The organism is Gordonia sp. UCD-TK1, assembly GCF_001691435.1.
GTDB classification, from domain to species: domain Bacteria; phylum Actinomycetota; class Actinomycetes; order Mycobacteriales; family Mycobacteriaceae; genus Gordonia; species Gordonia hongkongensis.
The window spans coordinates 57,672-105,806 of sequence record NZ_LZMP01000008.1 but is presented as its reverse complement, the minus strand read 5'-3'; the positions used below and the strand labels follow the sequence as shown (position 1 = coordinate 105,806).

Genomic DNA, 48,135 nt, shown 5'->3' with positions numbered 1-48,135 from the left:
CTTGGCGGCATCAGCGTCCATACCGCCGTACTGGCGGCGCCAGTTGTACAAGGTGGCCGCCGACACCTCGAGGTCGGCGGCGATCTCCTCGCCGTTCTTGCCCTCGGCCGCCAGTTCATCGGCTCGGCGCAACTTGCGCACGATGTCCTCAGCCGAGTGACGCTTCCGTCCCGCCATGATCCCTATCGTCCCTTCTCCGCCCTCAACAGGGCAATCAGGACTCTAGAACCACCCGGACCGGTTCACGGGGGACACGCCACATCCGCATTGAGGTCGAGTGGTGTCCATCGTGGCGGCTCTGATTCTGCGTATGACACGTAGGCTCCTATTTGAGGAATCGGCAATTGGCGAGGTGAAATCTATTCACTCCGCAAGGGCGGCGAAGTCCACGTAGACTCCTGCGCTATTCAACTCTCGTGCGAGCGGTAGTTTCCAGCCGCCATTCGGGTCGAGAGGAATATAGAGTATCCCGTCTGTATCGGACGGTCGCTCTATGCCTTCCTCCACCATGAATGCCACTCGATTGCGACCTAGTTTGGCGATAAAATAGCCAAGTTCCAGGATGACATTCTGGCGTGCGCGCGGGCAAAGGTTGGCTGGATCTTCCAATTTACTGCCGCCGATATCGTCGGCACTCGCTATCACCACGGCATACGCTGCCTCTGCCGATGCACTTTCGAGTTTCTCGATAATGGTATCGCCCTTATTTGGATACTCACTTAGAATTGTGGCCTTCACCCCTGTGAGATCACGAATTAGCGCAGCGATCTCCAGCTTCCGAGTATCGTCGTGGCCGTGAACTACAAAGACGCGAGTGCCGCCGGGCGCAGCTGTCTGCGTCCCATCTTGGAGATCATCGGTCGCCAGCAATTCGATCTCGCCTCGGGCTGCTTTGAGCAGTGCCACCGAACTCTGAACACCTCGGCGCTTCGCGCGCTCATAAGTACCTGTGTTGTCGATTCCAGGCCCGGAAACGACCGCGCCAGGGGTGAACTTGACTTGCCGTAGCTTCTTATATGTCGGGTTGTCGGTTCCGAGGCAAAGGCGTACCGCAACTTCGTTGTGATGTGCCCACTCCTGGGTGTCGACGACGGTTCCGGTCTCGTCGACAGCGTCCAGCTGTTTCTGTACGAGGGCGATCTTCTGCGTTGCGTCCACACTGGCGATCTTGCCACCAGGTGCTGACAGCCACTGTTCACCACGCCGCGCGCCGGGGCCGTGCCGGGGTGGCGAGGTGTCGATCGGCTTGAAAACGCTCCTACCAGTGCCCCCAGTCGGACTCGAACCGACACTGTGCCGATTTTAAGTCGGCTGCCTCTGCCAATTGGGCTATGGGGGCAAAGGGTCCGCTCGACGACGGTCCCCACGGTGAGCATAGTCAGCCGCGGCAGCGTGTCCGAATCCGTCCGGCGCTGCCACCGACAGACGTCAACTCGACCGCCAGACTTCGATCGAGGTCTGGCAGTCGAGTCGACGTCTGGGAGTCAGCCGTCCTTGACCGGCCCAGTCGCCGGGGTGATCATTGGGCATGGACGCGGCAGCGGTGACCGGGGCACGCAATTGGGAGGCCGTCCGAGAGCGGCATCCCGCCATCGTCGAGCGCCTCGAGGCGGGTCTGACGCAGGGTGATCCGCTCGCCGACGCGGTGATCGTCGAGGCCAGAGAACGCGGAATCTCTTTCTCCACACTGGTCGCGCTCTTGGAAGAGCACACCTCCGCCGAGGAGGAGACCGATGTCGAACACCTCGAGATGCCCGCCTCGATGACACATCTGTTGCAGGTCGCGAGCACCCCACCTCCGTGGTTCGACCCGGCCTGGGCGGAGGCCGGCGCCCGCGCCTGGTGGCGGTTCGGGACGTTGCAGTCGTCGACGCTGTATCAATCGCTGATCTACGGATTCAAGGCGCAGGGGTTCGTCCGTCCGCTGGTGGCCACCGGCCGGCTGGGATCGGGGACACGTGATCGGGTCGAGTCGACGGCCCGCTGGGTCGCCGAGGCGACCACGCCCGGATCGATGCTCCCGGGCCGTCCCGGTTGGGCTGCGACGCTTCGTATTCGGCTGCTACACGCCTACATCCGCGACGTCCTGCGGCACCCGCCCGGCGGCGATCCGACGGACGACGCCGGGGCCTGGGACGAAGGGGAGTGGGGCGCACCCATCAACCAGACGTATGCCGTGATGACCATCTCGTGCGGCTTCCTGGCTCTCCCTCTCGTCGTCGCACGGGATTTCGGGATCCACTACAGCAGTGCGGAATGTGAGGCGATCACACATCTGTGGCGCTGGATCGGCTGGGTCATCGGGGTCGACGACGACCTCCTGCCGCCGAGTTACGAGTCGTCGAGCGAATTGTTTCGTATCGCAGGCGAATTCGAGCTGCAGCCCGACGATTCGTCGAAGGTGCTGATCAAGGCGCTGCTTCGCGAGGGGTACGACCTTCCGCGCGTCGTGCACGGGGCCGCGCCGATTCCGGTGCCGGGGTTGCTGGTCTCCGCGGTGGATGCGATCACCAGACCCCTGCTCATGTCGTCGTTCTCGGCCATCAGCACCAGATGGGTCGAGCGCCCGGTCGCCCGGCGGATGGGTCTGCGCCGGACGCCGTTGCACCATCTCGTCGACGTCGCACGGCCCGCCGTCAGGCTGCGCGAGATCGCGCGGGCGACCGGACTGCTCGGATCGGAGTCGACGGTGATCGAGCGCGAACTGCGAACGGTCCGACGCGGACTCGGCATGCCGCACGTCCCTGAATCGTCCTTGACCGCCTAAATTACTGCTGATAACTTAACGCCGTAAAGTCGACCGACGCGACAGGGGTCCGCATGCTGGTCAGATTGACACGGCTGGTCATATCCATGCCCAAACGAGTGCTGCTGGGTGCACTCATCCTGCTGGTGGTGTGCGGCGCGTACGGCGCCACCGCGGCCGAACATCTGCTGGCCGGAGGGTACAGCGATCCGAACTCGGGGTCGGCGCGGGCGGAGAGAACGCTCGACGAGACGTTCAACCGCGGCGGGATCCAGGTCGTGCTCAAACTGGACGGTCCCGACGGAGTCGACGTCTCCCGCGACCCGACGGCCCGGGCGGTCGGTGAGGACATCGTCGCCGACCTGAATCGCAATCAGTACGTGCAGGACCAGATTTTGTCGGTGTGGGCCAATCCGGCGCTCGACTCCGCGCTCGTCAGTCGCGACCGGACGTCGACGCTGATCATCGCCTCGCTCGACGGTGGCGAGGATTCGGCACCGGGGCACGCCGAGGAGATCGCCGAGGCCCTGGCCGGTGACCGCGACGGGATCACCGTGCAGGTCGGCGGCCAAGGAATGGTCTTCGCACAGGTCAACGATCAGACCGCGTCCGATCTCCTCGTCGCCGAGGCCATCGCGATCCCGATCACGTTCATCGTGTTGATCTTCATCTTCGGCGGATTGCTCGCGGCGGCCGTCCCGGTCGGCATCGGCATCGTCTCGATCATCCTCACCTTCGCGCTGCTCCGCGCGATCGGATCGATCACCGACGTCTCGGTCTTCGCGCTCAACCTCACCACCGCACTGGGTCTCGCGCTCGCGATCGACTACACGCTGCTGATCCTGACGCGCTACCGGGAAGAGGTCGGACACGGTCTGAGCCGGCCCGACGCGATCGTCCGGACCCTGGCCGCGGCCGGGCGGACGGTCGCCTTCTCCGCGGTGACCGTCGCCCTGTCGCTCAGCGCGCTCGTGCTGTTCCCGCAGTACTTCCTGCGCAGCTTCGCCTTCGCGGGTCTCGGCGTCGTGGTCGTGGCCGCGGTGTCGGCGCTCGTGCTCACGCCGGCCGTGCTCATGCTCCTCGGTGATCGCATCGACGCGTTCGACGCCCGGAAGCCACTCCGGCGCCTGCTTCGGCTGCCGCCGGCGCGGCCCGTCGAACCCGAGGACACCTGGTGGTACCGGCTCGTCCAGTGGGTGCTGCGCCACGCCTTGCCGGTCGCCGCGGTCGTCACGGTTTTCCTACTGGTACTGGGTGCGCCGTTCCTGTCGATGAAGCTGGGGTTCCCCGACGACCGGGTGCTCCCCGAGTCGGCGAGCGCCCACGCGATCCAGCAGGAGATCCGAGACGACTACGAGGACGACCTGTCCGCAGCGGTCACCGTCGTCGTGCGGGGGCCGGTGGACGATGCGGCCCTGGCCGGCTACACCCGCGCCCTGTCGACGGTCGGAGATGTCAACTCCGCAGGGTCGTCGGCCGGGACGTTCGTCCGGGGTGCGCCGGCCGCGCCCGGCAGCCCGGACGACACCCGGGGCGACGTACACGTCCTGCAGGTGTCGACCGACCGCGACCCGATGAGCGAGTCGGGGATCGCCCAGCTCGACGAGCTGCGGGCGGTGCCGCCGCCGGCGGGAACGGAGACCCTGTTCAGCGGGCTCGCCGCCGCCACCGACGACACCGTCGGGTCGATCTACGCGCATCTGCCCTGGGTGCTCGGCCTCATCGCGATCGCGACGTTCGTGCTGCTGTTCCTGTTCACCGGGAGCGTCGTGTTGCCGCTGAAGGCGCTCGTCCTCAACATCCTGTCGCTGTCGGCGACGTTCGGCGCGATGGTCTGGTTCTTCCAGGAAGGGCACCTCGGAGGTTTGGGGACCACCGCCACGGGCACCCTCAGCGCGACCATGCCGGTGCTGCTGTTCTGCGTGGCGTTCGGCCTGTCGATGGACTACGAGGTGTTCCTGTTGGGACGGATCCGCGAGGAGTGGTTGCGATCGGACCGGACGCGCGCGGCCAGCGACCATGCCGTGGCCCTGGGCTTGGCCCGGACCGGCCGGGTCATCACGGCGGCAGCCCTGCTGATGAGCATCGTCTTCGCCGCCATCGCGGCGTCAGAGGTCTCGTTCATGCGGATGTTCGGGGTCGGTCTCACCCTGGCGGTCCTGATGGACGCGACGATCATCCGCATGTTCCTCGTCCCCGCCTTCATGCGTCTGGCCGGGCGGGCGAACTGGTGGGCGCCGGGTCCGCTGCGACGGCTACATGATCGGATCGGGTTGTCCGAGGAGGCTCCGGAGGTCGGGCGTCCCGAGAAAGCGGCGCCGGACACCGCGCCGACGAGGGTCTGACACCAAATACGTCATAACGGCGGACGAACAACGGCGGGACAGGTGCAGGAGTGCAGTGACGACACGTAGACGAGCGAGATCACCGCGCGGGTCCGGAGAGATCCTCGCGGAGGAGATCATCGAGGCCGCCGGTGAGTTGCTGGTCGAGAACGGCGACGACACCGCGATGTCGATTCGCGCGGTCGCCAACCGCGTGGGGGTCACACCGCCATCGATCTACCTGCACTTCGCCGACAAGGAAGCCCTGCTCGACGCCGTGTGCGCCCGCTACTTCGAGCGTCTCGACGACGAGATGGCCGCCGCATCGGAAGGCGTCGACGACGCCTTCGAACGAGCGCTGGGCCAGGGGATGGCCTATGTCCGCTTCGCCGTCGCCACGCCCGTGCTCTATCGCGTGGCGTTCGGCAAACCCACTCCCGAAGGGCATCCGTCGAAGGTCGACGAGGTACTCGCCGCCAGTGCGTACTCGCGGTTCGCCGGAACCGTCACCGAGCTGGCCGACGACGGGGTGTTCGATCACGCCGAGATCGCCGACATCGTTCTCGAGTTCTGGGCCGCCGCCCACGGGATCGCGTCGCTGATGCTCGCCAAACCGGGTCTCGCCTGGGGCGGCGACTTCGCGCGTGCGGAAGCCATGCTCACCGCCATGTGCCTGGGCCGGGCCTCGCTCGCGACCGACGGCGGCATCGATCAGACCGCACTGGGCCGCCGGTTGAGATCGCTGCGCGACCGGGTGAACTGACCCGGTGGCGGGTGTCTGACGACAGAAGGGTCAAGAGTCGGTAAAGTCGACGTCGACTCGGTCGTTGCGAGCTCCCGTCAGGGAACTCTCAGAAACGGCCCGACGTTGAGACGGCATACATCCGTACCGATGAAGGAGCGCTTCGTGCGAGAAAGCAGCAATCCGGTGATGCGCGGCGTGGTCCGCGACAATCAATCCGGATACGCGGGTTTCGGGGCCGGCATGGCCGGCGCCGGCGCCGCGGCCAACCAGTTCGGTCAGGCCACTGACCCCTACACCCAGCCGGCACCGCCGGCCACTCGTCAGCTCACGATCGACGACGTCGTCACCAAGACCGCGATCACGCTCGGAGTGCTGACGCTGGCCGCCGCTGCCACGTACTTCGCGATCAGCAGCCGCGCCACCGAGGCCGCCCAGGCAGCTCTCGCCACCCCGCTGATGCTGGTCGGCGCCATCGCCGGTCTCGTGCTCGTCCTCGTGGCGAGCTTCGGTCGCAAGCAGGACAACCCGGCCATCGTGCTGGCCTACGCCGCGTTCGAGGGCCTCTTCGTCGGTGCCATCTCGTTCGTGTTCGCGAACTGGGCGGTCGCCGGCGACACCTCCGCCGGTGCGCTGATCGGACAGGCCGTCCTCGGCACCTTCGGTGTGTTCTTCGGCATGCTGTTCGTGTACAAGGTCGGCGCCATCCGCGTGACGCCGCGCTTCACCCGCATGCTGTTCGCCGGCATGATTGGTGTCCTGGTCCTGATGCTCGGCAACCTGGTCATCGGTCTGTTCACCGGTGAGGCCGGAGTCCTGCGCGACGGTGGCCCGATCGCCATCATCTTCTCGCTGGTCTGCATCGCCCTCGCCGCGTTCAGCTTCCTGCTGGACTTCGACGCCGCGGATCGCCTGATCCGTGCCGGCGCACCCGACCGGGCCGCCTGGGGCGTGGCACTCGGCCTGACCGTCACCCTGGTCTGGCTGTACGTCGAGATCCTGCGTCTGCTGACCTACTTCAACTCCGACTAGCCAGTCATGTGACAGTGGCCCCGCACCTCGGCAGGTGCGGGGCCACTGTCGTGTCAGGGGTCGGTTGGCGACAAAGTGTGCCACCCGGGTGCGTTTGCGGGAACAACCCCATCACCGCGGTTCTACCGTGCGGACATGGTGTTCTTTATGATCCAGCTGGCGCTGATGATCATCGGCGCCGTCGTACACATACTGGTGGACCGATCGATGCGACGACGCACCGTCGGCCGCGCAGCCGAACTCGTGCTGCTCTGGATACTCGTCCCCGGCGGCGCATTCGGCATCCTCGCCGGGGTCGGCCACGTCGGCCCGAACGCCCCCGAGATCGCCGAGGGCATCGGGCCGGACTTCATCCCGTCCATGTTCCAGTGGGAGCTCGGGTGGAACGACATCGCCGTGGGCGTGCTCGGCGTGCTCTGCTACCGGGTGCGAAATCGTGGCGGATGGCTCGACGCCGCCGTGTGGGCACTGGCGATCAGCTACGGGGGAGACCTCGCCGGTCACATCTCGCAGTACTACATCCACGACAACACCGCGACGAACAACGTCTGGGCGATCCCCGCCGAGATCTACATCGTCGGTGCCGTCGTCATCGCCTGGTTCGTGTACCGACGAACGACCCCCCGCAGCGTCGCGGTCCAGGGACCGAACGCGGCGAGGGGTGTCGACGAGACGGAGACGGCTTCGCTCAGCTGAGGCGCTCCAGCAGTGATCAGCTGAGGCGCTCGAGGACCATGGCCATGCCCTGACCGCCACCCACGCACATCGACTCGATGCCGAAGGTCTTGTCGCGGGTCTGCAGGTTGTTGAGCAGGGTGGTCGTGATGCGGGCGCCTGTCATCCCGAACGGGTGACCCAGGGCGATGGCGCCACCCGACACGTTGAGCTTGTCGTGGTCGATGCCGAGATCACGGGCCGAACCGAGGACCTGCACGGCGAAGGCCTCGTTGATCTCGACGAGGTCGATGTCCGACAGGGACATCCCCGAGACCCGCAGCACCTTGCGGATCGCCTCGATCGGACCGAGCCCCATGATCTCCGGCGACAGGCCGGTGGCCGCGGTGGCGACAACGCGCGCCAGCGGGGTGAGGCCAAGCTCCTTCGCCTTGGTGTCGCTCATGATGACCAGCGCCGCGGCGCCGTCGTTGAGCGGGCACGCGTTGCCCGCGGTGATCGTGCCGTCCGGGCGGAAGACCGGCTTGAGCTGCGAGATCTTCTCGTAGGTCGTGCCCGCGCGGGGGCCGTCGTCGGTGGTGACCAGCGAGCCGTCGGGCAGGGTGACCGGGTCGATCTCCCGCTCGAAGAAACCGGACTTGATGGCTTCTTCGGCGCGGTTCTGGCTCAGCACGCCCCACTTGTCCTGGTCCTCGCGGGAGATGCCGGTGAACGAGGCGACGTTCTCGGCGGTCTGGCCCATCGCGATGTACACGTCCGGGATGACCCCGTCCTTGCGCGGATCGTGCCAGATGCCGGCGTCACCGGCGGCCGCCTTCTCGGTGCGGGCCATCGCGTCGTCGAACAGCGGGTTCTTGGAATTCGGTGCGCCGTCGGCGCCGCCGGAGATGCCGAAGCTCGACACGCTCTCGACACCACCGGAGATGAGGACGTCGGCCTCGCCGGCCTTGATGGCATGCAGCGCCATCCGGGTGGTCTGCAACGACGACGAGCAGTAGCGGTTCACCGTGACGCCGGGGATGTGGTCATGACCCAGCTCGACCGCGATGACCCGGGCGATGTTGTAACCGCCCTGTCCGCCGGGCTGGCCGATGCCCCAGTGGATGTCCTCGATCAGTGCCGGGTCGAGCTCAGGCACCTTGGCGAGCGCGGCTTCGACCATCTGGCGCGACAGTTCGTCGGGTCGGATGTCTTTGAGGGATCCCTTGGCGGCGCGGCCGATCGGGGAACGGGCGTGGGCGACGATGACGGCTTCAGGCATACCTCGAAACTACCGCACCAAGCATCTGCTTGGTCACGAGGTCGGTCAGCCCGGGTCGTGGCTGGTCACCGACGTGTCAGACGTCTCCTGAGACGTGTGACGAACCGTGTTTCTTCGACGGCCTCGGACACCTTCGGCGGTTCGGGTAGCGGCGTCGGACCCCACTCGCCGATCGAGGCGAGCACCTCGGGCACCAGGATGTCGGCGGCGAGCTCATACCCCGCGGCCGACGGGTGGAATCGATCGGGCGACAGCATGTGCTCGGGGCGCGCGAGGAACTCCTCGGTCAGCAGGTCGGCCAGTGGGACCGGCCGCCCCCCGGCGGCCCGGACCGCCGATCGCTGCGCGGCGGCCAGCGTGAGTCCCCAGCGTCGCAACACCATTCGCAGGGGCTGGGGGATCGCGGTCACCACGCCGAAATCCGGGCAGGTGCCGACGACGACCTTCGCGCCCTCGTCGACGAGTGCGTGGACGGCATCTCCGAGCCGCCGCGCCGACGGGAGCGGACTGTTGCGGGCGGTGACGTCGTTGGCGCCGACGAGGATGACGGCCACGTCGGGTCGCTCGTGATGGACGAACATCGCCTCGATCTGGGCCGCGAGCCCCTTCGACGTCGCGCCGACGATGGCCTTGTTGGCGTAGCGGACCACCCGATCGGTCTCCGCGGCCACGCGGCGGGCGATCTGGACTCCTGGCGTCTCGTCCGCGGTCTCGGCACCCAGTCCGGCCGCGGTCGAGTCCCCGAACACCACGAGATACAGGTCGTACACGGTGTCCCGGGTGAAACGTGCGCTGGTGCCGTCGGGGCGGTACACGCCGTCGCCGTCCGGGGCGTTGTCGGTACGGTGCGGGATCACCACGCGGGCCTCGGCGGCCTGACTGTTCAGCAGGTTGTAGGCGGCCCAGCCGGCGCCGGCCGCGCCCGCGGTCGCAGCCGCTGTCGCGCCGACGTCGCGCACGATCCTGGCGGGGACGATTCCTCGACGACTCGAACCGGACACGAGTGCCAGTTTAGGCGTTCAGCGGGATCAGCTGACTGGGGCAGCGGCCGGGTGTCGCTGTTCGCGGTGGCTCTGGGACCATGGACACATGCGCATCGCCAATCACGTCGTCGACCTGGTGGGCAACACCCCGCTGGTCAAGCTGAACTCGGTGACCTCACCCGGATCGGGCCTGGTCGCCGCCAAGGTCGAGTACCTCAATCCCGGTGGCAGCAGCAAGGACCGCATCGCCGTGCGGATGATCGACGCGGCGGAGGCCTCGGGTGAACTGAAGCCGGGCGGGACCATCGTGGAACCGACGTCGGGAAACACCGGCGTCGGCCTGGCGCTCGTCGCCCAGCAGCGCGGCTACAAGTGCGTGTTCGTGTGCCCGGACAAGGTCGGCGAGGACAAGCGCAACGTCCTGCGCGCCTACGGTGCCGAGGTCGTGGTCTGCCCGACCGCGGTGGAGCCGTCCCACCCGGACAGCTATTACAGCGTCTCCGACCGCCTGGTCACCGAGATAGACGGTGCGTGGAAGCCGAACCAGTACGCGAACCCGGCCGGTCCGCAGAGTCACTACGAGACCACCGGTCCCGAGATCTGGGCCGACACCGACGGCAAGGTGACGCACTTCGTGGCCGGCGTCGGCACCGGCGGCACCATCACCGGCACCGGCCGGTACCTCAAGGAGGTGTCCGGCGGCTCGGTGAAGATCGTCGGCGTCGACCCCGAGGGGTCGGTGTACTCCGGCGGGACCGGGCGCCCCTACCTCGTCGAGGGTGTCGGGGAGGACTTCTGGCCGTCGGCCTACGACCCGGACATCCCCGACGAGATCATCGCGGTCTCCGACGCCGACTCGTTCGACATGACCCGGCGTCTCGCCCGCGAGGAAGGGCTGCTCGTCGGCGGCTCGTGCGGGATGGCGGTGGTCGCGGCCCTGCAGGTCGCCGAACGCGAGGGGCCCGACGCCGTCGTCGTCGTACTGCTGCCCGACGGCGGCCGCGGCTACATGGCGAAGATCTTCAACGACCAGTGGATGAGCAGCTACGGCTTCCTGCGCACCCCGCTCGACGCCAACACCAAGGAATCTCTCGTCGGGGATGTGTTGCGCGGCAAGACCGGCGCGCTGCCCGACCTCGTGCACACCCATCCGCAGGAGACCCTGCGCGACGCGATCGAGATCCTGCGCGAGTACGGCGTCTCGCAGATGCCGGTCGTCGGCGCCGAGCCGCCCGTGATGGCCGGTGAGGTCGCGGGTGCGGTCACCGAACGTGACCTCCTCAGCGCGGTCTTCGAAGGTCGTGCCAGCCTCGCCGACCCGGTGTCGGCACACATGGGGGAGCCGTTCCCGCTCATCGGTTCCGGCGAACCGGTGTCGGCGGCCACCAAAGCGCTCGGCGACTGTGACGCGCTGATGGTCGTCGAGGACGGCAAGCCCATCGGCGTGATTACGCGCCACGACCTGCTCGCCTTCGTGTCGAGCCACCCGATCGTCGGATAGGAGCATCACCGTGAGTGAACGACGCAGTGCCGCGGATTCGGTTCGCTGGCAAGGCTTCTCGACCCGCGCCATCCATGCCGGTTACGACCCGGATCCCCAGACGGGCGCGGTGAACGTCCCGATCTACGCCAGTTCGACCTTCGCCCAGGACGGTGTCGGCGGGCTGCGCGACGGCTTCGAGTACGCGCGCACCGGCAATCCGACCCGACGCGCCCTCGAGGCCAATCTCGCCGCTCTCGAGAGCGGCACCTACGGACGGGCTTTCGCCTCTGGCATGGCGGCCACCGACTGCCTGCTGCGCTCGACGCTGCGGCCGGGCGATCATCTGGTGATCCCGAACGACGCCTACGGCGGGACCTTCCGGCTCATCGACAAGGTGTTCAGCCAGTGGGGGATCACCTACTCGGTGGCCCCGGTGTCCGACGTCGCCGCGGTGCGCGACGCCATCCGGCCGGAGACCAAGCTGGTCTGGACCGAGACGCCGACCAACCCGCTGCTCAACGTCGGCGACATCGAGACCCTCGCCGCCGTCGCGCACGAGGCCGGCGCGAAGCTCGTGGTCGACAACACCTTCGCCTCGCCGTACCTGCAGCAGCCGCTCGTCCTGGGCGCCGACGTGGTGCTCCACTCGACGACCAAATACCTGGGCGGGCACTCGGATGTCGTCGGCGGCGCACTGGTCACCGACAGCGAGGAGCTCGACGAGGCGTTCGCGTTCCTGCAGAACGGCGCCGGGGCGGTCCCCGGACCGTTCGACGGATTCCTCACCCTGCGCGGCATCAAGACCCTCGGCGTCCGGATGGACCGGCACTGTGACAACGCGGAGAAGGTCGTCGACTACCTGAGCGGCCACGACAAGATCGACGCCGTCCTGTACCCGGGTCTGTCGAACCACCCGGGCCACGAGGTCGCGGGCAAGCAGATGAAGCGCTACGGCGGCATGGTGTCGGTGCTGGTCAAGGGCGGGCTCGACGCCGCCAAGGAGTTCTGCGCCCGCACCGAGGTGTTCACACTCGCCGAATCGCTCGGCGGCATCGAGTCGCTGATCGAACACCCCGGTGCGATGACGCACGCCTCGACCGCCGGATCGCTCCTCGAGGTCCCTGCCAACCTCGTCCGGCTCTCGGTCGGTATCGAGGACATCGACGACCTCCTCGGGGACCTGGAGAACGCGCTGCGCTGAGGACTCGGCTCGCCGTCAGACCCGCGCCTCGAGGAGCAGGTTCGACGCAGTGGTCGCCGCGACTCGCGCCGAGGTCAGACCGGCCGCCCGGAAGGTGTCGAGCAGTCGAGCGGGGCCGGCCTGGGCGCCCAGCGAGGTCGTGCCGTCGGCGATGCTGTGCGGCACGCAGAGGTATGAGCTACCCGAGTAGAACAGCAGCGCAACGGGATTGGTCAGATTTTCGGCCAGCGTATCGTGCGCCAGCGGCTCGACGGCGATCACCTGACCGCCGGGACGCAGTGATGACCGGGCGTGTGCGAGCGCGCCCATCGGATCACCGAAGTCGTGCAGGGCGTCGAAGATCATGACCGCGTCGTAGTCACCGTCGTACGATCGGGCCGTCGCCACCTCGAAGCGGACCCGGTCGTCGACCCCGGCTGCCTGGGCGGCTGCTTCGGCGCGCCGGACCGACTCCTCGTGGCTGTCCACACCGACGAACGTGGAGTTCGGGAAGGCCTCGGCGAGCAGGATCGTGGGGACCCCGTACCCGCACCCGACGTCGAGAACGCGGATGCCGTCGGTGAGGCGCTGTTCGAGGCCGTCGATCGCCGGAACCCACTCGCTGAGCAGCGACGCGCGGTAGATCGTGCCGTAGAACCGTTCGACGCCGGAGAACAGCCGGGAATCGTGCGCGTGCCAGGGCACGCCGTCGCCGGTCGCGTACGCATGCGCGAGCTGGTCGACCGAGGACCACACCGCGGCCGCGACCTCGAAGCCGGCCACGATCGCCGACGGACTGTTGTCCTCGGCGAGCACCATCGCGTGCTCGGCGGGGAACACGAACACCTCTGGGCCATTCGCGGCGTCATTGCCGCCGTCGTGGAGCAGGACGTATCCGGCCGCGGCCTGCACGCACAGCCATTCGTACACATACCGTTCGGCGAGTCCCGAGCGTTCGGCGAGCTCGGCGCTCGTCGCCGAACCGAGTTGCGCCAGCGCCCGCCACAGTCCCAGGCGGTCGCCGAGGTGGGTGCTGATCGAGTGATAGGCATGGGTGAGATCGGCGCTCACCTGGCCGGCGAAGGCCTCGACCCGGGCGAGGTCGATCGCGGTGTCGGAACCGGCGGCGTGTGTGGTGGTCATGGGACGAGCCTCTCGTGTGCGATGTCGGAACCACGCCGGGCGGCGTGTGCACCGAGCGTGCGCCGGGGTCCTGTCGCGGCGCTGTCATGACTCGACCGCGACCCGTTGCGCGGTGAGCCGATGGTGACAGCCCCGTGACAGCGGGCTCGGAGACCGTCGACGCATGAGAACAACACAGATCAGCGACCTGGGCACCGTGATGTCCATCTGGGCTCACCCCGACGACGAGACCTACCTCGCCGGCGGCGTGATGGCCGCCGTCCGCGATGCGGGTGGGCGCGTGGTGTGCGTGACCGCGACCCGCGGGGAAGCGGCCGACGAGAACGCCACCGCCGCAGAGCGTTCGGAGCTTGCCCTGGTCCGGAGCGGCGAGCTCGAGAAAGCGTTCATCGAGCTCGGCGTCCACGAGCACCACTGGTTGGACCTACCCGATGGTTCACTGGCGGCGATCGACGAGAGCGGCCCGGTCGGACGCATCACCACCCTCCTCGACGACGTGTCACCCGACACCGTCCTGACCTTCGGACCCGACGGCGTGACCGGGCACCCCGACCACCGCACCGTCAACCGGTGGGTCCGCCTCGCCGTCGACCGTTCGTCGACCTGCCCGCGAATCCTCCACCCGGTGGGCACCGGGCGGGGGATCGAGTTCGACCTCGCCCGTGAGTTCGACATGTGGGCGCTGGGCGGGCCGCGCCAGTGTCCGGAGGAGATGGTCGCGCTGCGGATCGATCTCGACGGGGCCGAACTGGACCGTAAGGTGCGAGCCCTGCTGGCTCAGCGCTCGCAGACCGCGGACCTGGCCGCGGCGATCGGCCTCGAGCGATATCGAACATGGGTGTCGGTGGAGATTTACGCTCATCCTGCATAGGCCGTCGGAGAACAGAGAGCGACGATCGGGATGGTGGTGCGCGAAACCGAAGACGGGCACGTGCGGCCCGCGGTCGAGGTCGGCCTGCTGGGTGCGCTGAGGCTGCGGGTCGACGGTGTCGAGGTCGCGGTTCCCGGGGAACGACGCCGCGCCCTGCTCGCGCTGTTGACCGTCGCCGGCCGGCACGGCATGGGAACCGGGCGGCTCGTCGACGCGCTGTGGGGCGACGACCTGCCGCGGGAACCGGTTGCCGCACTGCACAATCTGGTGTCCCGGCTACGACGTCATCTCGCCCCCCACGCGGATCTGCTGGAACGACGCCCCGACGGCTACCGGCTCCGGGTTTCCGTCGTCGACGTGACGATCGTGCGCGACCTGCTCGCATCCGCCGCCGACACGCCCGATCCCGCCGAGCGTCTCCGTCTGACCGGCCGGGCCCGCGAACTCTGGCGCGGCGAGCCGCTCGGCGAGTTCGCCGGCATCCCCGACCTGGACACCGAACGCGTTGCGTTGGAGGACCTCCACAACCGGCTCGCCGACACTCACGTCGAAGCGCTGGTGGAGTGCCGCGACCCGAGCGCGACCGCGACGGCGAGGGCCGGTGTCGCGTCCGCGCCGCTGCGCGAGAGTTCGACACGACTGCTCATCCGCGCACTCGCCGCCGACGGGCGTGTCGGCGACGCGATGGCTGTCGCGATGAACTTCCGCGAGCAGTTGCGTGAGCGGACGGGTCTCGATCCGAGTCCGGCCCTCGCGTCGCTCGAGCAGCGCGTGGCGGCGGGCTCCGAATACGGTCAGGCCGAGACGAATCCGGGACCCGGCGTGACCTCGCGGCGGCGACCTGCTCCGCCGGCCGGGCCTCTGGTGGGGCGGGAGCGAGAACGCGCCGAGATCATCCGGCTGTTGTCGGCGCATCGGGTCGTGACCCTGACCGGTACGGGCGGCGTCGGCAAGACCAGTCTCGCGCTCGACGTCGCCGCCGACCCCGCGGTGTTCCCCGGGAACGCCGTTGTCGTCGTCAACCTCGCCGCGGTCGCGCGAGCCGACCGCGTCCTCCCGTCGGTGGTGTCCACCCTCGGTCTCGAGGTCGGGGTGGGTGCTTCCGTGGACGCGATCGCGCGCGCCGTCGACGGGTCGCTGCTGCTCGTCCTCGACAATTGCGAACATGTGTTGTCGTCCTGTCGCGAATTGATCGCGGCGATCGTCGAACTGGCTCCCGCGGTGCGGATCCTGGCCACCTCCCGAGTCGTGCTCTCACTCTCCGCCGAGTACGTCCTGCGTCTGCAGCCCTTGACCTTCCCCGCTCGCATCGACGACGTCGACGCGGTCGCCCGGCAGCCTGCGGTGCGCGCGTTCGTCGAGCACGCGCTGCGTCGCAATCCGGACTTCGCGGTGTCGAGCCGTGAGCTCGCGGATCTCGTCGACGTCGTGCGCCGTGTCGACGGGCTCCCGCTCGGCATCGAGCTGGCGGCGCGTCAGGCCGCCGTGATGCCGATGTCGGCCGTGGCCCGAATGCTCGATGGTGCACTCGATCTCGCGACGGGAACCGGAGCCGACGACCAGCGGCGGCTGACGCTCCGCAGCAGCATCGACATGTCGTTCCGACGGCTGAGCGTGGTCGATCAAGCCGTACTCGCCGCTCTCGCACCGTTTCCCGGCGGTGTGTCGCTGCGCACGTTCGAATCCGTCGCACTGAGCGTCGAAGCGGAGGTCGTCGGCGCAGCGGGCATCGGCACGCGAGGTGACGGCGGGCTCGACCCGGTGGAGACCCTGCACCGTCTGATCGACAGCTCGTTGCTCGTCGCCGACGCGTCGGGCGGCAGATACCGTCTCCTGCATCTCATCCGCACCCATCTGCTCGATCACCTCGACCGTGCGGGCGTGCTCGCCGCGGCCGAGGACCGGTTCCTCRACGAATGCATCGCAACGGTACGGGACATCGGCGACGAGTGGCTCGGCGTCGCGGAGTTCGAGGCGAATGAACGTCTCCATGGCGAGATGGACAACCTGCGGTCGGCGCGGGACCTGGCCCTGGCGCGCGGACGCGTCGACGTACTCGTGGCGATCACGACCTCGCTGTCGCTGATCAGCACATGGCGCAACCTCACCGAATTGTGGACGTGGGCCATCGAACCGGCGCGTTCGGCGTGGCTCGACGGTCATCCCGATCGCGCCGAGATGCTGTCCGCGGCGGCCGAGGCCGCGCGGCTCGTCGGCGAGTTCGACCTCGCCGTCGACTTCGCGACCGCTGCCCTACGTCCCGATGCCACCGGGACGCCTCCGAATCCGGATGAGCCCGCGTTGGTCGGTGCACGGGCGGCCAGGGCGGCGGTCGCGCACTTCCGCGGCGACTTCGCGGTGGCGGTACGGGAATGGACCCGCTGCGGCACCCACCCGTCCCTGGGGTCGGCGTTCCTCGCGTCTGCGGCGCTCGCGGCGTCGTACTCCGGGGACTCGAGCGGGGCTGCCCGGCTGTTGGCCGAGGCCCGGTCGACGCTGGACCCGTCGGCGGGGCCGTCGCAGCACGCCTTCCTCGACTACGTCCACGGCGAGCTGCTGTCCGCGCACGACCCGTCCAGCGCGCTCGCGCTCTACGAACGCGCCCACGAACGGGCCGCCGGCGTCGGCGCGACGTTCATCGTCGGGGTCGCTCGTGTCGGCGCGGCGGCGTGTCTCGTCCGCGTCGGCGACGTACCGCGTGCCGCCCAGGCCTACGTCGTCCTGCTCGGGGCATGGCGCGACAGCGGTCAGCCGACGCAGCTGTGGACCACGGCGCGCGATGCCGCCGCACTGCTGCGCGCCCGGGGCCGGATCGACGTGGCCGACCTGCTCATCGAGTGTGCCGATCTCGACCCCGCCGCGGCCTTCGACACACGCAGAGGTGACGCGGACCGTGCGGTCGGGGACCTGCTGCACGCCGACAACACGGTGCACGCCGACACCGCAGCCGTGCTCGACCGGGCGATTCGCGAACTCCGGGAGATCGGGGAGTCGACCTCGCCGGACGATCGCGGAAGCTCGGCGGCGCGATGACATCTCCTCGGGTGGTTCCCGCCGGTGGGGGATGGCCGATACTGGTCGCATGCTGCTGACCGCCGACGACGTCGACCGCGCGACCGACGAGCTCGCGTCCGTGATCCGGCGGACCCCGACGATCGCGTCGCGGGTGGTGTCCGAGCGGAGCGGTGCGCAGGTGTGGCTCAAGTGCGAGAACCTGCAACGCACCGGATCTTTCAAGCCACGCGGCGCGTACCTGCGTATCTCGCGGTTGTCGGCGGGGGAACGTGCCCGTGGGGTCGTCGCGGCCAGTGCGGGCAATCATGCGCAGGGAGTCGCTTGGGCGGCATCGGAACTGGGGATCGCCTCACGGGTCTACATGCCGGTCGGAGCCGCACTGCCGAAGATCGCCGCGACGAAAGCCTATGGCGCAGAGGTGGTGCTCGCCGGATCGACCGTCGACGAGGCGCTCGTCGAGGCCCAGCGTCACGCCGATACGACGGGCGCGGCTCTGATCCACCCGTTCGATCATCTCGACATCGTTGCCGGACAGTCGACGGTCGGCGTCGAGATCCTGGAGCAGATCCCGGACGTGTCAACGATTCTCGTGCCACTCGGCGGCGGTGGGCTGCTCGCCGGCGTCGCCGCGGCGGCGCGTCTGCGACGACCGGAGGTCGAGGTGATCGGCGTGCAGGCGGCGCAGGCCGCGGCCTGGCCGACGTCGCTCGCCGAGGAGCGACCGACGCCGGTCGCGGCGATGAACACCATGGCCGACGGCATCGCCGTCGCGACACCCGGGAAGGTCCCGTTCGCGCACGTCTCCGAGTTCGTCGACCGGATCGTCACGGTCAGCGAGGAAGAGTTGAGCACCGCGCTGCTGCTCATGCTGGAGCGGGCGAAGCTGGTGGTCGAGCCTGCCGGGGCCGCGGCGGTGGCGGCGGCGGTGAGCGGTCGGCTCGCGCTGTCCGGGACCGTGTGCGTCGTGTTGTCCGGCGGCAACATCGACCCGCTGCTGCTGCGCCATGTGACGACCCACGGCCTGACCGCCGCCGGACGATTCCTGACCGTGACCGCGACCGTCTCCGACCGGCCCGGTGGACTGGTCGCACTGCTGGAACTGCTCCGCGACCTCGGCGCGAGTGTGCTCGACGTCGTCCACTCCCGCGTCGCCGACGACTTGTATCTCGGCGAGGTGCAGGTGACCGTCAGTGTCGAGACCCGCGGACACGACCACCAGCACGACGTCCGGCGGGCCCTCGCCGACGCGGGGTTCCTGCGGGACTGAGGGCGAACGTCGGCGCTAACCTGTCTGGGTGGCTGCCGACGGACCCGCCCTGATCGGTGTGCTGGGCCCGATCGCGGTCGGCGCGTGCCCGGTGGGCGCCGAGAGCCCCGATCGGCTCGTCGCGGTGCCGGGGCTCGGGCCCGACGCCTGCTCGTGTCGCTCGCCCTCGCCGACGGGCGCGTGATCTCGGCGGACCGCCTCATCGACCACGTCTGGGCYGACGATCCGCCGCGTTCGCCGCACAGTGCGTTGCACACCCAGGTGTCCCGGCTGCGCAAGCTCCTGCCCGAGGGGGTTCTGGAGGGCACCGAGAACGGTTATCGACTGCGCAACAGCCGCACCGACCTCGACGTGGTCGACACGCTGCTCGCCGAAGGCGGCCGGGATGCCCACGACCGGGCCCGGCAGTGGTGGCGCGGCGTGCCCGGAGACGATCTCGGGGACGGGTCCCCGGTGACGGCGACACTGTCCGCACGCATTCGACGTACCCAGGACGCGCTCGACGGTGCGCAGCTGACGGCCGCGCTCGCCGAAGGTGACTTCGCGACCGCGCGATCCATCGCCGAACAGCGCTGCGCGCGAGACCCGTTCGACGAACCGGCACACACCGCCCTGATGCGGGCGCTCGGCGGAGAAGGCCGCGCCGCCGACGCGCTCGTGGTGTTCGACCGGCTCCGACGGCGACTGTCGACCGAGCTGGGGACGGACCCGGGTGGCCGGGGAGTGGTTGTCGTTGTCATGCCGACAACTGTGCGCCGTAGCCTGTCGTCGGGCTTGCGTCGGCTTACGTGGTGCTGTCGTTGAGGCGGAGTGTTCCGCAGAACGCTCCCGAGGAACGTCCACGGGCGACCGACGTGTATTCGACGCGGCTGACACGAGGAGTTCTGTGGATGAGCGTCTGTGCTGTGGATTCTCGGTGCGGCTGCGAGGGCAGGGCGGATTACGTTGCCTGCCATGGGACGACGCACACACTCCGCAGAGGCGGCCTGGACACCACGGATTGCTCACCGCGTCCGTCACGAGCTCATGGATGACGTTCACGAGCAACGACGGAAGGCCTACCGGCGGCTGGACGAACTCGAGGCCGAAGCGAGTCTGCTGGCCGAAGATCTCAATGATGCGGACGAGGGCTCGCTGCATCTCGATCCGGACGAGTACGCCGACCGGGAGGCCGTCCTCGAGAAGGCGGACGGACTCCTCAGCCTCATCAACTGGTGGTCTTCGTCGCTCGCGGTGACGGTGTTGAATCTCGCCGACGCGCCGGTGCACTGGGTCACTGCCCCGGCAGTCGAGCTGATCACAGGCGTGCGGAACGAGGAAGCCACCGCCGGGGGTGGCGGTGTGGACACCCGCGTCCTACCAACATTGGGTAGCGCCGGTCTCGCCTTGTTCGAGAGGTCCGCCGGACGCCATCGACCATCGAAGAGATGTCCGGGTCTCGACAATCGCGACGTCGGGATCGACGGCTTGTGCTGGTGGCGAACAACACTCGGTGGGGAGAATTCGCCGCCCGTCGTGGACATGATCAGGCTGCACGTGCTGACCCGCGACCGGAAGCTCTGCCGCTCCGCAGAGATCGACGGGCGACGCCCGGCGGTCGTCGACGTGGACGTGTTCACCGTGGCGATCGAGCCTGCGTGGACGGGGAGCACACAAGCGTCTCCATCGGTTCGCGTGCTGATGCGTCTCGCCGATGACCTGGGCCGGGGCACGCTGACTGCCTCGCCTGTGCCGACGACGGGTCGAACGTCGGCGGCCGTCGCGGTGGTGGCCTGACAGCCGGCCGGCGGCTCACTTCGCAGGTTCGAGGTTCGCGAAGTGCTTGAGGGTGTCGGCCTCGATGGTCTTGTAGACCGTCGACGACGCGGGACCGGAGAACGCGGTGACCACCCGCGACGAGGTGGGCAACTCGAGCGCGAAGGTCCACTTGAGTCGGCAGCCCACATCGGCGGGCAGGATCTCGGTCGCCTCGCCGAAGCGGCGGATGCCGGGAACGTTCGCCCTCAGGACCCGGAAACCGTTGCGGTAGTGGCCATTCGCCGGATCTTCCGTCCAGTCGAAGAAGTCCTCTTCGAGGGTCACATAGCCGGGACCGAGGACCGCGCGGCGTTGTGTTCCCACCCCGTACGGTTCCGGTGAGACGAACTCGATCTTCTTGATCGCGCGGCACCAGTCCAGCGTGTGCTGACGGGTGAACTCGGCCCACGCGCGTTCCGGCGCGACCGGCAGACGCACGTCGATGACGTGCCGCACCGGCGCATCGTCGAAGAAGTCAAGATCGAAGGACTCCAGCTCATGAGAACGTGCCATGGGTCACATTGAAGCACGGTGTTCCGGGTCGAGCCCCGGGCGAGCGTGGTCGAAACAGGGTCGGCCTCCTGTCGAGGTCCACCGGTGCACTTCAACTCGACTCCTGGACTTCGATCGAAGTCCAGGAGTCGAGTCGAGGTTCGCCGGTCGTGGGGTAAGCGACCCTTGCAAGCGGATCCGATATCGGCCCTGGTGCGTCCTAAAGTCATGACCTCTTTTCCCACCGACAGACACGGGCTGATTCGCCGCACGGCAACGCTGCGACTCGGCATCAACGACGACGCTGTGACAGCCGCCGTACGGCGCGGCGAACTGATTCGTCTTGCCCCGGGGGTCTGCGCACTGGCGGCCGACGAGGCGTCCGCCGAGGACCCGGGTGACCGTCTGTACCGACTGAGATCGATCGCGGTCGCGACGTCTGTTCGAGACTGTGACGCGTCGATCCTGAGTCACGACTCGGCGGCAGCCGTTCACGAGCTGCCGCTGCTGCACCCGGAACGCGAGGTCGTGCATCTGACGAAGAAGTCGAAGGTGGGCGGGTTCGGGCACGGGTTACGGATCGTCCATGCCGGGCCGGTGGCGCCCGACGAGGTGGTCGACATCGGCGGAATCAGGGTCACGTCTCGTGAGCGAACCGCCGTAGATGTTGCGATGTCCGGTGACTTCGCCCAAGCGCTGGCCGTGTTCGATCGCGCGCTAGCGTCCGGCGCCGACATCGCCACGATGACCCGTATCCTCGCGTCGCGGAACCGTTGGCGCGGTGCGCGGATCGCGCGTCGTGCCCTTGCGCATGCGGACGGTGCGTCGGAGAGTGTCGGGGAGTCGTGGAGCCGGGCGCAGATGATCGAGGCCGGGTTGCCGACTCCGCGACTGCAGCACACCTTCCAGACGGACGCCGGAGACGCGCGGACCGACTTCGACTGGGACGGAACACTTGTCGGTGAGTTCGACGGACTACAGAAGTACGGCCGACTGTTGCGCCAGGGTGAGAGCCCGCGCGATGCACTCATCCGGGAGAAGCGTCGGGAGGATGCGCTGCGCGCACAGGGGATCATGGTGATCCGATGGACGTGGGGAACGCTCGAGCGCGGCGGGCTCGCCAATCTGCTCCGGCCGTGGTTGGACAAACTGACCGCGGCTTGACCGATGAACCCCAACTCGACTCCTGGACTTCGATCGAAGTCCAGGAGTCGAGTTGAGGTTCGCCGGTCGCGCGACCGGCGGTAGCTCACGGACGAGAACCCCCGAAAACACGAAACCCGGGACGGTCATACCGTCCCGGGTTGTGTTCGTCGTCCGATCAGCCGTGGTAGGGCTCCGCGCTGACCAGGGTCACCTTGATGGTGGCACCGCTGGGCACGGAGTACTCGCGGGTCTCGCCGACCTTGGCGTCGATGAGGGCGGCACCGAGCGGGGAGCTCGGGGAGTAGGTCTCCAGGCCGCCCTGGCCGCTCTCCTCGCGGGTGGCGATGAGGAACGTCTCGGTGTCCTTCTCGTCACCGTCGTAGTAGACGGTCACGACGGAACCGGGCAGTGCGACGCCGGACTGGGTCGGCGCCTCGCCGACCTTCGCGTTGTTCAGCAGTTCCTGCAGCTGGCGGATACGCGCTTCCTGCTGGCCCTGCTCCTCGCGAGCGGCGTGGTAGCCACCGTTCTCCTTGAGGTCGCCTTCTTCGCGACGCTCGTTGATCTCGGCGGCGATGACCGGACGGTTGGCGATCAACGAATCGAGCTCGCTCTTGAGGCGGTCATGCGACTCTTGGGTCAGCCAGGTCACCTGGGTGTCGGTCATCGGTCACTCCTTTGTGTTGTCCGCGCCCCGGGCGACCGTTTACACCAGGGGCATATGGACTGCTGAAAATGCAGCAACACGACCCCTCGCGGAGCCGTGTATCCGTTCAGGGTACCAGGTGGTGAGACCTATGGCACATCGGTACTACCGCGCGACAGCGCGCCGAGAGCGTCCTGATACGTCGGTTCCATCCGTTTTAGCCATCCCACAACGAAATACGTCACAGGCATGAGGATGACCTCGACGAGTGTCTTCCACACGAACCCGACGATCGTGTAATTGATGAAATCTCCCCAGGTCGAGATACCCAGGGCGGTGGCGGCGATCGAACAGAAGACGATGGTGTCGGCCAACTGGCCGACAATCGTCGAACCCAGCAGGCGCGCCCAGAGGCGATTTTCCCCGGCGCGTTCCTTCATTTTCACCAGGACGAAGGAATTGAGGAATTCGCCCACGACGTAACCGGCCAATCCGGCGAGCAGGAATTGTGGGACGACCCCGGCAACCGTCTCGAAAGCCGCCTGGCCTTCGTAGAATTCGGCGGCCGGCAGGTGAATGGTCAACCAGAAACACAACGACGCGAGAATCAGGACCGCGAACCCGGCGAGGATCGTCCGGCGCATGGCACGGAACCCGTAGACCTCGCTGATCACGTCGCCCAGGACGTACGCGAGCGGGAACAGGAAGAAGGCGCCGTCGGTCACCAGGCCGTCCATCTGGATCGGCCCGAGATCGACCTGCAGCCATTCGTCGAACAGCACGACGCCCTTGGTGCCGGTGACGTTGCTGATGAGCATGACGCCGACGAAGACGGCGACCAGAAGGGGGAAGTAGCGGCTGCCGATGGAGGCGAAGGCGGCGCGCGGCGACGGCAGCTCGCTGCCGGTGGACGCGGTCACGAGGCCGAGGGCTTCAGGTAGGCGGGGACATCCAGGGTGCAGCCGAAGACCTCGCCGATGACCGGCGGTTTCGACGTCGTGATCTCGGTGCGGACGCCGATGCGATCTGCGGAGTCGGCGGGGACGAGGATCTCGCGCCGGCCGGTCTCGCTGCCGTCTCGGGAACGTCCGCGCACCACGCAGGCCGCCGGACGGTTCGGGTCGGACCGTTCGACGGTGAACTGCACCGCGACCGTCGAGCCGTCGATGATCTCGTATCCGGTGGCCTCGCCGGTGACATCGGCCGTGGAGAACCGGTTGTAGCCGATCACCGCGAGCGCCACCCCGGCTGCGACGACCAGGATCGACAGGGCGATGAACCAGCGACGACGCCCAGAGGCGGTCTCCGAACGCTCCGGATAGGTGGCGCGCGGWCCGCTGTGCGGTCGCGAGGTGTCGGGTGTCGCGCGCGGCGCGTCACCGGCGGCTGCGGCGCCCCCGTCCGAACTGTTCACGCGTCAATACCTACCATGGGAGGAGTAGCGATCCGAAGGTGAGGAACTGTGACCGAATCCCACGTCGGCGACCCCAAGTCGGGTGTGTTCCGGCTGATGGCGGTGCACGCGCACCCAGACGACGAGTCGAGCAAGGGTGCCGCCACGACCGCGAAGTATGCGGCCGAGGGCAACGAAGTGCTCGTCGTCACACTCACCGGCGGTGAGCGTGGCGACATCCTGAATCCGGCGATGGACCGCCCGGGCATCAAAGAGCGGATGACCGAGGTCCGTCGCGAGGAGATGGCCAAGGCCGCCGAGGCGCTCGGCGTCCGACAGACATGGCTCGGCTTCGTCGACTCGGGCCTCCCCGAGGGCGACCCGCTCCCGCCTGTTCCGGAGGGTTCCTTCGCCACGGTGCCGCTCGACGAGGCCACCGAGGCCTTGGTGCGTGTGGTCCGCGAGTTCCGCCCGCACGTGATCGTCACCTACGACGAGCACGGCGGATATCCGCATCCCGATCACATCCGCTGCCATGAGGTGTCGGTCGCGGCGTACGAGCAGTCCGGCGATCCGGACGCGTTCCCGGACGCCGGCGACCCGTGGACGGTGTCGAAGCTCTACTACACCCACGGGTTCATCCGGGACCGGATGGTCCTGTTCTCCGACGAGTTCGCGCGGCACGGCCAGGAGAGTCCGTTCGCCGAGTGGCTCAGCAAGTGGGACCCGAGCCGTGGCGATCTGATGGGCCGTGTGACGACCCAGGTCGAGTGCTCCAAGTACTTCCCGCAGCGTGACGACGCGCTGCGCGCCCACGCCACGCAGATCGATCCGAACGGGGTGTTCTTCGCGGTGCCGCTGGAGTGGCAACAACGCCTGTGGCCGACGGAGGAGTTCGAGCTCGCCCGGACCCGGGTCAAGACCGCGTTGCCGGAGACCGATCTCTTCGCCGGGATCGAGGCGTGATGGGCACCAGCACCGTCGTGAACGACACCCTGATGGTCCTGGCGCAGGAACCCCAGGGACCGGAGTTCGGCAAGGCCTCTCCGCTGGGCCTTCTTGTGATCCTGTTGCTGCTCGTCGGGACCGCGTTCCTCATCTGGTCGATGAACCGGCAGCTGAAGAAGCTGCCCGCGTCCTTCGACGCCGAACACCCCGAGGCCGACCAGGCCTTCGACGAGGGAACCGATTCGCCGGGCCCGGCCGCTTCGGACGCGGTCGCACCGAACCCGCCCGGGACCCCGGGTGCCACCAGTGCCGCGGGCACCGACGACCGGCGGCCCGCCGACACCTGAGTCGAGACGTAGAAGTGGAGTCATGCGCATCTCCACTCTGATCGGGACGTCACTCGCGACCGCCGCCGCGGCGGCCATCGGCAGTGTGGTCACCAAGCCGGCGGTCGAGACCTGGTATCCGAAGCTGGCGAAACCGTCCTTCGTGCCGCCGAACTGGGCGTTCCCGCTCGCCTGGACCTCGCTCTACGCCGACCTCGCGGTGACCTCGGCGGTCACCCTCGACGACCTGGCCGACGACGGGGACCACGAACAGCGGCAGCGGTATCTCGCGGCGCTCGGCGCCAACCTCGTGCTCAACGGCGGGTGGAGCTGGATCTACTTCGGCCGGGGCGCCCTCGGAGCCGCGTCGGTCGCGGCCGCGGCGCTCACCGTGAGCAGTGCCGACCTCGCCCGGCGCACCGCACGGACGAACCGGACGGCAGGTGCCGCGCTCGCCGCCTACCCGGCGTGGTGCGCGTTCGCCACCGTGCTCTCGACGAGCACCTGGTGGCTCAATCGTGGTCGGCGGTCACCGGTGCCTGCCTGAGCGTCGCGGCGAATCGGTCCATCGCCCAGTCGATCTCGGATTCCGTGACCACGAGCGGCGGTGCGAGTCGCAGCGTCGAGCCGTGGGTGTCCTTGGCGAGGACATTGCGTTCGGACAGCCGCAGACAGAAGTCCTTGCCGGTGCCGAGCGCGGGGTCGAGATCGATCCCTGCCCACAGGCCGAGGCCGCGCACCGCCACCACCCCGTTCCCGACGAAGTCGCGCAGTCGGGCGTGCAGATGATCGCCCAGTTCCGCCGCCCGTCGTTGCCAGGTCCCGTCGGCGAGCATGTCGACGACGGTGTGACCGACGGCCGCGGCGAGCGGGTTACCGCCGAAGGTCGATCCGTGCTGACCGGGATGCAGGACGCCGAGGACGTCGTGGTCGGCAACCACCGCCGACACCGGTAGGAGCCCGCCGCCGAGTGCCTTCCCCAGCAGGTAGACGTCGGGTTCGACGCCCCAGTGCTCTACTGCGAAGGTCCTACCGGTGCGGCCCAGACCGGACTGGATCTCGTCGGCGATGAACAGCACGCCGCGTTCGGAGCAGAGGGCCCGCGTGCCGGGCAGGTAGTCGTCGGGAGGCACGACGACGCCGGCTTCGCCTTGGACGGGTTCGAGCAGGACGGCCACCGTGTTCTCGTCGATCGCGGCATCGAGGGCAGCCAGGTCGCCGAACGGGACGCGAACGAATCCCGGTGTGTAGGGGCCGAATCCGGCGCGCGCCTCGGGGTCGTCGCTGAACGAGACGATCGTCGTCGTGCGGCCGTGGAAGTTCCCGGAGGCCACCACGATCGTGGCGCGGCCGTCGGGTACGCCTTTGACGTCGTAACCCCACTTGCGGGCGACCTTGATCCCGGATTCGACCGCCTCCGCACCTGTGTTCATCGGCAGGACCATGTCCTTGCCGCACAGGGAAGCCAGTGCGGCGCAGAACGGTTCGAGTCGATCGGACCGAAATGCGCGGCTGGTGAGGGTGACCCGCGCCAGCTGATCGAGTGCGGCGGCGACGATGCGTGGATGGCGGTGGCCGAAATTGACCGCGGAATAGGCCCCGAGACAGTCGAGGTGTCGACGGCCGTCGATGTCGGTGATCCAGGCCCCCTCGGCGGTGGCCACGGTCACCGGGATCGGCGAATAGTTGTGCGCCACATGAGGTTCGACGACGCCGAGCGGTGCGCCCGCGCTGGCGTGGGTGCCGGTGCCGGGGCTCGTCATCGTCATGAATCGAGGGTATCGTCGAGGTCTGGTGCAAACAATCGACGTCGATTGCGTCTGAACGCAACGGATCGCCGGTATGGAAGCGAAGGGGAGCGGTCTGTTGCGGACACTGGACGACCTCGACGAGAGCGTGCTCGCGCACCTCACCCGGGACGCCCGGGCGACCTACCAGCAGATCGGGCAGCAGGTGGGGTTGTCGGCCCCCGCGGTGAAACGACGCGTCGACCGCCTGGTCGCCGACGGCGTCATCCGGGGTTTCACCGCGGTCGTCGACCCGCACGCGATGCAGTGGACCACCGAGGCATACGTGTTGGTCTACTGCCGGGGCAACATCTCGCCCGACGAGTTGAAGGCGGCGTGGGAGCCCATACCGGAGGTCGTGGGCGCGGCGACGGTCACCGGTCAGGCCGACGCCGTCCTGCGCGTGATGGCCCGCGACGTACGGCACCTCGAGCAGGCGCTCGAACGCATCCGGCGGGCGGGCCCGGTGGATCGATCAGAGTCGATCCTCGTGCTCAGCGAGCTGATCGACCGGGGGCACCCGTGAAAATCGGGGTGTCGAAACCGTTGTGCTAGTGTGGTCGTCGTGATCAGCACCGTGCGCGCGTATTGGCGCTTTATCGAGGCTCCGGGTGGGGCCACGATGATGCGTTGACCTGACGCGCGCACGACACACCCGGAGCCCGAGCAGCGACCCCACGGTCGCTGCTCTTGTCATTTGAGCGGGGCTCCGACCACACCCAGGGCATGCCTCGTCACCACAACGACACGGGCATGACCTCGAAAGGCACACAACGTGACCACCTTGCCGGACCTCCCGATCCGATCCGACGACAACGCCGAATCGACCTCCGACCGCCGCATCCGGGCGTTCCGTCCGATCCCGTCGCCCGACACCGTGCGCAGCGAACTGCCCCTCTCGGCACGACGAGCAGTCGCCGTCCAGCGCGACCGGGACGAGATCGCCGACATCCTCGCCGGCCGCGATGACCGGCTGCTCGTCATCGTCGGGCCCTGTTCGGTCCACGATCCGATCGCCGCCATCGACTACGCCCGGCGCCTCGCGCCGCTGGCCGATGCCTACTCCGAGCGACTCAAGATCGTCATGCGCGTCTACTTCGAGAAGCCGCGCACCACCGTCGGGTGGAAGGGCCTGATCAACGACCCCGGGATGGACAACACCTTCGATGTCGAGCGTGGCCTGCGCACCGCCCGGTCGTTGCTGCTCGACATCATCGACCTCGGTCTGCCCGTCGGATGTGAGTTCCTCGAACCGACCAGCCCGCAGTACATCGCCGACGCGGTCGCGTGGGGTGCCATCGGCGCCCGCACCACCGAGTCCCAGGTCCACCGGCAGCTGGCGTCGGGCCTGTCGATGCCGATCGGCTTCAAGAACGGCACCGACGGCAACGTCCAGGTCGCCATCGACGGCGTGAAAGCCGCTGCGGCCGAACACGTCTTCTTCGGAGTCGACGACTTCGGCAACGGCGCCGTGGTGGAGACCGCAGGCAACGAGGACTGCCACATCATCCTGCGCGGCGGCACGCGCGGCCCGAACTTCGACGCGGAGTCGGTGTCGGCGGCCGCCGAGGCGCTCGCCGCGGCCGGCCTGCCCGCCCGGGTCATGATCGACTGCTCGCATGCCAATTCGGGCAAGGATCATGTCCGTCAGGCGGAGGTCGCCACCGAGATCGCGACGCGACTCCGGGCGGCGCGCGAGGCCGGTGAGCCCTCGAACGTCAGCGGCGTGATGCTGGAGAGCTTCCTCGAGCCCGGCGCGCAATCGACCGAGGCCACCCCGCTGGTGTACGGCAAGTCCGTCACCGACAAGTGCATGGGCTGGGAGGCCAGCGCCCAGGTCCTGGCGGCGCTCGCGCGGGGCTGACCCTTCGTGACGCGCCCTCCGCAAGCTCCGGGCGCTCCTCAGGGAGCAGGGGGCAGGGCRTTCTTTCGGATCAGGGAGCGGCGTCAGACGACGTCGACCTCAGACGTCGAGTCCGGGATCGTGATCAGTGCTCGACGACGCAGTGTTCCGCGGGGCGACCGTACCGACGGCGCCACGCGGAACTCGGCCTCCCACCGATCGGAGTGGATCCGGTTGAGCAGGTAGCCGCGTTGCGAGTTGCCGAACCGGACGTGGGGTGACGCTTCCTTGAGGCGGCGGTCGCCGTCGTCGCTGTCCTCCCCGTCCCCGCCGGAGGTGATCGACGTCGCGGCCAATTCGACGCCGCGCGTGAGCGATTCATCGGTGTAGGAGGTCCGGAGGTCGGCGACCACGCTGCGATGGATGTCGCCGGCGAGGGACACCAGATTGCGCACGCCCCGGTCGGCGGCGCCGCCGAGGATGCGGGAGCGCGAGGCCTCGTAGCCGCTCCACCCGTCCATGCTGACCGCCCGGGTCGAGCCGACGGTTCGGGCGAGGTCGGCCATCGGTACCTGCTGGGCGAGGACGTTCCACCGGTGCCGGGACGAGGCGAATCCGTCGAGCACCCATCGCTCCTGTTCGGCGCCGAGGATGGTGCGGGAGACGTCCGCGGTGCGCGCGTTCTGCCCGGTGTCGTTGTCCCCGTTGGCCTGATCGCTGCGGTGACTGCGGGTGTCGAGGAGGGTGAGGTCGACGAGATCGCCGAAACCGAGCCGCCGATGCGCGCGGATGACGGTTCCGTTCGGTCGGGCCGCCACCCGCACCGGCGTGTTCTCCCACCAGGCGCGCAGCGCGCGGGCGCGACGCAGCGCGAATGCGGTGAGTGGGGTCTGGTCCTCGGGAATCGCTGCGGCCCAGTTGTTGTCGACCTCGTGGTCGTCGAAGGTGATCACGAACGGCGCCATCGCGTGGGCGAGTTGGAGGTCGGGATCGGACTTGTACAGCGCGTAGCGCTCGCGGTAGTCGTCGAGGTCGACTGCTTCCCGTGTTGCCGAGAGAGGAAGCACCGCATCGGGTCTCGCACCACCATGAACCGGGATCGGCTTCTCGTAGATGTAGTCACCGAGGTGGAGCACCACGTCGGGCGCATGCGCCGCCAGGTCGGCGTAGGCATGGTAGTAGCCGTCGGACCAGTTCTGGCAGGACGCGACGGCGACCGTCATCTTCTCGACGCGTGCGAAAGGTGCTGGTGCCGTTCGGGTCCGGCCGATCGTCGAGACCTCGCCGAGCGCGCGGAACCGATAGAAGTAGTCGGCGGCGGGCGCGAGACCGCGGACATCGACGTGCACGCTGTGTCCCCATTCCGCGGTGGCGTGGACAGTACCCCGACGCACGATGCGGGTCATGGACTCGTCGGCGGCGATCTCCCAGTCGACCCGCACCGGGCGTGGTCCCATGCCGCCGCCGGGCGCGAACGGGTTGCGCGACAACCGCGTCCACAGCACAACGCCGTCGGGGAGGGGGTCGCCGGACGCCACCCCGAGTCCGAACACGCCGGCGGGGTGAGCCGATGTGGGTAGGGCCGGCGAGGTGCCGCCGAGGAGGCCGGGCGTGAACGCGAGACCGGCGACGAGTGCCGACCAGGTGAGGAAGCGGCGTCGGGAAGTGCCGCCGCGGAGCGTGAGGTCGGGATGACAACGGATGGTCGACGGTGTGAGAAGGGCCGGTGATGCGTCGGCCGGGTTTCCCCGCATGGCCTCAGCCGACCAGGATCACCTGACCTGGGCTCCACCTGCAGACGGCGGGGACATGATGCGGAGGTGAAGTCTCCGACGTCCCCGGATCGAGGTCCCCGCCGTCCGGCTACCGAGTCATCACGAGTTGATCGTCCCGCGCGCCCGGTTCCTGGTGTCGGTGTCGTCTTTCTTGCGCCGGGCGAGCATTCCGAGCACCGCGTCGACCACGAGGAACCCGAGGAGGCTGACTCCGAGCAACGGCACGAACCAGCCCACGACCGCGGCCACCACCACGATCGCGACCGTGCCGGCCACCGGCACCCGACGCAGTGCGCCTCGTGCCGGCGGGCGACCCATCGCGACAGCGCCGCCGCGCCGCGGGCGACGTTGCCACCACATCTGATAGCCGCGGACGATCAGCACGACGAGCRCCACCGCGAGAAGCAGGAGGGCGAGCTGGCTCACCCAGCCGAACAGGATGCCCATGTGCAGCGCGATACCCCAGGTGGTCAGCTTGGCGGCGAGCGGCCAGTCGGCGAACCGCAGTTCGTCGACGACTGCGCCGGTCGTGCCGTTCACGGTGACGGTGTCCTGGCCGAACTGCCAGGGCTGCCTGGTCTCGGCGACGGTGAAGGCGGTGTCCGCGTCGGTCGGGATGGACACCTTCACCTGGCCGTCCACACCGGCGGCCCGAGCGGTGCCCAGCACCCGGTCGAGCTGTGCGATCGGCTGGCCGGACGTTCCCGGAACGTGCTGCTCGTGGTCCGCGCCGCCGTGATCGCCGTGCCCGCTGTGATCACCGTGCCCGTCCGATCCGGACGTCGATCCGGACAGCGAGGTGTCGACCGTCGGGGTCGTCCAGCTCAGCGCCGTGCGCACATCGGAGACGTGCTCACCGGCGTACTTCGACCAAGTCAGACCGGTGGCCGACAAGAACACCAATCCCACGGCGATCCATGCGCCGATCACGCCGTGCCGGTTGCGGGTGCGGTTGCGTCCGGTCGCCGACCGGTCGAAGGCGACCAGGTCGGCGGCGCGTCGTTTCCGGCGCGCGCGATACGCGGAGATCCACAGCGCAAGGCCGGCCACGGCGATGACCCACAGCCAGGAGGCGGCGAGCTCGCTGTAGATCCGGCCGGGCTCGCCGAGATGGAGGTGACGGTGCAGTTCGCTGATCCAGGTGCGCATCGGCAACGCCGCGCTGCTGCCGTAGGACACCAGCTCTCCGGTCGACTTCAGGGTCACCGGATCGATGAACACGGCCTGGCGCTTCGACGCCCCGAGGGAGGGATCGTCGAACAGAACGCGGGTGGTGTCGCCGGGTTCGGCGGCCGGGCGCACCGCGGACAGGGTGAGGTCCGGCCGGAGCCGGGCCGCCGCCTCGACCTGTGCGGAGACCGGCCGCGCGTCGCCGGTGCTGTCGGTGGAGAGTTGATCGCGGTAGACGACCTGTTCCAGCGAAGGGGAGATCGCGTAGAGCCCGCCACTGACGGCGGCGATGATCAAGAAGGGCGCGATGAAGACGCCGGCGTAGAAGTGCAACCGGCGCAGCAGGGGTTGCCAGCTGTTCGGGGTCACCCGCCGGTCAGCGCCGTCTCGATCCGGTGGGGCGGCTGGTGGGGTGAGGTTGTCGTCGGATGTTTCGGGACGGGGGTCGGGCGGCCCGGTGGGTTCACCGGCGCGGGACAAGTTCGACAGGGACACGGGTGGGCCTCTCATGCGGAAGACGGCGCGCGGCATCGACCGCGGTCAGGCGGGATGGCAGACGCGCACCGACCGRCCCGTCGGGTGACGGGTCGGCGGAGTAGGGACTCAGCGCGTGAGGGCCGGGGGTCCGCGGGTGTCGAGAGCGGCGATGGCGCGCAGGCGGGGCCGCGCGTCGTCGTGGGTCGCCTGCGGGGCGCGCAGGATCGCGTCGTCAGTGGGCGGGTCGAGGACGGCCCGGATGAGTGCGACGACCGCGGTCAGGACGCTGAGCAGGGCGGGTTCGACGACGTGGATGGCGGCGGCGGTGAGCAGAGTCGCCACCGCGTGGACGAACAGCATGGTCCCGCTCGGCGCGTGTGCAAGCGCACTCACACCGGCGTGGTGCGCCGACGAGGCATCGAGCGCGGTGAGGGACACGTGTGCGAGCACCTGCCCGGCCGCGAGGAGCCCGATCGTGCCGAGCCACCCGGGACGACGACGGGCCGTCGCGCCGATCGCCCAGCCGAGTACGGTGCACGCCGCGATCATGAACACCAGAGATGAGGTGGCGGGGAGAGAACCGGCCGCGAGCCCGTGTGCGGCCACCGCGGTGCTCGCCGACAGCGCGCCGACGACCCCACCGCGAAGGCGGTGGAGGGCGCGCACGTCCGGGTTCACGCAAGGAGCATAGCGACGGCGGTCATGCCCGAACCGCGCGCGGTCAGCGAACGGGCAGGTCAGCCCAACACCAGGAGCCAGGCGGCGACGTAGTGCAGCAGGGCCGCGACTGCGGTGCAGGCGTGGAACACCTCGTGATGGCCGAAGGTGGCCGGCCAGGGGTCGGGCCAGCGTGCCGCGTAGAGGACGCCGCCGACGCTGTAGAAGACACCGCCGAGCGCGAGCAGGATCAGAACGGGCAGACCGGTCTCGCCGACGAGCGCCGGGGCGACGGCCACGATCACCCAGCCCAGCACGATGTAGAGGGTGACGCCGAGCCAGCGGGGTGCGCCGGGCCACGCGATCTTGAGGGTCCCACCGGCGGCTGCGCCGGCCCAGACGATGCCGAGGACCCACCAGCTGGTCGGCGAGGGAAGCCCGAGGGCGCAGAACGGAGTGTAGGTGCCGGCGATGAACAGGAAGATCATCGCGTGGTCGGCACGTTTCATCCGGGTCCGCGCGCGGGCGGTCTTCCACGGAATCCGGTGGTAGCCGGCACTGATCGCGAAGAGTCCGAGCACGGTGACCGCGTAGACGGCACACGGGACGACGGCGACGGGGTCGCCGACCGTGGCCGCGCCGATCACCAGGGCCAGCCCGGCGACCGCGGCCACATAGGCGGAGTAGTGGTGGATGACCCCGCGCAGCCGTGGGCGGACGTCGGCCGGCGGGTTCAGCAACGTGCTCACCGAACCTACGGTACCGTAACTTCGCGCGTCCACAGCGTCACCGGCAAGCCGCCATCCGACGCGTAAGGTGTCCTGCGTGACACGAGGCCGACACGACGCGGGAACGACGCGACGATGAAGCTCCTGCCGGACCGGCTTCGACGACCCGTTCTCTCCGTCTACGAACGGCGGCTCATCCAGCTCCTCGACACCGAGCGCCTGCCACGTCACGTGGCGATCATCTGCGACGGCAACCGGCGGTGGGCGCGTGAGGCGGGTTTCGAGGACGTCAGCCACGGACATCGCGTGGGTGCCCAGCGCATCGCGGACATGCTCGGTTGGTGCGCGGGCCTGGGTATCGAGGCCGTCACGATCTATTTGTTGTCGACCGAGAACCTCAACCGGTCGTCGGACGAGCTCGACGCACTCCTCGAGATCGTGCCGGACATCGTCGAAGAGATCTCCGCGCCCGAGGGCGAGTGGCGGATCCGCATCGTCGGCACCCTCGACGCACTGCCCGAGCCGGTGGCCGGACGTCTGCGGGCGGCCGCCGACCGCACCGCCGAACGGCAAGGGATGAACGTCAACGTCGCCGTCGGATACGGCGGGCGCCAGGAGATCGTGGACGCGGTTCGCGCACTCCTGGAGGAGAAGGTGACCGCCGGGGCGACTGCGGCCGAGATGGTGGATGCGGTCACCGTGGAGGCGATCGACGCCAATCTCTACACCAAGGGTCAGCCCGACCCGGATCTCGTGATCCGGACCTCCGGAGAGCAGCGGCTGTCGGGATTCCTGTTGTGGCAGAGCGCCTATTCGGAGATCTGGTTCACCGACGCCTACTGGCCGGAGTTCCGTCGGGTGGACTTCCTGCGCGCCTTGCGCGACTACTCCGCGCGGAGCCGGCGGTTCGGCAAGTGACTCCGCCGGTGTCGATCCGCGCCGGGTTCAGCGTGCGGCGGAGTCGGCCAGGAGCCCGGTCAATGCGGTGAGATCGGCGCCGAAGGTCGACGCCGCGGGAGTGCCGAAGCCGACGCCGATCCCGCCGGAGGGCAGCGGGTCGGCGTCGGGATGCCGGAACAGGGACTGTCCGGTCACCGCGATTCCGCGTTCGTAGGCCCGGTGGACGATGGTTCCCTCGTCGGCATGGTCGACGGGGATCAACGCGTGCAGTCCGGCGGCGATGCCGGGGAGTTCCAGTCCGATCCCGGTCAGGGCCGCCACCAACGCGTCGCGTCGGGTCCGGTAGGCCTGACGGCTGCGCCGGATGTGCCGGTCGTAGGCTCCGGAACCGATCAGCTCGGCCAGCGTGAGCTGGTCGACGATGCTCGCGTCGGCCTCACGGAACCCCTTGCCGCGCAACACCGGTTCGACCAGATGGGCGGGAGTGGCCAGCCAGCCCGCGCGTACCGCCGGCGACAGGCTCTTGCTCAACGAACCGGTGTGGACGACGACGTCGGGACCGAGCGCCTGCAACGCACCGACCGGTTCGCGGTCGTAGCGGAACTCGCCGTCGTAGTCGTCCTCCACGATGACCGCGCCGGTCCGCCGCGCCCAGTCGACGACCTGCATCCGGCGCGCCGGCGAAAGTGCGACACCGGTGGGGAACTGGTGGCTGGGGGTCAGCACGACCGCGGCCGCCCCGGTGCGTTCGAGCTCGTCGATCACCATGCCGTCGGCGTCGATGCGCACCGGTACGACCCGCGCGCCGCCGCGCTCGAGGGCGTGCCGGTGAAAGGGCAGACCGTGGCTCTCGACCGCGACGACACCACCGATCACCGTGCGCGCCAACAACTCCAGTGCCGACAGCACCGACGTCCCGAGAACGATCAGGTCCGGTGCGGTGCGGACACCCCGCGTGCGGGCCAGGTAACCGGTGAGGGCGTTCCGCAGCTCGAGGCGCCCGCGGGGGTGAGCCGGTCCGAAGGCGTCGTCGGGGGTCTCGGTCAGGGCGCGTCGGGTGGCGCGGATCCAGTCGTTGCGCGGGAACATCCCGGCGCAGGGTCGTCCCAGCGAGAAGTCGTGACGCAGGGCCGGCAAGGCGGTGGACGCACCGGAATCGTCGATGGCCGGTGGCCGTGCCGCACCGTCGGCGACCCGGGTGGCCGAGCCCTGGCGCGCGGTCAGCCACCCTTCCGCGATCAGTTCGGAGTAGACCGCCGACACGGTGCCGCGAGCGAGACCGAGGTCCGCGGCGAGGGATCGGTACGGCGGCAATGCGGTGCCCGCGGGCAGCCGGTTGTCGAGGATGGCCGAGCGCAGCGCCTCGGTGAGGGCCCGGCGCAGGGTGGCACCGCGCCCGCGGGCACCCGCGCCCGGATCGGGCTGCAGGTCGAGGAAAAGGTCCGCGCCCAGCCGCTCGGCCACTTCGGCCCAGGGATCCGCCGTCGAATTGACACGCTTTTCTGCCATTGGATTGGACCACTTTCTCGAGCTAATTGCGGCATAGCCTAAACCCACAACACAGAGCTGTCCGTCCTTGAGGAGGAACGAGATGAAGATCGTGGTCGTGGGTGCCAGCGGTGCGCTGGGAAGTCGGGTCGCCGACCTGCTCGTCGAGCGGGGCCACGAGGTGGTGCGCGCCAGCCGGGCGACCGGCGTCGACGCCTACACCGGAACGGGTCTGGCGGCGGCGTTCGACGGTGCCGACGCCGTCGTCGACTGCCTCAGTCTCCAGACGCTGAAGGCGAAGGAGGCGATCGACTTCTTCGAGACCACGGCGACCAAGATCGGCCGCACCGCGACGACGGCGGGCGTCGCGCACGTCGTCGTGGTGTCGATCGTCAACGCCGGCGATCCGGCGGTCAACGCCAAATTCGGTTACTACCAGGGCAAAGCGGCACAGGAGGCCGCCTACGGCGAGGTCGTCGACCCCGCGGCACTCACCATCCTGGCGTCGGTGCAGTGGTTCGAGCTCGCCGAGCAGATGATGTCGTCGATGGGGTTCGGTCCGATCGCCGCGGTGCCCAGGATGCGGTGCGCCCCGGCCGCTGTCGCCGACGTGGCCGTGGCGGTCGCCGACGTGGTGACCGCGGGGCCGACCGGAAAGCGGACGATCGAGGTGAGCGGACCGGTGGAGATGGACCTGGTCGATGTGGCGAAAGCGGTTGCTGCGCAGACCGGCTCACCACGATGGATATTCGGCGTCCGGTTCGGGGGGCCGGCGATCCGCGGGGGCGGACTCGTGCCCGCCGATCCCGACGTCGTCACGTCGACGACGCTCGACGGGTGGCTGGCCGGTCGCGAGAGTGCGAATGCCGGGGAACGGCGATGAGCGCCGCCGCCCGGCCCGCGACGAGAATGTGGATACCGCAGGACAATCTGTCCGTGTACAAGGCCCTCGTGGCGCTGCAGCGGGCATCGTCGGCCGGCGTTGACCCAGAACTCGCCGAACTGATCGTCATCCGGGCCTCGCAACTCAACGGGTGCGCCTACTGCCTGCACATGCACACCTCCGATGCCCTCGCCAAGGACATCGACCCGCACAAACTGATGCTGATCGCCGCGTGGCGGGAGGCCGGATCGGCGTTCACCCCGGCCGAACGGGCGGCGCTGGCTCTCACCGAGAGCGTCACGCTGATCGGCGAGAACGGTGTCCCCGACGACGTGTTCGATTCCGCACGAGCCCATTTCGACGCCGCCGCGATGGGTCAGCTGGTCGCGTCGATCGTGATGATCAACGCGTGGAACCGCATCGCGCTGGCCGGCGGGTACCCGGCCGGACTCGACGAACGCCGGGCCGCATCGTCGGTCAGAGCTTCCGCAGGCGCACCCGGTTGATGGAGTGGTCGTAGTCCTTGCGCAGCACCAGTGACGCCCGCGGCCGGGTGGGCAGGATGTTCTCGATCAGATTCGGACGGTTGATCGAGGTCCACAGATCCCGGGCCGCGGCGGTCGCCTGATCGTCGGTCAGCGACGCGTACGCGTGGAAGTGCGAGTCCGGGTTGGCGAACGAGGTGGTCCGCATCTGCAGGAAGCGCGAGATGTACCAGGATTCGATGTCGTCGATCTTGGCGTCGACGTAGATGGAGAAGTCGAACAGGTCCGAGACCATCAGCGTCGCTCCGGTCTGGAGCACGTTGAGGCCCTCGAGGATGAGGATGTCGGGCTGGCGCACATAGTGATAGACGTCGGGCACGATGTCGTAGGCGAGGTGCGAGTAGACCGGCGCGGCGACCTCCCGCGCACCCGACTTCACCTCGGTGACGAAGCGCAGCAGTGCCCGGCGGTCGTACGACTCGGGAAATCCCTTGCGGTGCAGAATGCCCCGACGCTGCATCTCCGCGGTGCGCAGCAGAAAACCGTCGGTGGTGATCAGGTCCACCTTCGGGTGGGACTCCCAGCGGGCGAGCAGGGCGGCGAGAACGCGGGCCGTCGTCGACTTCCCGACCGCCACACTGCCCGCGATCCCGATGACGAAGGGCACCTGCCGATTGGTCTGCCGCTCACCGAGGAAGGTCGAGGTCGCGGCGAACAACCGTTGCCGCGCAGCGACTTGCAGGTGGATCAGACGAGAGAGCGGCAGATACACGTCGGCGACCTCGTCGAGGTCGATCTGCTCACCGAGGCCGACGAGCTCGGCCAGTTCGTCTTCGTTGAGGACCAGGGGCATCGACTCGCGGAGTTCGCGCCACTGCCTCCGGTCGAGTTCCAGGTACAGACTGGGATCCCGATCGGTGGCGTTGCGGGCCATCAGGGCAGCTCCGCCGATGTCGGTTCCGCCGCTCCCGGAGTGATCATGCGTACAGCTTAGGGCGACGTGTGACAGCGTCGATCGGTAGCCTGCCGGTATGCCGTCCCCGACCGTCGCCGACACCGACCATGCCTCGGACCCGCTGGTGGCCGAGTACCTCCGCCTCGGCCTCGCTTTCGACCGCCTCGAACGGGGCTTCGTCGACGCCTACACCGGCGATCCCGCGCTGAAGGCGGAGGTCGAGAACGCGTCCGCACCCGATCCCGCCCGGCTCGCCGACCGCGCGCGCGGGCTGCTCGCCGACCTGCCCGGTGCTCTCGACGCGGCGCGCGCCGAGTTCATCGGCGCCCACCTGCGCGCGCTGGAGTGCTCGGCGCGCAAATTCGCCGGCGACGACGTCGGATTCGTCGACGAGGTCCGCGCCTACTTCGACGTCGACATCGCGATGGCCGATCCGGACCGGTATCGGCGGGCGCACGCCGACCTGGCGGAGGCCCTCGGCGTCCCGGGCGCCACCGGCGACGAGCTCCGCGACATCTACGCCGGGCATCGGCGTGCCGACGAGATCCCGCCCGAGCGGGTCGACGAGTGTGTCCGCGCGTTCAGCGGCGCGCTCCGCGAACGAGTTCGGTCCGCATATCCGTTGCCGGACAACGAGATCGTCGAGTTCGAGGTCGTCACCGACAAGCCGTGGTCGGGATTCAACTACTACCTCGGCAACTATCGCTCACGCGTCGCCATCAACGCCGATCTCACGCAGTACATGTCCTCCCTGCCCGCGCTCATCGCGCACGAGGCCTACCCCGGTCACCACACCGAGCACTGCCGTAAAGAGCAGTTGCTCGTCGGCGCGGGGCACGACGAGCAGTCGATCTTCCTGGTCAACACCCCGCAGTGCCTGATGGCCGAGGGCCTCGCCGACCACGCGCTGGCCGCGATCGTCGGTCCCGAGTGGGGAACGTGGGCACAGGAGATCTACGCCGACCTCGGACTCCGCTTCGACGCCGGGCGGGCGATGGGCGTCGGACGCGCCACCGCCGGGCTCCTCGGCGTTCGTCAGGACGCCGCGCTGCTGCTGCACGACCGCCACGCCGACGCCGACACCGTCGCCGAACATCTCCGGCGCTGGCTTCTCGCACCCGAGGAACGGGCCCGACAGATGCTGCGATTCCTCACCTCGCCGCTCTGGCGCGCGTACATCAGCACCTACGTCGAGGGATACCGATTGCTCGAGGCGTGGCTCGAGCAGGCCGACGACCGCGCGGCCGCCTTCGGACGCCTGCTCGACGAACCACTCATCCCGGCGAGTCTGCGGCGCGAACTGCTGTAGACACTCGGCCCGCTCGCTTCGCTCCCGGCGCCTGGTACCTAGAATCGGGGCATGACCGCGAACCCGTCATCCCTGAACTCGATGTCCCTGGCCGAGCTCGACCCCGACGTCGCCGCCGCCATGAACGGTGAACTCAGCCGGCAGCGGGACACCCTCGAGATGATCGCCTCGGAGAACTTCGTACCGCGCGCGGTGCTGCAGGCCCAGGGCAGCGTGCTGACCAACAAGTACGCCGAGGGTTACCCGGGGCGTCGCTACTACGGCGGGTGCGAGTACGTCGACGTCGTCGAGGACATCGCCCGCAACCGGGCGAAGGAATTGTTCGGTGCCGATTTCGCGAACGTGCAGCCGCACTCGGGTGCCCAGGCCAACGCCGCGGTGCTGCAGGCCCTGATGGAACCGGGGGAGACCATGCTCGGTCTCGACCTCGCACACGGCGGTCACCTCACCCACGGCATGCGCCTGAACTTCTCCGGCAAGCTCTACGAGAACGCCTTCTACGGCGTGAGCAAAGAGGACTTCCGCATCGACATGGACGAGGTGCGCAAGATCGCCCTCGACGTGAAACCGAAGGTCATCGTCGCCGGGTGGTCGGCCTACCCGCGCACGCTCGACTTCGAGGCCTTCCGCTCCGTCGCCGACGAGGTCGGCGCCCACCTCTGGGTCGACATGGCCCACTTCGCCGGTCTCGTCGCCGCCGGCCTGCATCCGTCGCCGGTCCCGCATGCCGACGTCGTGTCCTCGACCGTGCACAAGACCCTCGGCGGCCCGCGTTCGGGGATCATCCTGGCCAAGCAGGAGTGGGCCAAGAAGCTGAACTCGGCGGTGTTCCCCGGTCAGCAGGGCGGACCGCTCATGCACGCGATCGCCGGTAAGGCGGTGGCCCTGAAGATCGCCGCCACCGACGAATTCGCCGAGCGCCAGCGGCGCACCCTGTCCGGGGCGCGGATTCTCGCCGAACGCCTCAACGGCACGGATGTGGCCGGGGCCGGCGTCTCGGTCCTGACGGGCGGTACCGACGTCCACCTCGTGCTCGTCGATCTGCGCAACAGCGCACTCGACGGCCAGCAGGCCGAGGACCTGCTGCATCAGGTCGGCATCACCGTCAACCGCAATGCGGTGCCGTTCGATCCGCGGCCGCCGATGGTCACCTCGGGCCTGCGCATCGGCACCCCGGCACTGGCCACCCGCGGCTTCGGCGACGAACAGTTCACCGAGGTCGCCGACATCATCGCCACCGCGCTCGCGGCCGGCGACGCCGCCGACGTCTCGGCCCTGCGCGGTCGCGTGTCCAAGCTCGCCCTCGACTTCCCGCTCTACGACGGTCTCGAGGAGTGGGGCCTGATGAGCCGGATCTGACCTGGATTGCCTGTCCCGGCGGCGCGTCCGTATCCTTTCAGCGATGAACGCCCTCACTGAAGACGACCTGATCATCGCGCTCGAGAAGGCTCTTCCCGAGATCGCCGAAGACCACCAGTCGGCCGCGACGCCGTGGAATCCGCACGACTGGGTGCCGTGGGACGACGGACGCAACTTCGGGTTCCTCGGCGGAGCGGATTTCGATCCGTCGGAGGCCTTCCTGTCCGATGAGGCACGTGCGGGACTGCTCGCCCTCCTGCTGACCAAGGACAACCTGCCATCGTACCACCGGGTGCTGGCCAAGCACTTCCCGGCCTTCTCCGACTGGCGACAGCTCGTGGGCGTGTGGACCGCCGAGGACAACCGCCACGCGATCGTCCTGCGCGACTACCTCGTCGTCCGGCGCGCGATCGATCCGGTGGACGCCGAGGAGCGCCGTCGCATCCACGTCACGCAGGGGTATCGGCAGACGCCGGAGCAGGTCGAGCCACTCGGACCGCTCGACGTGCTCGCGCTGATGGCGGTCCACGAGAACCAGTGCGTCCACTTCATCAAGCGCCTGTCGGCGGTCGCCGGCGACGAGGCACTCGTGGAGATCCTGACGAAGATCTCCAACGACGACCAGGGCCAGGCCACCACCTTCGGCGCGTTCCTCAACGCCGGCATTGTCGCCGACCAGGACGCCACCGTCCTCGCCATCGACCGGGCGCTGGCCCTCGACGAGCCGATCGGCCACGACATCGCCGACTTCGACGCCGAGCGCGCACTCATCGCCGACTACGAGAACGCCGAGGTGAAGGCGGCCATCGCGGCGGCCCTGGCCGACGCGGTCAAGCTCGACACCGTCTCCGGTCTCGGTGAGGAGGCGGAGGCCGCGCGCACCCGCATCCTCGCCCGCACCGGCCGCTGACGACTCGCGCCCCAGTACGAACACGGCGCCACCGGGACGACGAAAGTCCTGGTGGCGCCGTGTTGCGTCTCCGGTGGAAACGATACGGCGGTTTACCCACAATTCACGCCGACACACCGGATTCCGGCGCGCCGCCAACGATTTTCGCGCGTACGTTGGCGAGTGACGGACCGCGGGGAAGCGGTTCGTTCGGGAGGTTCAATTCGTGGTTTGTGCGAGCAACGCGAGGGGGCCGGCCCCGGTCCTCGTCCACCTCGGCTGACACCGGGACAACGGACAACTGGACCGGCCGGTCGACCAACACTGGTTTGTGCGGGAGCCGCACGAACGTAGGAGCCCCACGTGACCACACGCACCTACGTCCTCGATACCTCCGTGCTGCTGTCCGATCCCTGGGCGGTCATGCGTTTCGCCGAACACCACGTCGTGCTGCCACTGGTGGTCATCAGCGAACTCGAGGGCAAACGTCACCACCACGAACTCGGCTGGTTCGCGCGTGAGGCGTTGCGCATGCTCGACGACATGCGACTCGAACACGGCCGGCTCGACCTGCCGCTCGAGATCGGCGACGAGGGCGGCACCCTCCAGGTGGAGCTCAACCACACCGACCCCGCTGTGCTGCCCGCCGGCTTCCGCACCGACTCGAACGACTCCCGGATCCTCGCCTGTGCACTGAACCTGCGCGCCGAGGGCAAGGACGTGACCCTGGTCTCGAAGGACACACCGCTGCGGGTGAAGGCCGGCGCGGTGGGCCTGGCCGCCGACGAGTACCACGCGCAGGATGTCGTGGTCTCGGGGTGGTCGGGCATGACCGAACTCGATGTCGCCACCGCCACGGTCGACACGCTGTTCGCCGAGGGCGTCGTCGACCTCGACGAGGCACGCGAACTGCCGTGTCACACCGGTATTCGGCTACTCAGCGCCACGTCGAGTGCCCTGGGCCGGGTGAACCCGGACAAGCGGGTGCAACTGGTCCGCGGCGACCGCGAGGCCTTCGGACTGCACGGACGGTCGGCCGAGCAGCGTGTCGCCCTCGACCTGCTCCTCGACGAGAGCGTGGGGATCGTCTCGCTCGGCGGCAAGGCCGGTACCGGGAAATCGGCGCTCGCGCTCTGTGCGGGACTGGAAGCGGTCCTGGAACGGCGTACCCAGCGGAAGGTCGTCGTGTTCCGCCCGCTGTACGCCGTGGGCGGACAACAGCTCGGCTATCTGCCCGGTAGTGAGTCCGACAAGATGGGTCCGTGGGCGCAGGCGGTCTTCGACACGCTGGAGGGGCTCGCGTCGCCGGAGGTCATCGACGAGGTCTTGAGCCGCGGCATGCTGGAGGTGCTGCCCCTGACGCACATCCGCGGGCGGTCGCTGCACGATTCGTTCGTCATCGTCGACGAGGCGCAGTCGCTGGAACGCAACGTGTTGCTCACCGTCCTGTCCCGCCTGGGGTCGGGATCTCGCGTGGTGCTGACACACGATGTCGCGCAACGTGACAATCTCCGCGTGGGCCGCCATGACGGCGTCGCCGCGGTCATCGAGAAGCTGAAGGGACACCCGCTCTTCGCGCACATCACGCTCACCCGCAGCGAGCGGTCGCCGATTGCCGCACTCGTGACCGAGATGCTCGAGGAGTTCGCGCCGTAGCGCCGGCGCCGACCTCTGGGTTCCAGTTACTCGGTGGCCGTGGGGATTTCGCCGCCGGATACTCGAAGGCCGCGTCGACTCCGGAAGGGAGTCGACGCGGCCCTCGTGTGTCAGATCAGGCGGTCGGCGGTTCGATCGGGGTGAAGTCGCGGAGCGAATTCAAGAGGTCGACGATGGCGGTGAGCAGTTCGACGTTCTCCAAGGATGTCATTGTTCTCCCTTAATCGAATGGCTATCCGTTTCGACGGCCGCCTCTATTCGACGCCGTCGTTCGCAACAGTAATGATCTGATAACAAACGCGCAAACAAAGTCCAAGAGAATTCGACCCATTTCTCAGATTAATTCGTCGAATGCGTTTTTGTACTGCATCTCGAATCATGGCAATTCTGTCTTTTCGTATCGAGAAATCGACCTCGACCGAGTGAATCCGGCTTCTGTCCATACGCTGACCGACTCGTCGCCGACACCCGATCCGAACCGCACCGTGACCAGGACGTGACTCATGGTCTCTTGCGCACTGTCAGACTGGCATGGTGCAGAAGTTACTGATGAGGCGAATGAGACTACTGGGACTGTTGGTGATCGCGGTGCTCGCCGCGGTTGTCGGCGGCGCCGGGCAGTCGGTCGCCGCCCCAGAGACAACTACACCCGAGACATCCACGCCGGGGACGTCCACCACGCCTAGTCCGGGAACGACGCCCGGGTCGGGCATGCCGCTGCTCGACGGCATTCTCGACCAGCTCGCCGGTGGGACCGGGTCGGACGACGGCACCGGCGGTGCCGGTGTACCCGGGGCGGGTGGGCCGACGAGCCAGATGATCGTCGTGACCGCGCCGAAGGCGTCCGACACCACCGCCACCCTGACGGCCTTCGACCGGGGCGCCGACGGCAGTTGGAAACCCGTCATCGGCCCGACGGAGGCCTACCTCGGATCGCTGGGCATGGGCGAGCCGAAGGACAACGTCCACCGGACCCCGCAGGGCACCTTCCCGCTCGACCAGGCCTTCGGCCGTGCGGAGAATCCCGGGACCAAGATGCCTTATCGCAAGGTCGACCAGCAGGACTGGTGGGACTCGAACATGAAGTCGCCGACCTACAACACGCACGTGCGTCAGCCGCAGAGCCCCGGCGGAGACAGTGAGAACCTCTACAACTCCGGACCGGTCTACGACTACGCGGTCAACATCGCGCACAACCCGCAACGCACCCCGGGGCGGGCGTCGGCGATGTTCCTCCACGTGACGAACGGTGAACCGACCATGGGTTGTGTCGCGATCGAACGCGAGCTGATGAAACAGATCCTCGTGTGGCTTGATCCGGCCAAGAATCCGAAGATCACCATCGGTGTCAACCAGGGTGCACCCGCGGGCGACGCGCCCGGAGCAACCCCTCAAACCGCTCCGGGCACGACGCCTGGGACGACGCCTCCCACCACCTCGGGTGTTCCGGGTGCCGACGTCCTGACCGGTCTGCTCTCGCAGCTCGTCGGCGTGGTTCCGGCCCTCTTCGGGCTCGGCGGTCAGGCGGGCTGATCGGTCCGGTCGGGCCGGCCTCGAACGTCGGACAAACTCATCCGGGCACATCGGCAGCCAGGGCACCACGTGGCCTCGGTGCTGATGTGCCACCCGTTGACCCGGGCGAGATCGTCCAGATCGGACTGGCGGAGCGGCGTACGGATCGCGAACGCGCGTCCGCAACTGCCGCAGTGCCGGTCGGAGGGGGAAGTCCCGGTTTCCACGAATGCGGAAACAACTGTCATCTCGATGGACCTTCTCTGTCACTTGTTCGAGCGTCGGGCCGCACTCCTCCGAGAGCCCTCCCAGTCGGACGAGCGACCATTTCAGTGTCAGCTTATGTGATGTAGATCTCAAGAGTCGAATGACACATCGTTCGATCGACCCCACGCGTGGCGCTTCAGCGTCGTCGGTCGCGATTCGCGGTCTTCGCCGCGTACACCGCCGCCTGGGTCCGACGCTCCATGCCGAGCCTGCCGAGCAGTCGCGAGACGTAGTTCTTGACGGTCTTCTCGGCGAGATGCATCCGCGCGGCGATCTGCCTGTTGGTCAGGCCCTCGCCGAGTAGGGCCAGCAGCGTCCGATCCTGCTCGCTGAGTCCGTCGTCCGCCGGTTCCGCGGCGTCCTGCCGGGCGCGTAACCGATCCATCAACGCCGCCGCGGCGCGATTGTCGAGCAGAGACCGGCCGGCGCCCACCTCGGCGATCGCCCGCGCCAGTTCCATCCCGGTGATGTCCTTGATCACGTATCCGCTGGCGCCGGCCAGGATGGCGTCCATCATCGCCTCGTCGTCGGTCAGTGAGGTCAGCATGAGGCAACGCAGGCCGTCCACTCTGCTGAGAAGCTCACGGCACAATTCGATGCCGTTGCCGTCCGGAAGCCGGACGTCGAGTACGGCGACATCCGGAGACACCGCGGGAATGCGCGCGAGCGCCTGCGCGACGGTGGCGGCCTCGCCGACGACCTCCACCTCGGAAACGGAGTCGAGCAACTCGACGAGTCCCCGTCGGACGATTTCGTGGTCGTCCACCAGGAAAACCCTGATCATGCCGTCTCCCTCCGGATCGGACACCTGAATCGGATTGTAGGACGGGCCGGACGAATTCGACGAATGTGTGCAGGTCTAACCAAATGTCATCGCTCGTGTCCCAACCCGAGCGAAACCGCGTTCGAACCCGAAGTGCAGCACCCGGAAATGAACCTGACTATGATCCGGTACATGGTTTCCGAATTCTCGGAACTGGATCCGAGATCGCTCGAATTGCAGAAAGCGCTGTCGCAGATGCGTTTGCGCGAACTGCTCGACGAGGTCTCCGAACGGATCAGCCAGATCGCCGACGTACGCGATCAGACCGACGGGCTCCTGCAGGCGATGCTGGTCGTCAGTTCCGGACTCGATCTGGAAACCACTCTCGAATCGATCGTGGCGTCGGCGATCCGTCTCGTCGACGCCGAGTACGGGGCGCTGGGCGTGCTCGGGAGCGGGCATCACCTGTCCGCGTTCCTCTCCCAGGGCATCGACGCCGAGACCCGGGTACTGATCGGCGACCTGCCCACCGGTGGCGGCGTCCTCGGTCAGCTCATCGACCAGCCCGAGCTCCTGCGGTTGTCCGACCTGTCCGAGCACCCCGAATCGGTGGGTTTCCCCGCCAACCACCCGCCGATGACGAGTTTCCTGGGCACGCCGATCCGGGTCCGCGACGAGGTCTTCGGCAATCTCTATCTGACCGAGAAGAGGAACGGCGGCGTCTTCACCGAGGACGACGAGGTGGTCATCCAGGCACTGGCCTCGGCTGCCGGGATCGCGATCGACAACGCCCGGCTCTACGCGCAGGCGCAGAACCAGCTGGCCTGGATCGAGGCCAACCGCGACGTGATGACCGAATTGCTGACCGGCGCCGATCATCAAGACGTCCTCGAGCAGATCGCGCGGAAGGTGCTGACCCTGGCCGATGCCGACCTGGTCTTCATCGCCGAGCCCCACGACACCGAGGAGCCTGTGGAGCTCATCGACGAACTGGTGATCACGGTCGCCGAGGGAGAAGACGGACAAGTCTTCCGCGGCCAGAGCATCCCCATCACCGGGTCCACCTCGGGGACGGCGTTCGTCCAGCGCCGGCCCGTGCTCCGGAATCACCTGGAATACGACGTCGGCGATTCGACGCGCTACGGGCCGGTCATGGCCGCCCCGCTGCGCACCGTCGATTCCACACGGGGAGTGCTGATCGCCATGCGGGCCGACGGGCGGGAGCCGTTCGCCCGGGATCTGCTGGGACTGAGCGCGGACTTCGCCGACCAGGCCGCACTCGCGATGCAGTTGGCCACCGCGACGATGCAGGCCCACCACATGCGCGTGCTCGAAGACCGCGAGCGTATCGCGCGCGACCTCCACGATCACGTGATCCAGCGGATCTTCGCCGAGGGGCTCAGCCTGCAGGCAACGCTACAGCGCACCCACTCACCCGATATCCGCTCGCGGCTCACCCGCTCGATCAACAACCTCCAGGACATCGTCCAGGAGGTGCGCTCGACCATCTTCGACCTGCAGACGGAGGACATGACCGTCACTCGGTTGCGCCAGCGTGTGCAGGAGGTCATCGACCAGCAGATCGACGACCTGCCGATCCAGATGCACGTGCGGACCTCGGGTCCGCTGTCCGTGGTCGATCGCCCGTTGGCCGAGAACGTCGTCGCGGTGATACGCGAGGCGGTCAGCAACGTCGTGAAGCACGCCCGGGCCACGACGGTGACGGTGTCGATCACGGTCGCCGACGAGCTGGTCGTCGAGG

The 48,135-nt window shown here is 68.3% G+C and carries 45 protein-coding genes and 1 tRNA gene (1 of these 46 cut by a window edge); 28 read left to right on the top strand and 18 right to left on the bottom strand.

What is annotated here, in order from left to right:
* The 3 genes from A9310_RS06945 to A9310_RS06940 form a co-directional block, all read right to left on the bottom strand.
* A partial coding sequence (locus A9310_RS06945; protein ID WP_083207281.1) for a transposase occupies nt 1-177 on the bottom strand: 177 nt, incomplete at its 3' end.
* Between the two features lie 186 nt (nt 178-363).
* Nucleotides 364-1,158, bottom strand: a complete 795-nt coding sequence (locus tag A9310_RS25020; RefSeq protein ID WP_175401088.1) for a TIR domain-containing protein — start codon at nt 1,156-1,158, stop codon at nt 364-366.
* Nucleotides 1,159-1,265: 107 nt separating this feature from the next.
* Nucleotides 1,266-1,339, bottom strand: a tRNA-Leu gene (locus tag A9310_RS06940).
* Between the two features lie 189 nt (nt 1,340-1,528).
* On the opposite strand from A9310_RS06940, the gene A9310_RS06935 reads away from it, so the two are divergent.
* The 5 genes from A9310_RS06935 to A9310_RS06915 all read left to right on the top strand — a co-directional run bounded on the left by A9310_RS06935 (nt 1,529) and on the right by A9310_RS06915 (nt 7,540).
* Entirely contained in the window at nt 1,529-2,767 is a 1,239-nt protein-coding gene (locus A9310_RS06935) for an oxygenase MpaB family protein (protein WP_058250758.1), read from the top strand.
* 53 nt (nt 2,768-2,820) lie between these two features.
* Nucleotides 2,821-5,091: an MMPL family transporter gene (locus A9310_RS06930; RefSeq protein WP_065629954.1), complete on the top strand. Its 2,271-nt coding sequence runs from the start codon at nt 2,821-2,823 to the stop codon at nt 5,089-5,091.
* 55 nt (nt 5,092-5,146) lie between these two features.
* Nucleotides 5,147-5,833 (top strand): TetR/AcrR family transcriptional regulator, encoded by a 687-nt coding sequence (locus A9310_RS06925; RefSeq protein WP_065629953.1) that lies wholly within the window; start codon nt 5,147-5,149, stop codon nt 5,831-5,833.
* A 144-nt stretch (nt 5,834-5,977) separates the two neighbouring features.
* Complete coding sequence (locus A9310_RS06920; RefSeq protein WP_055474978.1) at nt 5,978-6,844, top strand: Bax inhibitor-1/YccA family protein; 867 nt, start codon at nt 5,978-5,980, stop codon at nt 6,842-6,844.
* Nucleotides 6,845-6,979: 135 nt separating this feature from the next.
* Entirely contained in the window at nt 6,980-7,540 is a 561-nt protein-coding gene (locus tag A9310_RS06915; protein ID WP_065629952.1) for a DUF6790 family protein, read from the top strand.
* A gap of 16 nt (nt 7,541-7,556) precedes the next feature.
* Here the strand turns inward: A9310_RS06915 and A9310_RS06910 are convergent, their stop codons facing one another.
* Together A9310_RS06910 and A9310_RS06905 are read right to left on the bottom strand one after the other, a co-directional pair.
* Nucleotides 7,557-8,780, bottom strand: coding sequence for an acetyl-CoA C-acetyltransferase (locus A9310_RS06910; RefSeq protein WP_055474902.1), 1,224 nt, complete (start codon nt 8,778-8,780; stop codon nt 7,557-7,559).
* A 65-nt stretch (nt 8,781-8,845) separates the two neighbouring features.
* Nucleotides 8,846-9,757: an SGNH/GDSL hydrolase family protein gene (locus tag A9310_RS06905; RefSeq protein ID WP_175401091.1), complete on the bottom strand. Its 912-nt coding sequence runs from the start codon at nt 9,755-9,757 to the stop codon at nt 8,846-8,848.
* A gap of 112 nt (nt 9,758-9,869) precedes the next feature.
* Between A9310_RS06905 and A9310_RS06900 the strand changes: the two genes are divergently transcribed.
* Nucleotides 9,870-11,264 (top strand): cystathionine beta-synthase, encoded by a 1,395-nt coding sequence (locus A9310_RS06900; RefSeq protein WP_055474900.1) that lies wholly within the window; start codon nt 9,870-9,872, stop codon nt 11,262-11,264.
* 10 nt (nt 11,265-11,274) lie between these two features.
* The gene (locus A9310_RS06895; RefSeq protein ID WP_065629950.1) at nt 11,275-12,447 is read left to right on the top strand and encodes a cystathionine gamma-synthase; all 1,173 of its coding nucleotides are present in this window, start codon (nt 11,275-11,277) and stop codon (nt 12,445-12,447) included.
* Nucleotides 12,448-12,462: 15 nt separating this feature from the next.
* On the opposite strand, the gene A9310_RS06890 is transcribed toward A9310_RS06895, so the two are convergent.
* Nucleotides 12,463-13,569 carry a class I SAM-dependent methyltransferase gene (locus A9310_RS06890; protein ID WP_065629949.1) on the bottom strand — a complete coding sequence of 369 codons (1,107 nt, stop codon included), beginning with the start codon at nt 13,567-13,569 and terminating at the stop codon, nt 12,463-12,465.
* A gap of 163 nt (nt 13,570-13,732) precedes the next feature.
* Here A9310_RS06890 and A9310_RS06885 point away from each other — a divergent pair, with 163 nt between their 5' ends.
* The 6 genes from A9310_RS06885 to A9310_RS06865 all read left to right on the top strand — a co-directional run bounded on the left by A9310_RS06885 (nt 13,733) and on the right by A9310_RS06865 (nt 20,498).
* Complete coding sequence (locus A9310_RS06885; RefSeq protein WP_065629948.1) at nt 13,733-14,440, top strand: PIG-L deacetylase family protein; 708 nt, start codon at nt 13,733-13,735, stop codon at nt 14,438-14,440.
* Between the two features lie 30 nt (nt 14,441-14,470).
* On the top strand, nt 14,471-17,473 hold the full coding sequence (locus A9310_RS06880; RefSeq protein ID WP_065629947.1) for a BTAD domain-containing putative transcriptional regulator: 3,003 nt from the start codon (nt 14,471-14,473) through the stop codon (nt 17,471-17,473).
* Between the two features lie 49 nt (nt 17,474-17,522).
* Nucleotides 17,523-18,722 carry a threonine ammonia-lyase gene (gene ilvA, locus A9310_RS06875; RefSeq protein WP_065629946.1) on the top strand — a complete coding sequence of 400 codons (1,200 nt, stop codon included), beginning with the start codon at nt 17,523-17,525 and terminating at the stop codon, nt 18,720-18,722.
* Between the two features lie 28 nt (nt 18,723-18,750).
* Nucleotides 18,751-18,906: a hypothetical protein gene (locus tag A9310_RS26230; protein ID WP_254661189.1), complete on the top strand. Its 156-nt coding sequence runs from the start codon at nt 18,751-18,753 to the stop codon at nt 18,904-18,906.
* Nucleotides 18,876-19,526 carry a BTAD domain-containing putative transcriptional regulator gene (locus A9310_RS06870; RefSeq protein ID WP_065629945.1) on the top strand — a complete coding sequence of 217 codons (651 nt, stop codon included), beginning with the start codon at nt 18,876-18,878 and terminating at the stop codon, nt 19,524-19,526. Before A9310_RS26230 ends, A9310_RS06870 begins: the two co-directional genes overlap by 31 nt.
* Nucleotides 19,527-19,748: 222 nt before the next feature.
* Nucleotides 19,749-20,498 (top strand): hypothetical protein, encoded by a 750-nt coding sequence (locus tag A9310_RS06865; RefSeq protein ID WP_065629944.1) that lies wholly within the window; start codon nt 19,749-19,751, stop codon nt 20,496-20,498.
* 15 nt (nt 20,499-20,513) lie between these two features.
* Here the strand turns inward: A9310_RS06865 and A9310_RS06860 are convergent, their stop codons facing one another.
* Nucleotides 20,514-21,032, bottom strand: coding sequence for a hypothetical protein (locus A9310_RS06860; RefSeq protein WP_065629943.1), 519 nt, complete (start codon nt 21,030-21,032; stop codon nt 20,514-20,516).
* A 207-nt stretch (nt 21,033-21,239) separates the two neighbouring features.
* Between A9310_RS06860 and A9310_RS06855 the strand changes: the two genes are divergently transcribed.
* Complete coding sequence (locus A9310_RS06855) at nt 21,240-22,175, top strand: type IV toxin-antitoxin system AbiEi family antitoxin domain-containing protein (RefSeq protein ID WP_065629942.1); 936 nt, start codon at nt 21,240-21,242, stop codon at nt 22,173-22,175.
* A 157-nt stretch (nt 22,176-22,332) separates the two neighbouring features.
* Here the strand turns inward: A9310_RS06855 and greA are convergent, their stop codons facing one another.
* The 3 genes from greA to A9310_RS06840 all read right to left on the bottom strand — a co-directional run bounded on the left by greA (nt 22,333) and on the right by A9310_RS06840 (nt 24,217).
* A complete protein-coding gene (gene greA / locus A9310_RS06850; protein ID WP_004020945.1) occupies nt 22,333-22,824 on the bottom strand; it encodes a transcription elongation factor GreA in 492 nt (163 codons plus the stop codon).
* 128 nt (nt 22,825-22,952) lie between these two features.
* Nucleotides 22,953-23,723 carry a queuosine precursor transporter gene (locus tag A9310_RS06845; RefSeq protein WP_065629941.1) on the bottom strand — a complete coding sequence of 257 codons (771 nt, stop codon included), beginning with the start codon at nt 23,721-23,723 and terminating at the stop codon, nt 22,953-22,955.
* Complete coding sequence (locus A9310_RS06840) at nt 23,720-24,217, bottom strand: DUF4307 domain-containing protein (protein WP_065629940.1); 498 nt, start codon at nt 24,215-24,217, stop codon at nt 23,720-23,722. The genes A9310_RS06845 and A9310_RS06840 overlap by 4 nt, the downstream gene beginning before the upstream one ends.
* A 48-nt stretch (nt 24,218-24,265) precedes the next feature.
* Between A9310_RS06840 and mca the strand changes: the two genes are divergently transcribed.
* From mca to A9310_RS06825, 3 genes are read left to right on the top strand one after another with little or no spacing between them, the layout of a single operon-like run.
* A complete protein-coding gene (mca, locus tag A9310_RS06835) occupies nt 24,266-25,162 on the top strand; it encodes a mycothiol conjugate amidase Mca (RefSeq protein WP_065629939.1) in 897 nt (298 codons plus the stop codon).
* Nucleotides 25,162-25,491, top strand: a complete 330-nt coding sequence (locus tag A9310_RS06830; protein ID WP_065629938.1) for a hypothetical protein — start codon at nt 25,162-25,164, stop codon at nt 25,489-25,491. Before mca ends, A9310_RS06830 begins: the two co-directional genes overlap by 1 nt.
* Nucleotides 25,492-25,513: 22 nt before the next feature.
* Nucleotides 25,514-26,017 (top strand): TspO/MBR family protein, encoded by a 504-nt coding sequence (locus tag A9310_RS06825; RefSeq protein WP_065629937.1) that lies wholly within the window; start codon nt 25,514-25,516, stop codon nt 26,015-26,017.
* On the opposite strand, the gene rocD is transcribed toward A9310_RS06825, so the two are convergent.
* Nucleotides 25,983-27,239, bottom strand: a complete 1,257-nt coding sequence (gene rocD / locus A9310_RS06820) for an ornithine--oxo-acid transaminase (protein ID WP_065629936.1) — start codon at nt 27,237-27,239, stop codon at nt 25,983-25,985. The two genes, A9310_RS06825 and rocD, sit on opposite strands and share 35 nt — an antisense overlap.
* Nucleotides 27,240-27,336: 97 nt before the next feature.
* On the opposite strand from rocD, the gene A9310_RS06815 reads away from it, so the two are divergent.
* Both A9310_RS06815 and A9310_RS06810 read left to right on the top strand, forming a co-directional pair.
* Nucleotides 27,337-27,783, top strand: a complete 447-nt coding sequence (locus A9310_RS06815; RefSeq protein WP_065629964.1) for an Lrp/AsnC family transcriptional regulator — start codon at nt 27,337-27,339, stop codon at nt 27,781-27,783.
* A gap of 249 nt (nt 27,784-28,032) precedes the next feature.
* Complete coding sequence (locus A9310_RS06810) at nt 28,033-29,121, top strand: 3-deoxy-7-phosphoheptulonate synthase (RefSeq protein ID WP_058250736.1); 1,089 nt, start codon at nt 28,033-28,035, stop codon at nt 29,119-29,121.
* 83 nt (nt 29,122-29,204) lie between these two features.
* Here A9310_RS06810 and A9310_RS06805 read toward each other — a convergent pair whose 3' ends face one another.
* The 4 genes from A9310_RS06805 to A9310_RS06790 form a co-directional block, all read right to left on the bottom strand.
* Complete coding sequence (locus A9310_RS06805; RefSeq protein ID WP_065629935.1) at nt 29,205-30,854, bottom strand: alkaline phosphatase; 1,650 nt, start codon at nt 30,852-30,854, stop codon at nt 29,205-29,207.
* A gap of 120 nt (nt 30,855-30,974) precedes the next feature.
* On the bottom strand, nt 30,975-32,555 hold the full coding sequence (locus tag A9310_RS06800; RefSeq protein ID WP_083207282.1) for a PepSY domain-containing protein: 1,581 nt from the start codon (nt 32,553-32,555) through the stop codon (nt 30,975-30,977).
* Nucleotides 32,556-32,648: 93 nt separating this feature from the next.
* Entirely contained in the window at nt 32,649-33,200 is a 552-nt protein-coding gene (locus A9310_RS06795; RefSeq protein ID WP_254661188.1) for a hypothetical protein, read from the bottom strand.
* A gap of 59 nt (nt 33,201-33,259) precedes the next feature.
* Nucleotides 33,260-33,928: a hemolysin III family protein gene (locus tag A9310_RS06790; protein WP_065629962.1), complete on the bottom strand. Its 669-nt coding sequence runs from the start codon at nt 33,926-33,928 to the stop codon at nt 33,260-33,262.
* A gap of 114 nt (nt 33,929-34,042) precedes the next feature.
* On the opposite strand from A9310_RS06790, the gene A9310_RS06785 reads away from it, so the two are divergent.
* Nucleotides 34,043-34,825 (top strand): isoprenyl transferase, encoded by a 783-nt coding sequence (locus A9310_RS06785; protein WP_065629933.1) that lies wholly within the window; start codon nt 34,043-34,045, stop codon nt 34,823-34,825.
* Between the two features lie 27 nt (nt 34,826-34,852).
* Here the strand turns inward: A9310_RS06785 and A9310_RS06780 are convergent, their stop codons facing one another.
* Complete coding sequence (locus A9310_RS06780; protein WP_065629932.1) at nt 34,853-36,316, bottom strand: PLP-dependent aminotransferase family protein; 1,464 nt, start codon at nt 36,314-36,316, stop codon at nt 34,853-34,855.
* Between the two features lie 82 nt (nt 36,317-36,398).
* Here A9310_RS06780 and A9310_RS06775 point away from each other — a divergent pair, with 82 nt between their 5' ends.
* Complete coding sequence (locus A9310_RS06775; RefSeq protein ID WP_065629931.1) at nt 36,399-37,178, top strand: SDR family oxidoreductase; 780 nt, start codon at nt 36,399-36,401, stop codon at nt 37,176-37,178.
* Entirely contained in the window at nt 37,175-37,684 is a 510-nt protein-coding gene (locus tag A9310_RS06770) for a carboxymuconolactone decarboxylase family protein (protein ID WP_065629930.1), read from the top strand. Before A9310_RS06775 ends, A9310_RS06770 begins: the two co-directional genes overlap by 4 nt.
* Here the strand turns inward: A9310_RS06770 and coaA are convergent.
* A complete protein-coding gene (coaA, locus tag A9310_RS06765) occupies nt 37,656-38,597 on the bottom strand; it encodes a type I pantothenate kinase (RefSeq protein ID WP_058250729.1) in 942 nt (313 codons plus the stop codon). The two genes, A9310_RS06770 and coaA, sit on opposite strands and share 29 nt — an antisense overlap.
* Nucleotides 38,598-38,694: 97 nt before the next feature.
* Between coaA and A9310_RS06760 the strand changes: the two genes are divergently transcribed.
* The 5 genes from A9310_RS06760 to A9310_RS06740 all read left to right on the top strand — a co-directional run bounded on the left by A9310_RS06760 (nt 38,695) and on the right by A9310_RS06740 (nt 45,364).
* Nucleotides 38,695-39,927, top strand: coding sequence for a DUF885 domain-containing protein (locus A9310_RS06760; RefSeq protein ID WP_065629929.1), 1,233 nt, complete (start codon nt 38,695-38,697; stop codon nt 39,925-39,927).
* Nucleotides 39,928-39,978: 51 nt separating this feature from the next.
* The gene (glyA, locus tag A9310_RS06755) at nt 39,979-41,286 is read left to right on the top strand and encodes a serine hydroxymethyltransferase (protein ID WP_065629928.1); all 1,308 of its coding nucleotides are present in this window, start codon (nt 39,979-39,981) and stop codon (nt 41,284-41,286) included.
* 43 nt (nt 41,287-41,329) lie between these two features.
* Complete coding sequence (locus tag A9310_RS06750; protein WP_065629927.1) at nt 41,330-42,196, top strand: acyl-ACP desaturase; 867 nt, start codon at nt 41,330-41,332, stop codon at nt 42,194-42,196.
* Nucleotides 42,197-42,538: 342 nt separating this feature from the next.
* Nucleotides 42,539-43,831 carry a PhoH family protein gene (locus A9310_RS06745; protein ID WP_065629926.1) on the top strand — a complete coding sequence of 431 codons (1,293 nt, stop codon included), beginning with the start codon at nt 42,539-42,541 and terminating at the stop codon, nt 43,829-43,831.
* A gap of 558 nt (nt 43,832-44,389) precedes the next feature.
* Nucleotides 44,390-45,364, top strand: coding sequence for a L,D-transpeptidase (locus tag A9310_RS06740; protein WP_065629925.1), 975 nt, complete (start codon nt 44,390-44,392; stop codon nt 45,362-45,364).
* Nucleotides 45,365-45,746: 382 nt separating this feature from the next.
* On the opposite strand, the gene A9310_RS06735 is transcribed toward A9310_RS06740, so the two are convergent.
* Nucleotides 45,747-46,394, bottom strand: coding sequence for a response regulator transcription factor (locus A9310_RS06735; protein WP_065629961.1), 648 nt, complete (start codon nt 46,392-46,394; stop codon nt 45,747-45,749).
* Between the two features lie 171 nt (nt 46,395-46,565).
* Between A9310_RS06735 and A9310_RS06730 the strand changes: the two genes are divergently transcribed.
* Nucleotides 46,566-48,135, top strand: the 5' portion of a protein-coding gene (locus tag A9310_RS06730; RefSeq protein ID WP_065629960.1) for a GAF domain-containing sensor histidine kinase. 149 nt of this gene lie beyond the right edge of the window; only the first 1,570 of its 1,719 coding nucleotides appear in the window; its start codon is at nt 46,566-46,568; the stop codon falls past the right edge of the window.

Coding starts and splice junctions, on each gene's coding strand:
- A9310_RS06930 (WP_065629954.1), top strand. CDS start 2,821: ATGCTGGTCAGATTGACACGGCTGGTCATATCCATGCCCAAACGAGTG.
- A9310_RS06780 (WP_065629932.1), bottom strand. CDS start 36,316: ATGGCAGAAAAGCGTGTCAATTCGACGGCGGATCCCTGGGCCGAAGTG.
- A9310_RS06770 (WP_065629930.1), top strand. CDS start 37,175: ATGAGCGCCGCCGCCCGGCCCGCGACGAGAATGTGGATACCGCAGGAC.
- greA (WP_004020945.1), bottom strand. CDS start 22,824: ATGACCGACACCCAGGTGACCTGGCTGACCCAAGAGTCGCATGACCGC.
- rocD (WP_065629936.1), bottom strand. CDS start 27,239: ATGACGATGACGAGCCCCGGCACCGGCACCCACGCCAGCGCGGGCGCA.
- A9310_RS06830 (WP_065629938.1), top strand. CDS start 25,162: ATGGGCACCAGCACCGTCGTGAACGACACCCTGATGGTCCTGGCGCAG.
- coaA (WP_058250729.1), bottom strand. CDS start 38,597: ATGGCCCGCAACGCCACCGATCGGGATCCCAGTCTGTACCTGGAACTC.
- A9310_RS06910 (WP_055474902.1), bottom strand. CDS start 8,780: ATGCCTGAAGCCGTCATCGTCGCCCACGCCCGTTCCCCGATCGGCCGC.
- glyA (WP_065629928.1), top strand. CDS start 39,979: ATGACCGCGAACCCGTCATCCCTGAACTCGATGTCCCTGGCCGAGCTC.
- A9310_RS06885 (WP_065629948.1), top strand. CDS start 13,733: ATGAGAACAACACAGATCAGCGACCTGGGCACCGTGATGTCCATCTGG.
- A9310_RS06865 (WP_065629944.1), top strand. CDS start 19,749: ATGGATGACGTTCACGAGCAACGACGGAAGGCCTACCGGCGGCTGGAC.
- A9310_RS06785 (WP_065629933.1), top strand. CDS start 34,043: ATGAAGCTCCTGCCGGACCGGCTTCGACGACCCGTTCTCTCCGTCTAC.
- A9310_RS06900 (WP_055474900.1), top strand. CDS start 9,870: ATGCGCATCGCCAATCACGTCGTCGACCTGGTGGGCAACACCCCGCTG.
- A9310_RS06890 (WP_065629949.1), bottom strand. CDS start 13,569: ATGACCACCACACACGCCGCCGGTTCCGACACCGCGATCGACCTCGCC.
- A9310_RS06860 (WP_065629943.1), bottom strand. CDS start 21,032: ATGGCACGTTCTCATGAGCTGGAGTCCTTCGATCTTGACTTCTTCGAC.
- ilvA (WP_065629946.1), top strand. CDS start 17,523: ATGCTGCTGACCGCCGACGACGTCGACCGCGCGACCGACGAGCTCGCG.
- A9310_RS06740 (WP_065629925.1), top strand. CDS start 44,390: ATGAGACTACTGGGACTGTTGGTGATCGCGGTGCTCGCCGCGGTTGTC.
- A9310_RS06805 (WP_065629935.1), bottom strand. CDS start 30,854: ATGCGGGGAAACCCGGCCGACGCATCACCGGCCCTTCTCACACCGTCG.
- A9310_RS06775 (WP_065629931.1), top strand. CDS start 36,399: ATGAAGATCGTGGTCGTGGGTGCCAGCGGTGCGCTGGGAAGTCGGGTC.
- A9310_RS06935 (WP_058250758.1), top strand. CDS start 1,529: ATGGACGCGGCAGCGGTGACCGGGGCACGCAATTGGGAGGCCGTCCGA.
- A9310_RS06915 (WP_065629952.1), top strand. CDS start 6,980: ATGGTGTTCTTTATGATCCAGCTGGCGCTGATGATCATCGGCGCCGTC.
- A9310_RS06750 (WP_065629927.1), top strand. CDS start 41,330: ATGAACGCCCTCACTGAAGACGACCTGATCATCGCGCTCGAGAAGGCT.
- A9310_RS06825 (WP_065629937.1), top strand. CDS start 25,514: ATGCGCATCTCCACTCTGATCGGGACGTCACTCGCGACCGCCGCCGCG.
- A9310_RS06855 (WP_065629942.1), top strand. CDS start 21,240: ATGACCTCTTTTCCCACCGACAGACACGGGCTGATTCGCCGCACGGCA.
- A9310_RS06760 (WP_065629929.1), top strand. CDS start 38,695: ATGCCGTCCCCGACCGTCGCCGACACCGACCATGCCTCGGACCCGCTG.
- A9310_RS06735 (WP_065629961.1), bottom strand. CDS start 46,394: ATGATCAGGGTTTTCCTGGTGGACGACCACGAAATCGTCCGACGGGGA.